The organism is Pseudomonas sp. ChxA (genome assembly GCF_030263855.1).
Lineage (GTDB): Bacteria > Pseudomonadota > Gammaproteobacteria > Pseudomonadales > Pseudomonadaceae > Aquipseudomonas > Aquipseudomonas fluorescens_CB.
Map to the genome: position 1 here is coordinate 5395587 of NZ_JARPMK010000001.1, position 55815 is coordinate 5451401.

Genomic DNA, 55815 nt, shown 5'->3' on the forward strand with positions numbered 1-55815 from the left:
GCACCGGCCATGCCGCCGGCCCGGTACTCGTCGGTTTTCACCGTCAGCTTGGGCAAGGTCAGGCTCGGCACGTCGCCAGCAAAGTTCACGCCGTCGACGAACAGGTTGGTGTTAAACAAAGTTTGAGGGATCATCTAGCGCGCTCCTTAAGCGTCGAGGACTTCGGTCAGCCACTGGTTGGTGACTTCGATCAGGAAGTTCGGGTTTTCCGCTGGCGGCACGTCGGTGAAGCGGATGCGCCAATACACTTTGCCCTGCTCGATCTGGCTGGCGGTGTTGAGCTCGGTGTCGGCGAACACTTCGAAGTTGATGATGGCGCCGGCGTTTTTCTGGTCGCGCATGAACGCGTCCAGGCCTTCGGTCACTTCCTTGACGTAGGTCTTGGTGATCGAGCGGTCGACCGCCCATTTGTGCCCTGCCTGGATTGCATCCATGAGGATGTCGCAGGTGCGCACGCGGGTGACAAAGGCCCACTTCGGATCGCTGGAACAGGTACGGTTGCCCCACAGGCGATAGCCGCCGTCGCGGATGATCGTGGCGATGTTCGCGCCATTGAGCAGGTTGGCCCGGCAGGTCTCGTCGCCGTCCAGGTACTCAATCGGCCGCGTGGTGCCGGTGATACCGACAAATTCCTTGTTCGACGGCGACGCCCAGTAGCCGTAGTTCGCATCGGTCCAGGCAAACAAACCGGCGGTCCAGGCCGAGCCCGGCGCGTCGACCGTGGCACTTTCCACCGTGCTCCAGAACTGCACGCCCGGATCGACCAGGAAAATCCGCTTGCTGCCGAAGTTCTCGGCGTATTCCATCACCGCTTCATCGGTGGTGTTCGGTCCGTCGATGATGGCCATTGCGCGCAACTTGCCAGCCAGGCTGTCCATGGCGGTGGCCACGGCCTGGGTCGCCGAATGCCCTGGAGCAATCAGCAGTTTTGGTTGGGCGTTGTGCACGCTCTTACCATCCAGCAGCGCCTGCAAACCGGTCCGCTGCCCCGAGGCCAACACACCACCAATGATGGCCGAGGTTTGCAGCGCCAGATCCTCCAGCTTGGGCACACCGACGGCGACGATCACCGCCTTGGCCCGTGCGTAGATCGCCTGCGCCGCTCGGGTAATGGCCGAGTCAGCACCGAAGGCCGCAATGGCTTCGCGCTCGGTGGTGATCAACATCAACTCGCCGGCCTTGGCCGTGCCACCGCCGAGCAGGCCGGGGGTGAAGGTGTCGCACAAGCCAATGATCGACGACGACGGCAGCGCAATGGTCCGCGCGCCGTTGTCGATCAGCGAGGTCGTGACGCCATGGAAGAAACCACTCATAAAGGTCAATCTCCAGAAATGGAAAAGCCCCGCATTCGCGAGGCTGATGGTTGTGGGTGTTGCGCGTAACGGAAAAGAAAACGCCCCGTCAGTGCGGGGCGTTTATTGGGTTTGCTCGGCCAGCCAGGGCGGCGCGATCGGGCGATGATCGATTAGCGGGAACTCGCCATTTTCCGGCCAGTCGCGCAATTGCCGGCGGTAGACTTGCAATTCGGCGTATTGCTCGACCGTGAGCGTGGTCGCGACGCCTTCCTCCAGCTCGTCACGGTGCCGGGTGACAACACCGTCCGTGGCGGTCAGCTGGACATCACGCCAGGTGCGCTCGGTGGTGGCCTGTTCCTCCGGCGACGGTGGCGGCGGATCGATCAGCACCGGGTAGCCATCCGCATCAGGGTAGACCAGCTTGCCATTATCTTGGGCCGCCGTTAACTCGGCATACAACTCATCCGTAAGCTCTTTTGCACCCTCTGGAATGGTACAGCCAGGGCTGCCGATTTCACCGTGGATACGAGGATCAAAAAAACCACCCCTTGTTTCGTTGACGCGGCAGTAGTACATGGCCATTTATTAATACCCTATAGCAACATAATCAAACTGATAGTTTGCATTGGCGCCTCTTAATATCTGCGCTCCCATACGATCTCGCCCCTGATGGTTGTACACCCCTACCGTTCCATTCCACCCGGTCATGATCAGGGCGACACAGGCCACCGGGAAGGCGACGGGAAACGTCAAAGGTATTGAGGTCGCAGTCGAGGCGTTGCTGAGGCTGCCTGTTTTAGCCGACAAGCCCGGCATCTGCTGGCTGGCGGCAGATGCCCCTAGAACGAACGCAAAGTCTGCGTTGCTCCCAAGGCCGGCGGTGGAGGCCGTAACCACCCACTGATCGGCCGAATTCGCCATCAGCCGGGCCGACTGGCCAGACTTGATAATAAAGGTTGAACCGTAATCGCCGTCCGGCTCCTGAATGGTCGCCCCGCCACTGGTCGCCAGAGTTCCCATGATGGAAGTTGCAAACACATCGAACCCTCCGCCAATCGGAACGCCGAGGCTGCCAGGCGTTGGGAGGGTCAAAGTGAAGGGGCCGGCCGAGCCCAGCCAGAGAATTTTGCCAATGTCCGTCAATGTTAACGAACGCGAGGCAGTAACAGCCGCATTCCCGCGAGGATTCCCCAGCGCCCGCTGCACAAACTCAGCATTGACCAGCACCTGGCCGGTGGCGAACTGCGGTGGCGTCGGACAGGTTGGCGTACCCAGAAAGGCCGGCGAGTTGATCGGCGCAAAGCCTTGGGTCACGTTCTGAAAACTCAGCGCCGTGGTGCCGACCACAATCACCCCATCGGTGACCAACTGCCAACGGGTGTCGGCTTGCGTGGCGCCCTGCTCGACCGACGTCAGCAGCGCCGACGTCACCTCGGCATTGGTGTCGGCATCCGGCGCCCGCGTCCAGACCGCCGCCGCTGCCAGGTAAATGCCATTGTCTTTGGCCACGGCCTGACTTTTCACCAGCACGCGATCACCGGCGACCAAGGCAACCGCATCGATGGTTTGAAGCCCGGCCAGCGCGATGTTGGCCGTGGTGGCCACCCGCACCGACTGCTTGCTGTCGAGCTTATACAGCTCTTCCATGATCCGCGTATCAACGTAGTCGCGGGTCGCCAACACCACCGCCGGGTCAATCTTCAGTGTGATGTTGCCGGAACTGGCGACGATGAAATTCATCCGCACCACTTGCGTGCGGCCGGAGCCTTGCGACAGCACCGGCTTGAAGCTCGGCGCACAGTTGGCCACCGCCACCAGATCGCCCGCCGCGTCGTACAGACCTATCTCGCGGATCCAGCGCCCGCCCACATCGGCCGGAATAATCTGCTCGGCGATGATCACCGCCGCATTGACCGGGTCGACCCGCACCTGATTCAACGGCTGGCGGCGCCACTCGTTGATTAGGCTGGTTTGCGCCGCGCTGGGGATCGGGTCGGTGTTGTTGGCATCGCCCACGCCCATTTGGGTGAACTCCAGGGGAACGCCGAGCGCGGTCGCGTTTGCCAGCTTGGCCATCCCCACATTCGTGAGGATCGCAAAAAATTGCGAATTCGCATCAATCATAATAAACGTCCAGGGTGTCTATGGAGTGTTCACGGCCAACCACGCCGAGGGTGCCGCTGACCTCGATGTCACGCATCACCGGCGGGTAAACGTCGATTTCGTCGCCTTCGTACACGCTGACCGCGACGTTCAAAACGCCTTGGCTTTCCAGGCTGATCGCCAGGCCCGTCAGATGCCGGGTCACCGGCTTGGCGTCGTCAATCAGGCGCTCAAGCTCCTGATACATTTCCTCGGTGATCCCGGTGTCCAGCACGCCGACCTTGAGCGCGAAGGTGCCCGGAACCCCCTCCGGCACCGTGTTGAACCACTCGATAATCTCGATCAGATAGCCCAGAGGTTCGACCACCCGGCGCAAGGCGCCGATGGTCCCTTTGTGGGCATGAACGTAGTAAGACGCCTTAATGGCCGCGCGCTTGACCGCTTCAGTCCACCGGTAATCCCAGCGATCAACTGACCAGGCCCACGCCAGGTGCGGCAGCAAATGCACCGGACAGGTGTCGGCGTTGTAGAGCGTGCGCAGCGGGACAATGGTTTTTTCGTAGAACGCCGCCTCCAGGGCGCGCTCCAGGGGCGTGCTATTGCTCGGCAGTAGACTGTTCATGTCAGACCGCCAGATTTACGGTGACTTCGATGCAGTACGCCGCCTGGGCCTTGGTCGGGGCCAAGTCCACCCAGCCAACCAGCTCAACCCGAGACACGCCGGCGATATGCAGTTGCGCGTCCACCGCCGAACGCGCCACCTCGACCCCCAGGCGCTTGCGCGGATTGATCCAGGCGTTAACGCGGCTTTTGGCCTCGGCCAGACTGGCGTCCGCCTCAGGGCCGACACTGCTCATGTGCAAAATGGCATTAATGCGGTAGTCGATAATCTGCGCGCTTTGCACGGTCAGCCGATCGCCCAACGGCCGGACATCCTCGTCATTCAGCGCCGCCTTGACCGTGGCCAGCAGCTCAGGACTGGCCACGCCTTTGCCCTCGGAACTCAGCACCGTGACCGTAACGTTGCACGGTGCCGGACTTTCGGCGGTGGCATCCGCGACCAGGCCCGACGCATTGCGCGCGTGCAAGATGTAGCTGGCACGCGGGCCGGCGGTGGTCAGCCCCTCAAAGGCCAATTGAATACGTTCACGGAACGGATCGTCTTCTTCCCTGACCTCAGGCACCGGAGGCACCGCCAGCAGATCCGCGGCTTGAATGACCAGGCGCTTGAGATTGACGTTGGCACCCAAGTGATCGAGGTCGTCGCGGATGGCGTGTGCCACTAACAGCGCCTTGCCGGCATCGTTGACCCGGGCGCGGTTACCGACCTTGATATAGGCCCCGACCTCCAGCACCTTGGTGACCGGATCGCTTTCCAGCGCGGCGCTCCAGTTGTCGCCCATGTAGCCGCGAAAGACCCCCAAGCCTTCCTCATACACTGCTTCGAAATCCAACGGCTCCAGCACGCTCGGTGCAGGTAGCGACGACAGATCAACGATGCTCATACGCCCACCTCCAACAGCACGCCGTCGCCTTGATACTTGCCGGCGATTTTCAGATTAATTTGCCCGCCGATCACCGAAATGACCCGCACCTGGTCCAGCTTCAAACGCGGCTCCCAGCGACCCAAGGCCCTGGCAGCTTCCGCCTGCACGGAGCTTTTCCAGCCCTCGTTAACAGGCAGGTCAACAAAGCGCCGGAGCGTGCTGCCGTACTCTGGTCGATGCCGACGACTGCCCAACGGTGTGGTCAGAATGTCGCCGATGGACTGCCGCAAATGCTCGATGCCGGAAATGGGCTGGCCGGTCTGGCGATCCATTCCGATCATTTTGGTTACTCCGGTAATTGCTCCAGATCTGGATGCGCTTTCAAAAAGGCATATTGGTCATCACCACAAGCAACGACGCGCCCGGCCACTACCGGCAAAGTGGCGCCATCGGGCAGAATCAAGGTGCGAGAGGTGAAAAGCTTGTCGCGAAAAACGCGTGGGGGACCGATGGGCTCAGCTGCGATAGCAGTAGCAGGAAACCCCAGCGGTGCTGGTTTCAATCCTGGCACTGCAATGGCTTCGGCAACCTCGGCGGAAGTACCATCAGCTCTAGACTTACTCATAAAGCATGCTCCAGATGTGAAGAAGCCCGCACTGGGCGGGCTGTCGTGGGAGTCGAAATTAGTGTGTGTGGTGGTTGCTATTGCCACCGACGTCGATGATCGCGCCGGCACTGGTGATGCCCTGAGTGACGTGTAAGGCGCCGTCGATGGTCACTGCGGCTTTCAGGTTGATGTTCCCGGTGGTCACGTTGACGGCGCTGTCCGTTACGACCACCTCCGTGCTGGCGACTTTGATGGTCACCGTACCGCTCGGCAGGGTGATGCTGTAGCTCTTGGCCGCCCAGTCGTAGACCAGCGAACCGCCATCATCAAAGCGCCAGACCTCCACGTGATCGCGGTTATCCGGCTGGCCACCGGCATCGCCGTAGAGCCCTGGAATGAAGGTGCCCATGCCGGCCTGGCCGCTGGGATTGAACAGCACCCCCTGCTCGTTCAGGCTCGGCGCCCGCCAGTGACGGGCCTTGCCGGCGGCCAGACTGTGCCAGCGCACCCACGCGCTGACCCAATCACCGGCCTGCACTCGAACAGTAGCTGCAGCCAAATCCACACCGACCACCACGCAAGGCATCAGCATGGCGGCAATCATGCGGTCATGTTCAGCAAGTGCGTAACTCATGGCACGTCATCCGCTGGAAAAAACGCCTCTTTCGGGTCGTGGTTGAAACCGAACCACAGCGAGCCCGGTTGCTCATCCGGCCACGGCCATTGCTGTGCACCGAGGTAAATCTGCTGATGCCACTCCACCAACCAGACGGTGTAGCCATCCAGTTCGGGGCGAGTCCAATCCTGTCCGGCCTGAATGAATACCGCCGGTTCAACCGCCAGCCCCCAGGTCTGCGCCCGCAGAACCACCGCGAGCTGGGTGGCCAGTTGCACGGCCTGTTGATGATGGTGCGGCTTGATCGGATCGACGACGATGCGTGCCTCAAACCTGCACACCAAGGTCGTTTCCCCGGTGCCGATATCGACGCCCGGTTCAATCTCGGCCATCTCCAGAAACACCGCTGGCAGCGCTACACGATCTTTAATGTTCGGCCAGGCCGTCACCGCACACACACCCGGTAACTCCACCAGCAGTTGTTGCTCAATGGCCCGGTAAAGCTGATCCAGGCTAAAAGGCTCTTCCGACACGGCGCTAACTCCTCAGGTACTTTTGCAGCTCGAAGTTGAGTTCCTGCTGCAGGATCTGCAGCAAACGTTCGTCCGCCTTGCGCACCCAACTTTCGAAGTGTGGTCGCGCCTGTTCCAAGGACACCTTGGCCTTGGCCAGTGGAAACCGGCTGCCATTTTCAGCGACCCACCCCGAGCTCGGCCCGCGCCCTGAAGACACCGTACTGTCGGGGTATTCCTCCGCGTTGAAATGCTTGCTCGCGGTGCGGATCCAGATATCTGGCTTGTTGCCGTAGACCTGTTTAAGGAACGCCCCCTGGTACCGCCGCCCGGCCACCGACACACCGCTGCCAGTCTGCCGCGCGCGGCCGATCCGGCTGGACTCGATGGCGTTCAAGCCAAACCACAGCTTGCCGCTCATGGCCCCACCGGTGACCGGGTAGCTGCGCAACCGTTGACGCACCGCCGCAACGGCGATGCGCTCCTGTCGACTGACCGCCCGGGCGATGTGCGTGCGCAACCAGCCCAGCGTCTTATTGATCGCTCGGCGATGCGCGGCGGCGGCCGCCTTGGGCACCACTTTGGCGAAGTCCTGGAACGCTTGCAGATCCGCCGCCGACGACTGAAGGGTGACCATCCCACCGCCGGCCGAGGACTTGTAGTAGCTACCAACGCTCATGCACGCATCCTCAGGATCAAAGCGACCAATCCGTCTCCGCTGGGCTCCAGCTGCAGCAGGTCATAGTCGCCACCGCCGTCCAAGGCCGGTAGATCAATGCTGACCAACAGGCCCTGCTCCAGACCGTGGGAATCGCTGACACGGATTTCGAAACGAGGCTCACGCAACCCGGTGTTGAGCTTGCCGAACTTCGGCTGCAGCCAGGGCGCGGCAAACATACCGAGCACCGGCTCGTCCCGGCCTTCGATCCGTGCGCTGTCGCCCAGCGTTTCGAACACCACCGCGTCGACCTCGGCGACCAGGTCACGGAACGCCACGGTCAGAGCTCCAGAAGGATCTGCGCGCGGGGCCGCGTGCACAGGTGCAACGGGTTGGACTGGGCTTCACCGGCCATGCCTTTGTTGAACGGCAGCGGCTCGATCATGCTGTAGTAAGGAATGCCCTGGGTGTTGACCGTTTCCATGTAGTCAGCCGGCGCAAACACCGAGATGTACAGATCCGGCACACCTTCAGGGACCAGCAACGCCTTGTCGTCGTGTACGAACGAGACACCGGCCACCTTGCCACGGTAGCGCTCCCAGATAATGCCGCCGAACTCGAAACTTTCACGGGCGTCACCACGCAAAGCCGCCGCCTGCTGGCTGTTGAGGTAGGTTTCCTTGACCGACTTATGGACGATCAGCTTGTTCCAGAAGTTCTTGCCGCAGAAGGCGCGGGAACTGGTGCTAGTCACACTGCCGAGCGCATCTTCTTGCATGTCCAATGCTTCGCCGCATTTAACCCGCAGTTCGGTGCTCGGATCCGCCAAGCCCATGGGCAACTTTTGACGCGACACACCGAAGCGATCGTAAAGGTCCAACAGCACCGTCGAGCCATCGGCATCGAGGATCAGGCCGTTGAGCGCGCCCATACGCTGGAATTCATGCGTGGCATCCAACTGACGGCGCGCTTTGGCCAGGCGGGCATTGACCACGTCCTGCACCGCCTGCAGCTCGGTACGAGTACCGAAGGCACGAATACCCTGGATCTCGTCAGCCTTGATGGTGAAGCGCTCCGGCAGGTGGACGGTGTTGAACGGGATCAGGTTGCGCTTGCTGGCCGCGACTACCAGACCAGAACCACCTCGCTCACCGGCAGGCACCAGCGCCAGGGTGTCGCCGTCCTTTTCGATCTGCACGGTCAGGGTGGTGATGCCTTCCTCACGGAACAGGCCCAGGGCACTAATGCGGCCCGGCAGGTAGGGTTGGTCGTTGAGTGCGGCGGTCAGCGCGGTAACAGTAAACGCTTCGTCGTCGAAAATGGCGATCTCGGCCATGGGTACTCTCCAGAAATGAAAAACCGCGCGCATAGCGGGGTGCATGAAGTTGGGTGATCGACTTAGCGAACGATCAGAAAATGAGTGGCCAGCGCTTTTTCAGCGTCCAGATCCAACCCGGTCAGATGGGCTTCGCTGACTTCCGCCAGCCGCACCACTGCACGCCCCCGGCGCACCACATCCGACTCGCCCAACGGACCGAAGAGAATAGCGACGGCCGTCTCGCTGCCGTCTTCTGCGTCCGGAGCGTACGGTGCGAACTCACCGGTGGCCGTTACCAGGCCGAGGATCTGACCTGGCTCCAGCGCGGGACCGGCGGCGACGTTGATCGCTTCACGCGAGATGTTCCCGGCCCCTTCGGACAGCAGAAACTCACCGGCGTGGATCGGTTCTTTTTTGATGGTCATGCTCTTGCTCCTTTCGCGCCATGCGCAGTTCCAGATTGAGCGGCTTGTCGAGCGGCCCAGATCGAAGTGGGATCAGGTTGTTTGGCCTGCACCTGCGGTGCGGGGTCATTGTTCAGCGGCAAGCTGTTGTCAATTTCGAAGCCCTTGCCGCTGCTGACGATCTTGTCGAACAGGCGCGCTCGGACCGCCGCAACGTCCAGGCCCGCCGCGACATACTCGACGCTGAACTCCGGCAAGCGCGCAGCCACACAAAGGTCGTTCACGGCCTTGGCCCGCGTCAGGCCGGCCTGGACGACCTCTTCGCTTTCAAGCCGGGTGGAGCGGAGCAGCGGCTCGACCAGGTTGCTGATGCCCGCTTCGGTACAACGCTGCGTGATCATCAGGGCCAGCTTGGCCGAATCAACCACCGGCGGTACCAAGGGCGGATCGTCCGGCTCCAACTCGGGATCCGGCTCGGGTGGCTCGTCCAACTGGGCGAGCAATTCGGCCGGCGCGTGCTGGTAACGCTGCAACACAGCACCCTGGCCGAGGCAAGCCTTCACCGTGACACCATCACCGACTTCATCGGCCAACCCCAAAGCCACCGCTTCACTGGCGGTCAACCAGGTTTCAGCGGCAACCAAGCGCCGCAACTCCTCCTCATCGATGTCCGGCGCCTTGGCCTTGTAGGCCGCAATGATGGCTTCCATCGTCTGATCGAGGACGTCGGCCACCTTGCGAAAGTCGTCGGCATCACCGGCCGCGTAGGTCCATGGGTTGTGAATCATCAGCATGGCGTTGGATGCAATCACGACGCGGTGTGCGCCGCATACCGCCACGCTGGCGGCACTGGCCGCCAACGCGTCAATGCGACCGGTACAGCGCTCGCCCAACCGTGACAGCGCGTTGTGCATCGCCAGCCCGTCGAACAGGTCACCACCGATGCTGTTGAAGGCGGCGATCACCGGCGAAACGCCGTCGTCCATGGCGCGCAGGTCTTGCACAAACTGATTCGCGGTAATGCCCCAGGCGCCGATCTCGCCATAGACAAACACTTCGATCACCCGCTCGGCAGCCTCGCCGCTGGCCTGCAGCGCGTACCAGGTCTTGTCCTGCACCGGCACGCGTTGACCCGCCCGGTTATAAACGCGTGGCCGCGCCTTCTTGCTCATGGTTGCTCCTTGTCGTCGACGGGGACGAACGCTTCAAGAGTGGTGTAATTGAGGCCAAGCGCGGTGGCCCGGGCCAGATCGGCGGCGTTTTCCGCGTCGACCGTTTCTGCGTCATAGCCGGTACGCAGGACCATTTCACTGCGTGAGGCGAAGCCGGCCTGCACTTCCATTCGCCGGGCCTGCACGTCCTGTACCGGTTGGATGTAGGCCCAGCCTTGCGGTACCCAACGGGTGCGCAGGTACTCGCGGCGTCGCTGGGCATAGTCATCCAGCTGGAGGACACCTGACAGTACGGCCATGTCCATCCAGGCCGCCCGGACTGGGCGGCACAGCTGGTGCACGTACACACTGAATTGCAGTTGCTCCAGACGACGGCGGAATTCGTTGAGTACCACACGCAGCGCCCGGTCGTTGACCTCGCGCATGTCGCCGGTGAGGATCTCGTACGGTGTTCCCGTACCCGCTGCCGCCGCCATCAGTTGCTGCCGCATGAAGTCGGGATAGTTGTTGCCCGCGTCCGGTGGCTTTGAGAACTCAACCTCTTCACCCGGCCCCAGCTCCTGCATCGTGCCGGGCTCCAGCGCGACCATCGGCGTGAAGCCGTCGCGATCCAGGCTCAGAGGCTGGCCGGTGACCGGGTCCCTTGGCACGAGGCCGGAATCCGGGGCTGGCCGGCTGATGAAGCCGGCAAACAGGTTGGCCACTTCTTGCCGGAACAGCACCGCGTCGTCGTAGTTATCTAGGCTGCGAAGGCGCTTGAGCACCGGCGACAAGCGCGGCACGCCGCGCAACTGGCCCGGTTCGACCGGTTCGAAGATGTGCAGTACCTGGGCGGCCGGCACTCGCACCAGCTGGTTGTAACCCGCATTCAGCGACGAGGCATCGCGTGGATGCGCCAGGTACATCCAGTACGCCACGCGCTTGCCGCCGGGGGTGAACTCGATGCCGGCGCGGATAAAGTTGCCATCACGGGTGGTCTCGAACTTGTCATGCGGGACAAACTCCGGGGCCAGGATTTGCAGCTGCAACGGCACCGCGAGGCCTTCGTCCAAGCCACGCGGACGCAACCGAACAAAACACTCGCCCGAGGTTTCCACCGTGCGGGCGACCAATGCCTGCTGACCGTTGAAGTCAGTGCGCTCATCGGCATCCGACTCATCGACCCAGTCGTCCCAAAGTTCCTGCAGCAATTTGCGCAGGGCTTCGTTGTCGGTTTTCGGTCGCGGTGTGATACCAGTACCGATCAAGTTGCTGACACGCTTGTCGATCACGTTGTAGGCATACGGGTCATTGCGAACCGCTGCCCGCGAGCGTGAGCGCAGATTGCGCAGCGCCGGGGTGTTGATGCTGTTGATCCCGTTGTCCGTGGCATCCCAGCCAGTAGAGCGGCGGCCCTCTCCGGCGCCTTCGTAACTGGCCTTGATGTTCGACGGCAACACGAATCCGTTACGGGTGAGCGTCGGATAGCGGGCCATTAGAGTCCTTTGCCTCCGTGGTAAAGCCGAACGACGCGAGAGCGCGGCCCGGCCGAGTTCACCAGCGAGGTGCGGATCTCGTCACGGGCTTTGAGCAGCTCGTCGACAGAGCGGTATTCCACGGTACGGTCGGTGTAACGCACGATTTTTTCACCGCGCGCGATGGCCGCCTCAACCGCATCGAGGTGCTTTTGGGTAAATGACATATCAGCGTCTCTTCAGGTAACCGCTGCTGGAACTGCGGCGTTGAGGTGGCGATGCTGCAGGTCGTGATGGCACGACAGGAGCAGCGGGTTGCGGAGCCGGTTGTGGTACCGCGGGGGTAGCCTGCTCGGTGTTGCTGAGGCGCTCGCCTTGCACGGGCTTGATACCCAGTGCGTCGTCGAACAAGCCTGACTGCGCCAGAGACTGACGCACCCGCTCCCAGTCGTGTTCCTTGTAGCGGTTGAGGCCCAGGTAATGTGCCATGGCCAGGCAGTACACCATCAGGTCGAGCGCTTCGTTGCGCTCGGCCTTGCCCTTGACCCATTCGATGCGCTTGTGGCCACGGATGTAGCGCGCCACCTTGCGCTCCGCGACGCACTGATCGAAGAAGTCGTCGGGCAGGTCATTGGCGAAGTGCAATGCGCCCGGGCCGGCTTCGAATGGATAGCGGTTGTAGATCCAGTCCTTTGCGGTATCGGTACCGACGAACCACAGCTCGGCGCCGTTGCGTTCGGTCTGGCCCTTCCAGGTCACGTCGACCATGGACGGGCGCTGAGCAATGACCGGTTTTCCGGGTTTGCTGGCACCCTTGATGGCGAACACATTGCGCCAGCGGCGCACGCGGCAGAACTGGTAAACCTCGTCAGTGTGGTGGCCACCGGAGTCGACCGCTACTGCAAGAATGCCGAGACCGACACCGCACGGATGGCGGTACTTGGCCTTGAGCAGTTCGTCCAGTGCGGCCCAGGTGCGCTCATCGGCAGGGTCGCCCGAGACGATCTGGTAGTCGATGACCCAGCGCTCCATGCCAACGCCCCAGCCCATGGCCATGAACTCCAGGCGGTTGGCCTGCACGTCGACCGAACCGGTGATCATCAACACTGCAGGCGGCATCGAACCGAGTCCGAAGAGCTCCAAGCGTGCCCGTTTTCGCAAGGTGTCGGCCTTGGTTTGCTCCTGCGCGCTGTCCCACACCTTGGCCAGACGGGTGTTGTAGAACACCTGCATCGGTTCAAGGTCACCTTTAGCCTGGGCCTTTTTGGCCTTTTCAAACTGTTTGGCCAGCGACTTCCAGTCCATCCAACCGAGGGGCGAATACAGCGCATTGAGATGAAAGCCGACTGTCTCACCATCGCCTTCGGCGTGGGCTCGCCACTCGCCGTTGGTGAGCATTTCGCCCTTGTGGAACTCCTCAATCAGCACGTCGCAGTCAGGACCAGCGCACTGGTAGTGCACCACGCTGTAATCCTTCGAGTAATGCAGGCGCTCCCATTCCAGGGTTTGCATGTGGCCGCAGCTCGGACACGGCACGTAGTAGTGACGCTGGTCACTGCCGTCGAACAGGTCGGAAATTCGCGAGGCGCCCTTGATCGTGGGCGAGCTGGAAAAGTAGAACTTGGCGTTGCGACCGAAGGTACTGCCCCGGGTTTCGGCCAGCTCGATGGGGTCGCCCTCCTCGCCGATGTCCACTTCCCAGCGGTCGATCTCGTCGCCGTACACGTAGCGCGCCGACAGCTCCGACAGGTTGGCCGCCGAGCCGGCGGTGGTGACGTACAACGTCCCACCCTCGAACTCCTTGGTGTCCATGGTATTGCGCGAGTCCCGAGAGCGGTTGGCCGCGACACGCTCGCGCAATACCGGTGTCGCCTTGATGGTTTTGCCGATCCGCGACGACACCCGCTTGGCCAGGCCTAGACTGGGCAACAGCGCCAGTATGTTCGACGGCGCCATGTGCATCAGGCCACCGATCCAGTTCAGACCGATCTGGGTTTTCATCAATTGCGACGCGACCATGGTGATCACCCGCTTGCACGGGTGAGCCGGCGACAGGCAACGCATGGGTTCGCGGGCATACGGTGTGCGCGAGGTTCGGTACTGGCCGGGCTCAGCGGCGCCGGTGTCACGCGGGATGCGCATGTACTCATCGGCCCACTGATCGATCCAGACATCCGGGTCGGGCCGCAGCCCACGGAAATATGCCTCGCGGTACACCTCTGCACCGTCAGGAATGTCCGTGGGCATAGGTCAACTCGTAGTCAGTACATGTTCTAGGTCCGCTGAGGACATGCGCTCGGCATCTTCCAGCGAGCGACGGATCGCCGCCGTCAGGTGCTTTTCGATTTCCCAAGGGTCTGTCATCGACGCCAGTTCGGGAGCCAGCTGCGGCGGCATGCCCAGCAATTGATCGCGCAACATGCGGCCAGCGTTGTAAGCGCCCGTCTGCACCGCCGTCGCGAACACCAGTGAGCCCTTAGCCTTGTGCAACTCGATCTCGGCGAGCTGGGCCAGGTTGTGTTCGCGCAGGGCACGCGCTTTCTGGAAGTCCGGCAACTGCCCGCTAGGGGCAATCACTGGCGGCGGCGCAGCCATTGCAGTTGGTTCAACCTGGCTGGACAGCTGGCTGTACACGTCACGCTGCAGCCGATCCTGGTGATGCCGATCAGCAACGGCGGCTTTGCTCGGGTCAGCTGTGTCGCGAATCAACGCTTCGCTGGCCGTGACATCGACCTGTTTACCGTCGGCGGTGAGTACCAGACGGTTGTTGTTTTTCAACCAGGTGATGTAGCTGGGTGCCCTGCCGATCCGAGCCGCGAAGGCGCTCTTTGACAGGTAAATTGGTTCTGTCATAAGCCCTCCTTTTCAACGGCTTTTCAATGCAAACCTTTCAATTTCAATGGATTGAATTTCAGTAAGCTGGCAACCCTGCCTCTAACACTTTCCCGCGGGTTTCCGACCCCGTACCCGCCGGATAACCCCAGGGTCCCCGGAGATTTTCGGCGGCCCGGGCGGGAAACCTCATCCCTGTTCGCCACCCGCTGGCGGCACCTCGCAGACCCCCAGCCGCTTGGCCGCCCAGCGTTCGTACAACCCGATGGCGACATCGGCGCCGGCCATCGCGGTCAGGCAACCCAAGCTGCCCGCCGCCCAGATCGACATGCCGGCAGCGATCATCAACATCATCGCCGACACCCCGCAGGCAATGCAGGCACCCGACCGCAGCGCCAGGCGTCGCAACAATACCCAGCCCCGCGCCCCGTCCTTGTCCGCCCGCCACATCTCGCCCGACACGCCGCCGACCAAAGCCAGGACGATCACTAACCAGATTGGCATCTCTGCCAGCGCTTGCTGCTCGTTCGTCATCGCCCTACTCCATAAACGCAAAAACCCGGCGCAATGGCCGGGTTTGGTGTGTGGTGCCTGCCGCTCTTTGCGGTCGCACCTATCGAAGATGGGTACTTTTTACAGGTGGATTCCGGTGGCAGCAAGCGAGTTTTAATGCCATGGATCAATACGGGTGCAACACGGGTATAACGCGGGCACAACGAAGGGACAACGCATTCATTCGGCTATTGCTTCTGGTGCCCGGTCCTACTTGTCCCACTATCTTAAGTCGAAGTAGGACAGCTACAAGCGCCTAAATTCGGGGCTCTGCCCTACTGTCCTACCTTATTTAACTTTTCCTTGTGTATAGAGAGAAAGCTAAAAGCACGCGTTCGCGTCATGGGCGCGACTACGTGCCCGCTATGCTTACGTGTGCATGGTGCGGGCAAAGGTTGGACAGTAGGACAGCCCAACAACGGCGCGGCCTGCACCTGTCCAACTGCCTTAAATGGCAGTCGGACAAGGCCGGACAGTAGGACAAAGGCACGCGGAGCAACGCCAAGGGTCATGCAGCCTTCCCCATCAACAGACCAGCGATGTGCAGATGCGCTTCATGCAGACGCTGATAATAGGTATCGCGACTGCAACCACAGTGGGTGTACTTCTGTGACAGAAAGCTTTCGTGGTTGCAGTAATGCTCCCACACCACCACCGACAGCTGCGCCGGCAGATGCTTGTTGACGATCAGCTCAATATCCGCCGACTCGTCCAGCAGCACCCGACTCCCCCGCGTGCCACGTATCAGCTCGCCCTTGCACTCCATCAACATGGCAATCATGTTGCCGCCACTCGCCCCACCATAGGTTTCAGGAATCGGCGAATGCAGATCCTGCGCCCAAAGCTTGAGCATCTCATCAATTCGCTTAATCAAAGCAAGGCTCCTCTACCACCGCCTGCTGCAATGCAGACGCTCGCCCCCACGTTGCGGGCTTCTGATAGGCCCACTGGCGGACACCGCTTTTTGCCAACGCCGGCATACGCTTCTTGCGCCAGCCCAGCCGGTGCATGATCGCGCCAACTCGCATCTGTTCAGGCTTACCCCAATGCCCGAAATCGAGCTTGAGCGCCTGGGTCAGAATCTCGTTGCCCGTAGCGGTCTCGCCGATCTGCGATTCTTCCAACCAGGTCAGGATTGGCCCTTCCCACTCGTCAACCACAAAGCGCTCGTCCTGTGCCTCGGCGAACATCCACGACTCGTCCTTGGTCACCCACCAGATATCGCCGGCCTCGAAACAGAACACCGCCTCTGCCCACAGCTGGTCGCGGATCTCACGCAGCTTTTCCAGATCGACCTTGTTGCAGAACACCGGCCAGTAACGCCGGTTGCCCGTGGCGTCCTTGAGGTATTCCTCTTGGTTGGTAGTACCCACGAATACACACTGGCGTGGCACGTCGTTCGTTCTGCGGCCGTAGCTCTCTCGGTAGGTGTCGGTGGAGGCCGAGAAGAACTGCTTGGCCTTGGTGCTTTCGGCTTTGTTGAAGCTGTCCAGCTCCCCCAGTTCGACGATCCACTTGCCGCGTATCGCTTGGAAGCTGTCCTTGTCGCCAAGGGCAAACGGCGTGTCCATAAACCACTCGCCACCGAGAATGCCCATGGCCGTGGACTTACCCTCACCCTGTCCGCCTTCGAGAATCATCACCGAGTCGGCCTTGCAGCCTGGGCGCATGACCCGAGCCACTGCCGAGATCGGCCAACGCTTACCAACCTTGGCCGAGTACTCACTGGCCTGGACGCCCAGCACATCGGTCAACCAGCTTTCCAGCCGAGGCACGCGGTCCCACTCCAGCTTCTCCAAATACTCGCGCACAGGGTGAAAAGAATGGTCGTGGGCAACCACGCTGACCGCCTCGATCACATGGGACGCTTTGACCCGCAGGTTGTACTGCTGCGCGAGCCACTTCATCACCCGCATGTCATCGATGTCGGCCCAATCGCCGGCACCGCCGCCAAAGGGCGCAGACCGCAACTTGACGATTTTGGAACTGAACACGCTGTAGCCAATGACACCGGCCCAACGTTCGTCATTGCCCAGGATCAGCTCGACGTTTTGCATGTGTGCGATCAGGGAGCCGTTTTCGGTGCGGGCCAGTTGATCCTTCCAACCACCCGCTGCAGGAGGTTTGACCACCGCCAACACCTGACGGCGGACCGCCTCCAAACCTTCGGCAATGTGCAGGTCGTTAAAGTCGGTCCACTTGATCTCACGCTCGCCCGAGAAGACGGGCCCGACCACCTGGCCGCCGACGATTAACGCCGCGTTGTTGGCCTTTTCTTCACCTGGGTTCCAAGGCTCGCCATTGGGGCGTTTGGTTTTCCAGTCATCGTCCCGGCAGAGGATCAACGGACAACCAGGAAAACGCTCACGCATGGCCTTGGAGACCGGTAGCAGGTTGCCCGCATCAAAGGCGATAGCCACCGTCAGCGACGTCGCCATGTGCAGGCTAGCGCCCGTGGCGTACCCCTCACAGACCAACACCGGCTCCCCCGGTTCAGGGTGCGGGCCTATCAAATGGAATGCGCCCTCCTTCGACATACCAGCGGGCCAGTAGGCTTTGTCACGCCCGGTGTCTTCTTGCTTTGCCGGGAAGATTACCTGCAGGCCAACGATCTGATCCCGCACGTTGCACATAGGCACTAAAAATGCGCCAGTACGGGGCGCATAGCGAACTTTGAAGCCGACGATCTGCTTTCGATCCAAATATGCGCTCTTGCCCTTCTCAGGCATGCGCTTGAACAGACCAGCAGCACGGTTGGCCGCTCGACGTGCCGCGTTGGCCGCGATCTCAGAGGCCTTGCGCTTTGCCTCTTCCTGACGAGCGCGCATGACCTCGCGCTCTTCAGGGCTCATACGCCCGGCCTTGACCTTGATTTTTTGAGTCTCGCCGGTGCGCCAGTCACCGAAACTGCCAAAGATCAGTGTTTCGTTCTTTTCGGTGCGGTGCTCATGGACCACATACCAACCGTTTTTTTCCTTGCCCTTGTCCTGGGAGGTTTTGCAGCGGGTCAGTTTGCCGAATACCAACGGTTGCTCAGGTTCGAGGCCGTAGTCTGCGAATTGCCCCAATACCTCATCGAGCATGGCGAGCCTCCCGCGCTTCGTCGATGGACTGACAGCTCAAGCACTGAGTGCAACCCAATTGAGCCAACCGGCGCGGCTCAGGAATAGGCTCGTCGCAGCTCTCGCAGAACAGAAACGAATGCGCCGCCAAGGCAGGCTTGGCGGCGTTACGTGCAGCAAGGGCCTGATCAAGACGCTCCTGCACCAGGTCATTGGCAAAATCAGCAATATCAGCCAAGGTCTGCACCCCGCGTTTTCTGATTGACGTACGCGGCGCGGTTGAACATTCCAAGAAGCCCTTGGATGCCGCGAAACACCTGCTGACGTATCTCGGCCAACTCACCATCATCCACCTTGCCGTCGCCAATGCTTTTGGCCCAAACCACAGTCAGATCGGCCACCTGGCGAAGGTATACAGCGATACCAGTAGTCAAGGTCTCGGGCATATCGTTGGTGTAGGCTTCGGCCAATTCCTGCCAGACCGTGTCGCCGACCAGCGCATGCACAGCATCGAGAATGCGACGGTCCTTGGTCAGCTCCAGGATCTCGCCGAACTCCTGAATGTTCACTGTGTGACTGGGATGGGTTGGGGAGAGTTTGTGTTGTAGCGTGGTAGCGTTTCTGCCGGTGGTGGCGGCGATAGCAGCAGCGCCGCCGGGGTAGTCCCGAGCAGCATGGTAAAGCGCGAGATCGAGCGGCAGAACTTCCCGCTGCGCCCGCTCAACAGAACTCAGAGCGATACGGCTCATGGCATTAATCCTTATAAGTTGCCAGTGCCGCGCGACATGCAGTGGTGATACATTTGCCGCGTGGCTTGAAAGGGCCCAAACGCCGGCTAGATCTTCAGGATCAACACCGGCACCGTGCCGGGGCGAACAATCCGTTGTTCACCCCTGGCGCAACAGCTGCCCAATCTGTGGTGGAAAAGGCAGCAACACCAAGGCTTCCGAGCCTTGGAAAGCGCGGTAAAAATCGACGGTTTGCATGTGGTGTGCCCGTCTATCTTTATCGCGACCCGACAGCGCTGTGGTGGTGCGTGCCGGGAGGAACTGGGCGGCCCTTGGGTCGCCTTTTTTCTAATCCGCTTTTTGTGGAGCGGATTTGCCCAACAACCATGCAGCCTCGAAGGGGTTACCTTTTTCAACCGCCGCAGCAGCTAAAAGCTTTGCGTACTCTGTTTCACCGGTGTAATCCGTGCGTGGCAGTGAAGCTGCCAACCGCCATTTGTTAAGAGCCTGGTAGCTCCTACCGCAAATTTTGGCCGCCGCACCGATTCCTCCTACAGCCTCAAAGGCGAACGCAATAGCGTTAGGGAAGTTTTGCGGGTCGAGCATATGAACCTCCATTCAACTGTCGGTTGATAATAAAGTTCAACTGACAGATTAGCAACCCTCGTGTGATCATCAACCTATGATTGATAAAGAAACCATGCGCGACATGTTCGCCGAACGCCTTCACGCAGCCCTTGACTCCAAAGGCATCCGCCAGCGAGGTAGAGGCGCTGACATCATTCAGCAATTGAAATCTAGAGGGGTCACTAAAACCGCTCAGGCCGTTAGTAAATGGCTTAACGGGGCCGCCATACCGGAGCTAGACAGTCTGACCGTATTGGCGGAATGGCTGGGGTGTCGTCGGGAATGGCTTGAGCATGGCGTGATGCCAGTTTTCCCTAATCAAGTCGGCTCTGCGGGTAATGAGATAGCTGGAAATGTCAGCCCTGTTGTCTCTGATATGTCCAAGGTTCCACTTATTTCCTGGGTTCAAGCCGGTGCTTGGTGTGAGGTGCCACCTAGCATTGAGTCTATTCATGCAGAGCAATGGCTTCCATGCCCCGTCAGCATCAGCAGCTCGGGTTATGCACTGCGCGTAGTAGGCGATTCCATGACAAATAACGGGCCAGGACGAAGCTATCCGGCGGGTTGCATCATTTTTGTTGATCCTGAGCTTTCGATTAACAATGGTGATCGTGTTATTGCTACGTTACCCAGCAGCAATGAAGCAACCTTCAAAGTCTTCGTGAAGGACGCAGGAAAGCATTATTTGAAGCCCATCAACCCTCAATATCCAATCATCGAAATGACCGAAGAGATGCAGATATGCGGGAAAGTGGTCGGTGCGTTTACCCCAGAATGACAAGTACCTTCATGCCACACCTAAAAATCTGACTGGTTTTCACTCAAGGCAGTCAGATAATTTCACCTAACAGTTGTTGACTTAATTTAACCACTGGTTGATATTTGCCTCACTCTTCCACCACAGAGCGAGGCAACACCATGCACACCACTGCAACCATCCATGCGCATCCGGCAGTAGCGTCCCCGTTTTTCATCTTTGAAGTTCGCCGCCTGGCCATCCACGGCGGCTGCACTTTCGTGCCGTCCAAACCTAAGCTGGCCACTCGCAACGCCCCTCCGCCGCTCAATCCGAACGACGGAGGGCGTGCAGCATGAGCAAGTTCAAACTCGACAACCGCACCCTGCAATTGCTCAAAGCCCAGGTCAATCTGAACGAGACCTTTAATCACACTCTACGGTCGATGCCACAGCGCGATGCATTGGCGTTTCGTCTGAAAGTGGAGCGCAGCACTACTGATACCCTCTTCACCGTCGAACTGGGCATCGAACGCCACACGCTGACTTTGCAGAACGAAAAAAAGATGCACCTCAAGCTGGCCGACTTCATCGAAGAGATCGCCAACGGCCCTTTCGACCCCAGCGATACCGCCGACCTACTGAGCGTCCCCCACGCTAGCCGCCAATACGCACAGTTTGATGTCGAGCACCGGCAGCAGGTATTCGAGCTTGTACGCACCGGCGGCGCGTTGAGCCTCGACATGGGTTTCGATCTCCCCATCCACGTCGCCATCCATCGCACCCAAACGCGCCCAGGCGTTACCACCATCATGAGCATCGGCGTGAAGCGTCCGCGCACAAAGTGCTTCACCGTGTGCGGTAGCGATGCCGAGATCTATGAGCAAGTAGCCGAATCCATCAACCACTTGGCTGCCGTGGCGACTCCTGCCGCGCATGCAGCCTAGGAGGCCGAGATGGAACGTAGCCTGGAAAAAGCCGCCAAGTACTTCGGCCTCACCCGACCAAAGCTGATCGCGCTCATGCGTGAGAAAGGCCTTCTCAACGACCGCAACCTGCCGGCATTCCCGGTTCGCGACCGCGAGTACCTGCGGATCAAGGACGGCACCTGGTACCACGAAACCGCGGGCATGCAATACAGCCAGTCGACCAAGATCAGGCAAGCCGGCATGCGCTGGCTAGCTGAGCAACTGGGCCTCGAACTGCCCGCTATTCCGGTCGACAACCGTGACGTGGCCTAGGGAATACGCCCGCCAGATCGTTGCCATGCGCACACGCGAGGAGCGCAACGCCGCGCTCCTCGTAGTGCCTGAACATCTGCGGGAGCTAACCAAGCGCCACTGCCTGAATGCCTGGAATCACCCGTCACGACTCAAACGCAAGGAGGCCGAGCTAGCCCATGAGTAATTCCAACCAAACACCGCTGCGACTACTTCCCGCACCGGACAGCTCCACCGTCGAGATGCTGCACCAAATCTTTGGCGATGTGCTTATCCCTCTTGAAGAGTTGCGCGAACGTTACTTCAGAAACCTCAACGAGAAGACGTTTTCGGAAGCCATCAACAGCGGGCGGATTCAACTCCCGGTGACGACCATCGACGAAAGCGTGAAGGCTTTGAGGTATGCCCATATCAAACACGTTGCTGCATTGATCGACATCCGCGCCTACAAGGCAGATGAAGACATGCCACGACCATCAACCGGTAAATCGGAGGCGTGACATGTCACTTCTCAGCCAATGCAGGCACTGCCGAACGCCACTGTCAGCGGAGGAAACAGCGAACCGCCTTTGCGTTGAGTGCTGCTTCCTTGCGGTCGACTACCGGCGTTACGACGCCTTACTCGATGAAGGTTACATGCAGTACCAGGCCAAGCTGATGTGCGGATTAGCCGACCCACCCGATCCTGACGACGAATAGACAACCTCCAACGGCTGCCACCACCAGCCAAACGAAACACTAGGAGCACACCACATGACTGCAATTCAGATCTGCGCACTGATCGTTCTTATCCTGCTCGTTGGCCTCACCTACTGGGCCGGCTATCGCGGCGGCCTCATTGATGGTCGACTTGAGGGCATCGATGAGGGTATGGCCATTCAGCAATCCGACAACTCGCAAACCGTCCGCAACCTGGAGCTTTCGCTCGACCAGGCAAGGGATCACCACAAGCAACTGTACATCCATTATGAGCGTGCGCTGGCCGCATCGAAACTGGGAGAACCAGACCGGCAAACCCTGCTGGCCATCGCCGAAAAACTCAGGATCGCCGCTGAGACATTCGCCGCATTTCGCACCGGTAAAAAACTGGAACGAGACGCTATTGCTCTACGTGAGCAAGCGCTCGCCATGGCGGCCTTGCTGGAACCAACAGAGCAGGAGGCCGCAGCATGAACCGCCCCCTCCTACGCCTCACCCCTCAAGCGGCCGGTGAGCTGGAACAACAGCTGACCAAGGCCTCGACCGAGCTTCGTGAAGCGACACGCTTCCGAAAGGAGTTCGACCGACAGCTGTCCACGCTGATCGGCCATGACGCCCTGCGCAAACTGAACAAAGACACCAAGAACGCTTTGCTATTGGCGGACCTGGTCAAGGAGGCCGCATGAGCCAGATTCTCACCGCCACCGGCAAGCGCTTTGACCTGTACGAACCAGATGCCGACTTAATCGACCCACGTGACATCGTCCATTCGCTGGCTCACCTATGCCGTTTCAACGGCCACACTCGTGAGTTCTACAGCGTGGCGCAACACAGTTGCATGGTCGCAGACCTGGTGCCCGAACAGGACAAGCTGGCGGCCCTCCTCCACGACGCGGCCGAGGCCTATATCGGCGACATGGTGCAACCGCTGAAGCAATGGATGCATGCATACCAGGACGTTGAGCAATGGATCTGGGAGCGCATCTGCACCCGCTTCAACCTCGCCTCAGAACTACCAGCCTCTGTCCGCCACGCCGACCTTGTCGCCCTGGCAACTGAACGCCGCGACCTGATGCCAGCCGACCCGACCATCTGGGATTGCCTGATCGACATCGAACCCATGGCAGAAACCGTCCGCCCATGGTCCGCCACCGAAGCCCGGCTCACGTTTCACCAGCGCCTGATGGACCAACTCGCTATCGAACGCCGGAGGAAAGCGGCATGAAAATGGACCAGAACACCACCCAAACATCGACCGCTTTGCTCCGCAACTCAACTGGTGTCGACACGCTAGAAACAAACAGTCTCTGCTGCGCAGCAGCAGGCATTATTGCCCCTCTCAGCGCCACTGCCGAGGCACTTATACCCCACGAAAAGCTGCGCGGGGCAGCGCTCACTGATGCAACGCTAAACGCTCAGGAACGCCCGCCCGCGCAGCCTGCCATGGGGTATATGCACGTTTCAGGCTACGTGGATGCGTTGCCAGAATCGGAAGCATGCCGGCAGTACTGGGTCCTGCCCGAGATCCTGCCAGACGATCGATACGCTGATGCTCGGAGCAAATCATGACATCGATCTTCACTCCCTCACCGATCGTTACCGCTTGTATTACCCAGTTCGGCCTGGACCTTGCCGGCGAGATCCGCGTCGACCTGTTCGCTGGTGGCGGAGGTGCGACCATGGGCCAAGAAATGGCAACAGGTAAAGCGGTCGACATTGCGATCAACCACAACCCTAAAGCCATCAGCATGCACAAGCGCAACCACCCAGGTGCCGAGCACTATATTACTGACGTGTACGAGGTCTGCCCACGCAAGGCGACTCGTAACCGTCCAGTCGCGCATCTGCACGCCAGCCCCGAATGCACCCACCACAGCCTTGCAGCCGGTGGCCAAGCCCGCAGCAGCGCTAGCCGCTCATTGTCGTGGGTCATCATAAAGTGGGCAGGCCAAGTTCGGCCGCGCATGCTCACCATGGAGAATGTCTGGCAGGTCCTACAATGGGGCCCACTTATTGCCAAGCGGTGCAAAGTTACAGGTCGGGTTGTCCGCCGCGATGGAAGCGTGGCAGTCGCAGGCGAGCGCGTTCCGGTGCAGGAGCAGTACCTGGTGCCCGATCCGCAGCGCAAAGGTCAAACCTGGCGCCGCTTTCTGCAGATCCTCAAAGACATGGGTTACGACCTGATGCACGGAAAGCTCAGGGCTTGTGATTTCGGTGCCGCGACTACCCGCGAACGGTTGTACATGATCGCTCGATGCGACGGAAAACCGCTTCGCTGGCCAGAGCCGACTCACTTCAAGACCCCGGCCAAGGGCCAGAAGGGCTGGCGGACAGCCGCCAGTTGCATTGACTGGTCAATCCCTTGCCCGAGCATCTTTCTCAGCAAAGAAGAAGGCCGTGATGCAGGTGTACGTCGCCCGCTGGTGGCTAAGACCATGGAGCGTGTGCGTAAAGGCGCACGCCGCTACGTCCTCGAACATGCCGATCCGTTCATTGTTAGCGTCAACCATTCAGGCAACGACTTGGCGCGTTGCCAGTCGGTTCAAGATCCGACCAAGACCATAACTGGCTCGCACGGCTTCGCTCTGGTAACGCCGCAACTGGCACCATTCCTCACCGAACACGCCAATGCGACCACCCAACGCAATATGTCAGCCGACGCACCACTGGGCACCATCTGCGCCAAGGTCAAAGGCGGGCACTTTGCGTTGGCGGTGGCCTACATCGCGCAGCATAACGGAGGCTTCAACGAAACACTGGGCCGACACCCGGAACAACCTCTGACCGCCATCACAACCACAGGCAGCCAACAGCAGCTGGTGACCGCGAACCTGCTGACCTTGCGAAAAAATTGCGTGGGCACACCGATGAACGAACCGGTCTCAACCATTTGCGCGGGTGCCGAGCACCACGCACTGATCGAGTATGCACTCGTACCGGAAGCTGAAGAAGGCGCTCTACGCGTAGCCGCGTTTCTTATGGGCTACTACGGCAGCGACAATATCTATGACTTGCGCGACCCGGCCGCAACAATCACCACACGGGATCGGCTGGCTCTTGTGACTGTCATGATCCGGGGCACGCCATACGTGATCGTCGACATCGGTATGCGCATGCTCACGCCTCGGGAGCTGTACCGCGCCCAAGGCTTCCCCGATAACTACGTGATCGACCACGGGCACGACGGCGTCAGATTCAGCAAGAAGGACCAGGTGCTAATGGTCGGCAACTCAGTATCACCATGGCCGATGATGGCCCTGATCAACGCTAACGCAGATCAGGACGAAGATGAGTTGCTGGAGGTGGCAGCATGACCAGCCTCCGCCGAACCGTTCGAATCCGCCGCGGGCAAATGCCGCCTCTCGATCTACAAACCATTTGCGACAAGTGCAACAAGTCGCGGGCACACGGTAGCCATGAACAATGCAGCAAATTGCGCCAGGCCGAAGGCATCACACGGCGTGCAGGAGGCAACTCATGAACACCGCCTTCATCCTGATGGCGCAATACAACGGCAGGGCGATCATCCCGCTGGAACAGGTGTGCAAGGATTACTTCACACACCTAACCACTGATATGTTCCAGCGCAAGGTGTTGGCCGGCCAGATCAAGATCCCGATCACTCGCCTCGAATCGAGCCAGAAAAGCGCGAAGGGAATCCACATCACCGATCTTGCCGCCTACCTCGATCTGCAAAGGGAAGCCGCAGTCAAGGAATGCAACCAGCTCAACGGATACCGCCGAGCCAGTTAACTCACTGCTTGCCCCAGGCGCCCAGCTTCACGGGCGCCTGAATGATTTTTTCTAACCACGGCCATTCGGCATAGTGGTCACCCCTCCCACGTAGATGTGTGTATCTACGCAACGAGTTCCAGTCCCGATGTCCGGAAACACTGGCCACTCGGGGGATATCCCAATCCATTTCAAATAACCGACTCACGCCATCGTGCCGCAGATCGTGGAAGTGGAGATCTTCTATCTCTAGAAACTTGCATGCCTTCGCCCAAGCCGTGGAGATTGATGACGAGTTGTACGGGAAAATTTCCGCACGTTCTTTTGGCATGCTCTGCAGAATTCGCCAGGCTTCATCCGGAAGATTGCACCAGACATCGTTGCCGATTTTCTGGCCGGGGTTCTTCATGTCTCGCACCATCACCCGCTGACGCTCGTCATCGACGTCTACCCATAGAACTCGGCTGATTTCATCCTGCCTACGAGTGGAAAATAACGCGAAACCGATGACCTTAAGCATGTTGATCGAACTGGGGCGGCGCTGCTGCATGCCGACGAAGTACTCCAGCAGCTTATCCAGTTCGTCCTTGGTCGGTCGCCGGTCACGCTCTCGGCTCTTCATGTTGTAGCCCAATTTCCTCAGCACTTTTCGAGCATCCGCCATTGCGTGGGGGTCTACCTCATATCCCCAAGCGGGCCGAGCAATCGACAGGACAGCCCCAAGATGGGCCAGATCATTGCCGGCGGTCTGTGGCTGAACGCCACCGCCCTCTTTGCTCATTCGCCAGAGCGCAAAGTCAACCAACCGCTGGCTGTTGATATCGGAATCAGCGGTTTGGCCAAACTCCGACGCTGCAATGGCATTGAGAGTGGCTTCTTTGGTTTTACCCAACGGTCGAACTTTCTCCATCTCATCCAGATACTGCTTGATCATGTCCTGGACGGTAACACCCTTGCGGTTCGCTCGCTCAATTGCACCAGGTTGATCCAGCTCTGCCTCACGTCGCCGCACCCAGGCTTGAGCAGCCTGTTTCCGGGCGAAGGTCTGGCTCTCTTGGTAGACTTGCGCTCCGTCGCGGAACAGGCGTATTTGTGCCGTGTAGCTGACTGAGCCATCGGTGCGTTTTCGTGCTCTGATCGTTGCCATAGTCGACTGGTACAATTCCAAAAGTTATTGGTACATTGTACCAGCGCTCTCGAAAAAACGCCTGAAAACGCCTAAAAACACACTATAAACACGTTGAGCCAAATGGTACTAAACACCCACTCCAGCCCAGTAAACTCAAGCCCTGCGCTATCTCGGCGGTTCTCCGTTGCCCCCATGATGGATTGGACCGACCGCCACTGCCGGTTCTTCCTGCGCCTGCTCTCCAAGCACGCCCTGCTCTACACCGAGATGGTCACCACTGGCGCGATCCTGCATGGCGACCACGACCGCTTCCTGCGCCACAACGAAGCCGAGCACCCACTCGCGCTGCAACTGGGCGGCAGCGTGCCCGCTGACCTGGCCGCCTGCGCGCGTATGGCTGAGGCTGCCGGTTACGATGAAGTGAACTTGAACGTCGGCTGCCCGAGTGATCGGGTGCAGAACAATATGATCGGCGCGATCTTGATGGCGCACCCGGCGTTGGTGGCAGATTGCGTGAAGGCGATGCGGGATGCGGTGTCGATTCCGGTGACGGTGAAGCACCGTATCGGGATCAATGGGCGCGACAGTTATGCCGAGTTGTGTGATTTCGTTGGGACGGTGAGGGATGCGGGGTGTACCAGTTTTACGGTGCATGCGCGGATTGCGATTCTGGAGGGGTTGTCGCCGAAGGAGAATCGGGATATTCCGCCGTTGCGGTATGACGTGGCGGCGCAGTTGAAGCAGGATTTCCCGGCGTTGGAGATTGTGTTGAATGGCGGGATCAAGACGCTGGAGCAGTGCCAGGAGCATTTGCAGGTGTTTGATGGGGTGATGTTGGGGCGGGAGGCTTATCACAATCCGTATGTGTTGGCGGAGGTGGATCAGCGGTTGTTTGGGAGTGAGGCGCCGGTGGTAAGTCGGGCGCAGGTGTTGGCGTTGTTGCGGCCTTATATTGCGGAGCATTTGGCGAGCGGTGGTGTGATGCATCACATTACTCGGCATGTGTTGGGGTTGGGGACCGGGTTTCCGGGGGCTCGTCGGTTCAGGCAGCTGTTGTCGGTAGATATTCATAAGGCGAGTGATCCGTTGGCGTTGTTGGATCAGGCTGGGGAGTTGTTGGAGGGGCGGTGAGGGGTTGGGTGTCAGTTGGTTTATTTAGAGGCTGACAGGCCGCTTTCGCGAGCAAGCCCGCTCCCACAGTTTTGAGTGCGGGGTGTCAGGGGGTTGGTTGGTGGCTGGGCTGGCGTTATCGCAGGCAAGCCAGCTCCCACAGTTTTGAGTGCAGGGTGTCAGGGGGTTGGTTGGTGGCTGGGCTGGCGTTATCGCAGGCAAGCCAGCTCCCACAGTTTGAGTGCGGGGTGTCAGGGGGTTGGTTGGTGGCTGGGCTGGCGTTATTGCAGGCAAGCCAGCTCCCACCGTTTTGAGTGCGGGGTGTCAGGGGGTTGGGTGGTGGCTGGGCTGGCGTTATCGCAGGCAAGCCAGCTCCCACCGTTTTGGGTGATGGGTGTCAGGGCGTTGGTGGGTGGCTGGGCTGTTGTGGCGAGCAGGCTTGCCCTGCGTTGGGGTGCGTAGCGGCCCTGATAACTATGACCGCGTTCTGAATGAAAAACTCGATCGCCTTACTGGGGCTGCTTCGCAGCCCAACGCAGGGCAAGCCTGCTCGCCACAGGAAGCCAGCTTTCACACGGGAGCTGCGTTGGCTTGGGGAACTTGGGTTGAACCTGTCGGGGGTTTTGGTCTCCTATTTAGCAGTATGGCCGGTGATTCAAACGGCTGTTTTCAGGTTGTCGCCCGCGCAAACGACCGAATGTATTTGCGCCCTTGAGCGCTTGTCGGCGCTCGGGTAATGTCATCAGACCCACAGGACAGAGCACGCCCATGACTTCCAAGCTGGAACAACTCAAGCAATTCACCACTGTCGTAGCCGATACCGGCGATTTTTCTACCCTCGCCAAGCTCAAGCCACAAGACGCCACCACTAACCCTTCCCTGCTGCTCAAGGCGGCGTCGATTCCAGGCTATGCCAAGCTGCTGGATGAGGCTGTGAAGGACTGCAACGGTGACGTGGGCCTGGCCAGTGACCGTTTTGCGGTGGCAGTGGGTCAGGAGATTCTCAAAGTCGTGCCGGGGCGTATTTCCACTGAAGTGGATGCGCGTTTGTCGTTCGATGAAGCCGCGATTCTCAAGCGTGCGCACCGTCTGATCGACCTGTACGACAAAGCCGGCGTAGGCCGTGACCGCGTGCTGATCAAGATCGCCTCCACCTGGGAAGGCATCCGCGCGGCGGAGAAGCTGGAAAAAGAAGGCATTCAGACCAACCTGACGCTGCTGTTCTCGTTTGCCCAGGCCGTGGCCTGCGCCGAAGCCGGTGTGTTCCTGATTTCGCCATTCGTGGGCCGTATCTACGACTGGTACAAGAAGGCCAACGGCAACGACTACACCGGCGCTGAAGACCCAGGTGTTGTGTCGGTAACGCGCATCTACAACTACTACAAGGCCAATGGCTACAAAACCGTAGTGATGGGTGCGAGCTTCCGTAACCTGAGCCAGATTGAAGAGCTGGCCGGCTGTGATCGCCTGACCATCAGCCCGGACCTGCTGGAGAAGCTGGCGGCCGATGAAGGCAAGCTGGAGCGCAAGCTGTCGCCAGGCCATGCCGGTGAAGCACGGGTGCATTTGACTGAAGCGCAGTTCCGTTGGGAGTCCAACGAGGATGCGATGGCGACTGAGAAGCTGGCGGAAGGCATTCGTCAGTTTGCTCGCGACCAGGAGAAGCTGGAGGCGTTGTTGACTGCCAAGCTGTAAGGCAGGCGGCGACAAAAAGGGCGGCACCTGTGAGGGTGCCGCCCTTTTTTGTGTTTCGCCGACTTCAAACCAAACCCAATTTAAACTGTGGGAGCTGGCTTGCCTGCGATAGCGGTGGGTCAGTGATGAATAGGTGGCTGACATACCGCTATCGCAGGCAAGCCAGCTCCCACATTGGATTGGGTTTCAACTGAAGGTCAGTGGCGCTCCAGCGCGTTGACCAGGTCGTGGAAGGCTTCGCGGTTGGACTCGTTCAAGCCCATCAGGATCTTGTGCGCTTCCAGCACCTTGACCCGTACGATTTCTTCGGACTGGTCTTGCGAAGGCAGGTCGGTCAGGCATTCCGGGCACGGGATCGGGCGGTCAACGATGTTGAACACTTGATCAAAGCCCATGGACTGCAACAGACGGGTGATGTCTTCGTGGGTGGTGACCACAGTCGGCAACAGGCCGACCTTCTGCCGAGACAGAATGGACAACTTGGCCAGCAGGCCAAGGGTGGTGCTGTCGATGCTGCGGGTTTCGGTCAGATCGATCACGATCGCTGAGAAGTTCAGCGCGGTGAAGATCCGCTCAATCGTCGCATCCAGCGCCGAACACAAGGTCAGGCGCACTTCACCGACAAACTTCAGGACGAAGGTCCCGTCTTGCTCGGCGAATTGGATTCTTCCGGTACTCATCAAAGATTCCTGCTCAACACCAATAGGGCGATATCATCCGGCATCTCCCCTAGCGTGGCCAATCCAAAAACCTGCCGCAGGCCATCCAGGCTGCCGCCCGCCGACTTGACCTTTTGGGGCAAGGCGGCTTCTTTCTCTTTGAGTGTAGGCTCTGGAAGAAGGTCCAGTATGCCGTCGGACATCAGCGTAAGGCTGAACGTCGGCGGCAGTTCCAGGATGTGGTCTTCGTAGGTGGCTTCGTTAAACAAGCCCACCGGCAGACCACGGCCTTCCAGGTAACGCACACTGTCGGGAGTGTATAAAACCGGCATCGGCAGGTGACCGCCGATGCTGTAGGTCAAAAGACCGGTTTCTTCATCAATAACGCCGCCGACCATCGTCACGTGCTTGCCCAGCTTGCAGCTGATCAGGCCTCGGTTGATGTGGCCCAGCACCTCGGAGGGGGTGAACTCCGGCAAGGTGCCATTGCGCTTGGATTCGAACAACAGCCGTGTGGTCATGAATTTCAACAACACGGTAACAAAAGCAGAAGAAGCGCCGTGGCCGGATACGTCGGCCAGGTAGAACGCCACACGTCGCTCATCGACGCGGAAGTAGTCGACGAAATCACCCGACAGGTACAGCGACGGGATGATCTGGTGCGCAAACTTGAATTCGTCGATGGTCCACGGGCTCACCGGCAGCATGTTCATCTGCACCTGGCGACCGGCGTTCTGGTCTTCCTGGAGCAAATTGAGGCTGGCTTCGAGTTCGCGGTTGGCGGTTTCGAGCTTTTCGCGGTAGCGCTGGTTTTCCAGCAGCAGGCGAGCACGGTCCAGCGCGCGGCGCACCGAGTGCTCCAGCACCGCCAGGTCTTCCAGGGGCTTGATCAGGTAGTCGGCGGCGCCCAGGCGCAGGGCCTCGACAGCATCGTTCATCACGCCGGCACCGGACACAACAATCACTGGCGTCTGCGGCGCACGCTCGGTTACCTGGCGAATAAGCTCCAGGCCGCCCATTTGGGGCATGCGCAGGTCGCAGATCACGAGGTCGGGCTTGTCGCGCTCGAACACCTGGAGACCCTGTTGGCCATTACTGGCCTGCAGGACGCTGAAGCCACTGTCTTCCAAATAGGCCGCGAGGCTCGCGCGCACTACTTCGTCGTCATCGATTATCAGCAGCGTGGCACTGGTTTTTTGCATGTGGGCAAACGGCGCCAGAATTAGGTTGGCGTAGGCGGCTCGGCAATGGCCGGGCTCACGTACTGGATTCGCTTTCTAGCCTCTCTGTCCTACAAAGTACTGGGATTTCTCCCATGCACAACGGTAAAGCAGAGGTGCCCTTCTAAGGCGCAGACGGTACTCCCATCCGTCAGGGGTTTCAAGCTCATGCCGATGGTCGCCGGGCGTCTTTACACCGCAAATCACCGGGAGTTATAAGAACAGTCACCACCACAACACAAAGTAAGGATGGAACCCGTGAGTGAACATGAGCGCGGCTACGACGAAAAACGCGATTTCATCCGCATGCGCGTGGATGCCGACGTGGCGCTGATCCACGCAGGGCAAGAGATTGCCGGGGTTTGCGTGGACCTTTCCAGCTCCGGCATGCAGGTTGAGGCCCCGCGTCAGTTTCAGGTGGGAGACCAACTGACCGTGCGCATCGATTCGGAACACGCCGCCCTCGCCGGCCTGGAAGCGGACACCGAGGTGGTGTGGGCCAAAAACGATGGCGAGCGCCAGCACCTGGGCCTCAAGATCTTGAAAATGCACTGAAAAGCCCGCACAAAAAAGGCGACCTATAAAGGTCGCCTTTTTTCATTTCAAAACGTCACGGCTTAAAAGTCGTCGACGACCTTGCCGTCTTTTACCTTGAACTCACGGTTCTGCAGGTAAGCATTACGGATAAAGGTGTACTTGTCGCCAGTGATCAGCTTCTCGCTGTCGAGCAGGCTGGCACGGGTGTCAACGATGTTCAGGCCGAAGGTGCTGTTGCGCCAGCCGATATCGTTCATGTAGCGGTACGGTTGGGTGTAGCTGTCGACGTATTTGGACGGCGCGTCACGCAGTGTGCTTGGGCCCAGCAGCGGCAGCATCACGTAAGGACCGCTGCCTACGCCCCAGTAGCCGAGGGTCTGGCCGAAGTCTTCATCGCTGCGTTGCAGCCCCATTTTGGTGCCCACATCAACAAAGCCGAGCACGCCGAAGGTGGTGTTCATCAACAGGCGGGCGGTGTCTACACCGGCGGCGTGCGGCTTGAGCTGCAGCACGTTGTTGGCCAGGTTGCCGACATCGCCGATGTTGCGGAAGAAGTTGTGGATGCCGTCTTGCACGAATTGCGGGGTTACAAATTGATAACCCTGGGCAATCGGCTTGAGCGCGTAGGTATCAACGGTGTCGTTGAAGGTGAAGATCGGGCGGTTGACGCTTTCCCATGGATCGTCTTCGGACGCAGCTTGGGCCGCGAAGGGGACGAGCAGGATAGTTGCACACACAGATAGCTGAGCGAAGTACTGGCTCCAGCGCATAGCTTTGGCTCCTTGAATGGTCTGTCATGGGCGCTATGCCCTGAATAAGACCGTCAGTATATGACGGATGGGTGGATTTAGGCAGTAACGCGGAATCGACATACGCAAAATGCACAAAATCCCTACAAATAGGTTAAGTGTCATCCGCTTGTCATGCAGCCCGGATAGCGTCGTAGCTATTTCAGGATAGTTATTTCAGGGAAGTCGAAATGCCTCACGCCGAAATTGCCATAGCCAGCGCCCCCACCTTGACTGCCGTGCTGTTTGGACTGAGTGGCTGCCTGGTGGATTTTGGTTCCCTGGCCCGCACCGACTCGCCCTGCCCCGACTCCCAGGCCACGCCCGGTGCGCTGAAGATTCTGCGCAGCCTCAAGGACCAGGGCGTGCCCTGCGCCTGGCTGGATGAACTGCCCGCTTCTGTCACCACGCCGCTGGCGGCGGCCCTGCCCGCCTGGCTCAAAGCCACGCCACCCGCCTCGATCCGCTGGCCCGCGCCGCACGCTTGCTGGCAAGCCTTGATGGCACTGAATATCGAACGCCTCGAAGGCTGTGTGCTGGTCAGCGGCGAGCCGCGTTTGCTGCAATCGGGCCTGAATGCCGGGTTGTGGACCATCGGCCTGGCGTCCTGCGGCTCGCTGTGCGGCCTGTCGCCGGAACAATGGCAGGCGCTGACCGAGCAGCAACGCGAGCACAAGCGCGGCAAAGCCACGGTGGCGCTGTATGGGCTGGGCGTGCATTCGGTGATCGATCACCTTGGCGAGCTGGGCACGTGCCTGGCGGATATCAGCCTGCGCCAGCTTAAAGGCGAGAAGCCCTGATAGAGATCATGCACTTAAGGCGCCGGTGGATTAATCTACAGGTCAGCCCGTAGACCTTTCACGGCGTGCCGCGGTCTATGCCAGTGCCTATCGATAAAAGGAAGAACGTCATGCCTGACCGCATAAAGCTTGAAGAACAGGTCAACATCCTGCGCGGGCAGTTGGAACAGCAACCGCCGCTGTCGGAAGAAAAACGTGAAGCGCTGGAAGCCCTGATTGCCAAGTTCGAATTACAACTCGAGCTTGAACCGGCCACCCAAACACCCAGTATTTCCGATGATGTGAATCAAGCAGCCATAGAGTTCGATGCTGAACACCCGGTCATTTCCGGGACATTGCGCAATATCATGATCACCTTGGGCAATATCGGGATCTAATACGATCCACGCCCAACACAGAACCAACTGTGGGAGCTGGCTTGCCTGCGATGACGGTGTATCAGTCACCCGATGTATGACTGATGGGCCGCTATCGCAGGCAAGCCAGCTCCCACATTTAGTTTTAGGTGATGCTTACTGACGGGCCAGGCGCACGTTCTGGAACTGCACATTCTCAGTGCTGCGATACGGGTTGATATCCAACCCACCGCGCCGCACATAGCGCGCATACACCGTCAACTTCTCTGGCTTGAGCAACCGCTGCAAGTCCAGAAAGATCCGTTCCACGCACTGCTCATGAAAGTCCGAGTGTTGGCGGAAGCTCACGATATATTCCAGCAAACTGGCGTGATCCAGCGCGTGGCCACGGTACTCCACCACCACGCTGCCCCAATCCGGCTGGCTGGTGACCGGGCAGTTGGATTTGAGCAGGTGGCTGTGCACGCTCTCCTCGATAATGCGCGAGTCGTCGCAACGCAGCAGTTCCGGGCGCGGGTGCTCGTAGTTGCTGACGCTGATGTCCAGCTCGTCAATGCACGCGCCCGGCAACGCCATCACACCTTCGGCCTCAATCTCGGCCAGGCTGCGGATGCGCACGCTCACAGGCAGGCCGGCGGCGGCGCTGAGGTCGGTGCGCAAGGTGGCTTCCAGGCTTTGCGTATCGGCAAATGCGGTCTGGTTCAGCGAGTTGAGGTACAACTTGAAAGACTTGGACTCGATGATGTTCGGCGACTCGGCCGGGATGCTGAATTCACCGATGGCCACCACCGGCTTGCCGGATGGCAGCAGCCACGACAGTTCGAAGCAGTTCCAGAAATCCACGCCCTTATAAGGCAGGGTTTCGGCAGTCAGCCCCAGCTCGGCCCATTTGGCGGCGCGAGGGATCGGGAACAGCAACGACGGCGTGTAGGTAGAGATGTATTCACTGGACTTGCCCAGCGGCGAATGTTCGGCTGCGGGATGCATGGCGGAAACCTGGCTAAATAAACCGCGCCAGTCTACCAGCCTTTGCTCCCGCCCTTAAGAATCGCCTCACTCAACGGTCAGCTTGCCGACCATGCCCGCCTGGTAATGCCCCGGAATGTTGCAGGCAAACTCAAGACCGGTGGCCTTGGTGAAGGTCCAGGTCAGCTCGGCGGTCTTGCCCGGCTCGACCAGCACGCTGTTGGGGTCGTCATGCTTCATGCCGCCCATGTCGCCATGCCCCATGGCGGCGTGGTCCATCTTGCCCATACCGGTGGCCGTGAGCATGCCGCTGGCTTGCATCTTGAGCATTTCTTTCTGGTGTTCGGCGTGCATCGCCGCATCGCCCAGGTTGAATTCGTGCAGTAACTGGCCTTTGTTGACCAGCACAAAGCGCACGGTCTCACCGGCTTTTACATCCAGAGCCTTGGGCGAAAAGGCAATGTCCTGCAGGGTGACTTCCACGGTGCGCGTGGCTTTATCGGCCGGTGCCGGGTGGCCAAACGCGTAGGTGTGGGCCTCATCGGCCATTGCATTAACGCTCAATGCCAGCAAACAGCCCGCCAATAACAGTGGTGTACGCAACGCCATGACGCTTCTCCAAAAAAGTGTGTCCAGCTTGCTCAGCACTTTAAGATGGCCCCGCTGCCAGCCAGCTGACTGCTAGATTACAACTTTGTCAGGTTGCGCCCTTACGCTGACCCCCACGGTATAAAGCCCATCGTCACCTGTTGCCACGAGTTGCCCATGAAACTGCTGATCGTTGAAGACCAACCGAAAACCGGCCACTACCTGCGCCAAGGCTTGGCCGAGGCAGGTTTTACCACTGAACTGGTGGCTGACGGCACCACTGGCCAGCACCTGGCGTTGACCGGCGACTACGACCTGTTGATTCTCGATGTGATGCTGCCCGGCCGCGACGGCTGGCAAATTCTGCAATCAGTGCGCAGTGCCGGCCTGGAAATCCCGGTGTTGTTCCTCACCGCCCGCGACGCCGTGGAAGACCGCGTGCATGGCCTGGAACTGGGCGCCGACGATTATCTGGTCAAGCCTTTCGCCTTTTCCGAACTGCTGGCGCGAGTGCGCAGCCTGCTACGCCGTGGCAGCAGCACACCGCAGGAAACCGCGCTGCAATTGGCCGATCTGCGCCTGGACCTGATCCGCCGCCGCGTCGAGCGCGACGGCCAGCGCATCGACCTCACCGCCAAGGAGTTCGCCCTGCTCGAACTGCTGCTGCGCCGCCAGGGCGAAGTGCTGCCCAAGAGCTTGATTGCCTCGCAGGTGTGGGACATGAATTTCGACAGCGACACCAATATCATCGAAGTGGCGATTCGCCGTCTGCGCCTTAAAGTCGATGACAACTTCCCCACCAAGCTGATCCACACCGTGCGCGGCATGGGTTATGTGCTGGAGGAGCGGTGCAATTGATCCCACGCCTGTCCCTGGCCAGCCGTCTGGCGCTGTTATTTGCTGGCTGTACGGCGGTGGTCTCGCTCATCGCTGGCGTATTGTTCAACCATGCCAGCGAAGCGCACTTTATCGAACTGGACCAACAGCAACTCGACGGCAAACTGCTCGCGCTGCGCAGCACCTTGCAGGGTGTCGACTCACTGGCGGCCTTCACCCAACGAGAAGCGCAACTGCGTGCCGAACTCAGCCGCCAGCCGGATCTTGCCTTGCGCATCAGCGCCGCCGGCCAACGCTGGTTTGATGGCGCGCCGAGCGTCACGCTGCCCGCAGCGCCCGGCTTGCACAGCCTGCAAAACGCGGGCACCGACTACCGTGTGTACAACGCGCCGTTGCTGGCGGGCCAAGCCGGTTCGCCGCAACTGTCGCTGATCCTCGACATCACGCACCACCAGCACTTTCTGCAACGCATGCAACGGTTGATCTGGCTCACGGTCGGCCTGTCCGCCCTGGCCACCGCGCTGCTCGGTGCGTGGGCTGCGCGCAGCGGGCTGCGGCCGTTGCGGCGCATGAGCGAAGTGGCGGCAGGCGTGTCGGCCCATTCCCTGACCCAACGCTTGCCCCAGGCGCAAATGCCGCTGGAGTTGGCCGAACTCGCCCAGGCGTTTAACGCGATGCTGGGGCGGCTCGACGACTCGTTCCAGCGTTTGTCGGCGTTCTCTGCCGACATCGCGCATGAACTGCGCACGCCACTGTCGAACCTGCTGACCCACACCCAGGTGATCCTCACCCAGCCACGCCCGCTGGAGGACTACCGCGAGACGTTGCACAGCAACCTGGAGGAGTTGCAGTGGATGGCGCAGTTGGTGAATGACATGCTGTACCTGGCCAAAGCCGACCATGGCCTGCTGATGCCCAAACGCGAAGCGCTGGCGCTGCACGATGAAGTGGAGGCGTTGCTGGAGTTTTTTGCGCTGTTGGCCGAAGACGCGCAGGTCAAGCTGGTGTGCGAGGGCACGGCTCAAACGGCGGGTGATCGCGGTATGTTGCGCCGGGCCGTGTCGAACTTGCTGGATAACGCGCTGCGATTTACCCCAGTGGGTGGCGAGGTGCGAGTGCGGATTATGGAAAGCGCACAGGCTGTGACGCTGACTGTCGCCAATACCGGGGAAGGTATCCCTGCGGCTTTGTTACCTAAATTGTTTGATCGGTTCTATCGGGCGGACCCGGCGCGCCGTGAAGGCAGCAGTGAGCATGCGGGGCTGGGGTTGGCGATTACCCAGTCGATTGTGCGGGCGCATGGGGGGAGGATTTATTGTGAGTCTGAAGCCGGGTGGACCAGGTTTGTGATTGAGTTGCCCAAGGGGGATTGATGCAAGCTGGGCCGGCCCTATCGCAGGCAAGCCAGCTCCCACATTCGAATGTATTCACACATCAAAATGTGGGAGCTGGCTTGCCTGCGATAGCGGTCTTAGAGTTTACGAATACCTGAGGGCATGCGCCGGCTCAATCTTCGCCGCTCGATACGCCGGGTAAATCGTCGCCATAAAGCTCAATACAAACCCGGCCGTGCAAATCAACAGCACATCGCCGCCTTGCAGCTCGGAAGGCAGGTTGCTGACGAAGTACACGTCCGAACTGAAGATATGCTGCCCGGTCACGCGCTCCAGCCAGCCCACCAGTTCACTCACGTTCAGCGCCGCAATCACGCCCAGCACGCCGCCGATCAAGGTTCCGACGATACCAATCACCGTGCCCTGCACCATGAAGATCGCCATGATCTGCCGTGGCGTGGCGCCGATGGTGCGCAAAATCGCGATGTCCGCGCCTTTGTCGTTCACCACCATGATCAGCGTGGCGATGATGTTAAACGCAGCGACGGCGACGATCATCAGCAACAGCAGGCCGATCATGGTCTTTTCCATCTTCATTGCGCTGAACAGGCTGCCCTGGGTATGGGTCCAGTCATCCGGCTTGTAGTCGGCGCCCAAGCTCGCGGCAATGTCCGCCGAAACCTTGGGTGCTGCGTACAAATCCTTCACCGCCAGGCGCACGCTTTGTACCTGGTTCGGCTGCCAATGCTGGATCTCGGCGGCGTCGGCCATGTTGATCAGGGCCATGGAGCCATCCAGCTCGGCGCCCACCTTGAAGATACCGACCACGTTCAAGCGCTGCATGCGCGGGGTGATGCCACCCGGTGCGGCCGTGCTGATTTCCGGCACGATCAGGGTCAGCTTGTCGCCGACGTTCAGGCGAAAGCGCCGTGCGGTGATATCGCCGATCACTACGCCGAACTCGCCGGCCTTCAGGTCTTCGAGCTTGCCGCGCACGATATGCTGGGCCACGATCGACACCTTGCCTTCCTGGGCCGGGTCAACGCCGCTGATCTCGATCGGCTGCATCGCGCCCTTGTAGGAGAACATGCCGTCCATCTGTGTGAACGGCACCGCAGCCGTGACCTCGGGGTTCTTCAACGCGGCGGCGGCCACGGGCTGCCAGTTATCAATCGGGTTCACACCGACAATGGTGGCGTGGGGCACCATGCCGAGGATGCGCGTGCTCATTTCACGCTGGAAGCCGTTCATTACCGACAGCACCACGATCATCGCCAGCACGCCCAGGGCGAGGCCGATCATCGAGGTCATCGAGATAAACGAGACAAAACGGTTGCGGCGCTTGGCGCGGGTATAGCGCGTGCCGATAAAAATCGATAACGGTCTGAACATTCGCGGGCACCGTTTAAAAAAATGAAAAAGCCTGGCTAAAAAAAGCCAGGCTTGAAACGGGTCAGATGGCGACCAGATGACCTTCCTGCAGGTGCAACACGCGGTCCATCTGGCGGGCCATGCTCATGTCATGGGTCACCACCAGGAACGCGGTGCGCATCTGGGTGCTCAGTTCCAGCATCAAGTCCTTGATGCCTTGTGCGGTGTGCGAGTCGAGGTTGCCGGTCGGCTCATCGAGCATCACCAGGCCCGGGTTGTTCACCAGGGCACGGGCGATGGCCACACGCTGGCGCTCGCCGCCGGACAGCTCAGCCGGTTTGTGCTCCAGGCGATGGCCAAGGCCAACGCGCTCCAGTAACGCCTTGGCGCGCTGGCACGCTTCGGGGATCGCGGTCTTGCCGATCAGCAGCGGCATGCACACGTTTTCCAGTGCGGTGAATTCCGGCAGCAGGTGGTGGAACTGGTACACAAAACCGAGCGAACGGTTGCGCAGTTGGCCGCGGGCTTTTTCACCGAGTGCCGACAGCTCTTCACCGGCCAGCCACACGCTGCCCTCGGAAGGTGTATCCAGGCCGCCCAACAGGTTGAGCAAGGTACTTTTGCCGGAACCGGAACTGCCGACGATCGCCACGCGCTCGCCCGGGTGCAGTTCCAGCTGCAGGTTGGACAACACCACCACCGATTCCGGGCCTTCCTCGTAGGATTTGCCCAGGTTGCGGCAGCTCAAAATAGCTTTTTCACTCATGCCCGATTCACTCATAACGTAAGGCCTGTGCTGGCTGGGTGCGTGCCGCGCGCCAGGCTGGGTACAGGGTGGCAAGGAAACTCAAGAGCAACGCGGCGCCGCCCACCATCAATACGTCCTGGGCCTGAACCTGGGACGGCAAGTAGTCGATAAAGTAGACGTCAGCGTTGAGAAACTTGTGGCCAATGACTTTTTCCAGCGCGGCAATGGCAGCGCTGACGTTCAGCGCGGCCAGAATGCCAACGCCGGTGCCGATCAAGGTGCCGACCACGCCGATCACGGTGCCCTGCACCATGAAGATCGCCATGATCTGCCCCGGCGTGGCGCCAAGGGTACGCAGGATGGCGATATCGCCCTTCTTGTCGTTCACCACCATCACCAGGGTAGAGATGATGTTGAACGCGGCCACGGCGACGATCAGCAGCAACAGCAGGCCGATCATGGCTTTTTCCATGCGGATGGCCTGGTAGAGGTTGCCGTGGGTACGGGTCCAGTCGCGGGCGTAGTACTGCGAGTCGCCCAGGTGCTGGGCGATTTCCCAGGCGCCGCGCGGCGCATCGAACAGGTCGTTGAACTTGAGGCGCAGGCCCTGCACTTGGTCCGGCTGCCAGCGATGCAGGCGCGCCAGGTCGGTGAGGTTGGTGAGCCCCAAATAGCCGTCGATTTCGCCGGCGCCGACGTGGAAGGTGCCGACCACGGTAAAACGCTTCATGCGCGGGAACATGCCGGCTGGGGTAACAGTGACTTCCGGCGCGACGAAGGTCAGCTTGTCGCCGATGCCCACGCCGAGCTTGGCTGCGGCCTTGTCGCCGATCACGATGCCGAAGCTGCCGGGCGCCAGGTCGTCGAGTTTGCCCTGCAACATGAACTTGTCGATGATCGACACGTTACGTTCCTGGGCCGGGTCAACGCCATTGAGCAGGATCTTCTGCACCTTGCCGTCGTTGGTCAGCAGCCCCTGCATCTGGGTAAACGGCGCAACGGCCACTACCTTGGGGTTCTGCTTGACCTTGGCGGCCAGGCTTTGCCAGTCGTTGATGGGTTCATCGGACTCGATGGTCGCGTGGGGCACCATGCCCAGCACGCGAGTGCGCATCTCATGATCGAAGCCGTTCATCACCGACAGCACCACGATCATCACGACCACGCCCAAGGCGAGCCCGATCATCGAGGTCAGGGAAATGAACGACACAAAATGATTGCGGCGCTTTGCACGGGTATAACGCGTGCCGATAAATACGAAGAGAGGTCTGAACATGTCGGGGCTTGTTCGGAGGAAAAGAAGACGTCCCGGTGGCGGGGTCAGGTAAGCAGCTTTACACTCAGACCATTACCGCTACTTTGGGTTCGCCATGTCGACATTAGATGAAGAAGAACGCCGCGAATACTACCGTATCGACGACATGATCGCACTTCAAATCAGCACACTGTCTGCCCCGGAAGCGGCGAGCAAGGAAGTGTTGCTGGATGATTCCCCACTGTTCAATCTGCTCAGCGAACTGCACCTCAGCGAATTCGAAGCCCAGCACCTGCTGCGCCAGATCAGCGAGAAAGATCGCAGCCTGGCGGCCTTTCTCAAAGTCCAGAACAAACGCGTGGATCTGCTCAGCCAGATCATGGCCCGTGGCCTGCTGGATGAGGTCGGCGCGCCGCAGCCGGTAATCATCTCCGAGGGCGGCATCGACTTCCAGCACCCCACGCCGCTGGCGCCCGGCGCGCATCTGGCGGTCAAGCTGGTGCTGATGCCCCAAGCGCTCGGCCTGTTGCTGCGCGCGCGCGTCACCCATTGCGACCCCAAGGGCGATGGTTTTGACGTGGGCACAGAGTTCGAATCCATGACCGACGCCCAACGCCAGTTGCTGGCGCGCTATATCCTGCAGAAACAGGCCCAGGAACGCCGGCTGGCGCGGGAACAAAGCGACGACATCTGAATACGTATTGACTACGCCAGGCTACCTGGCGCAAAGGAGCAACTGTGACCCTGATTTACGGCCACCGCGGTGCCAAAGGCGAAGCACCGGAAAACACCCTGACCAGCTTTCAGGAATGCCTCAAGCACGGTGTACGCCGTTGCGAACTGGACCTGCACCTGTCCATGGACGGCGAGTTGATGGTGATCCACGACCCGACCCTCAAACGCACCGCCGACCGGCGCGGCAAGGTCGTCGAATACTCGGCGGCGGACCTGGTGAAGATGGACGCGCGCAAAGGTGGCCCAGGCTGGGTCAAGCCGTGCCCGATTCCGCGCCTGGAAGAACTGTTCGAACAGTGCGACTTCGATCACTGGCAGTTGGAAGTCAAAAGTGCCTCGCGCACCCGTGCCGCGACCACCGTGTTGGCGATCCGCGAGATGGCCGTGCGCCATGGCCTGATGGACAAGGTCACCGTGACCTCAAGTTCGCGGGAAGTATTGAAAGCCGCGGTGGAACTCACCCCGGACCTGTCACGCGGCCTGGTGGCCGAATACGCCTGGCTCGACCCGTTGAAGGTCGCGCAGAACTACGGCTGTGAGTACCTTGCATTGAACTGGACGCTGTGCACCCCCGAGCGTCTGGAAAAAGCCCAGCGCCAGGGTTTGCACGTGTCCGTGTGGACGGTCAACGAACCTGCGCTGATGCGCAGGCTCGCCGACTTCGGCGTAGATAGCCTGATTACAGACTTTCCCGGTTTGGCCACTGCCACCCTCGAGAATTACTGAAATCGGTCTCCCCGGCCGGCTCAGGCCACCGGCCGGAGCCGCTCAAAAAAGCCGGTTGAGGCCGTCGTAGGCCGCTACCCGATAGGCTTCGGCCATGGTCGGGTAGTTGAACGTGGTGTTCACAAAATACTTGAGGGTATTTTGCTCACCCGGCTGGTTCATGATCGCCTGGCCGATGTGCACGATCTCCGAGGCCTGGTAGCCGAAGCAATGCACGCCGAGAACCTCGAGGGTTTCACGGTGGAACAGAATCTTCAGCATGCCTTGCGGCTCACCGGCGATCTGCGCACGCGCCATGCTCTTGAAGAATGCCTTGCCGACTTCATAAGGCACCTTGGCCTTGGTCAGTTCGTGCTCGTTCTTGCCGATCGAGCTGATCTCGGGAATCGTGTAGATCCCGGTCGGCACGTCGTTCACATAGCGCCAGCTGCCATTGTCGACAATGCTGCCGGCCGCCGAACGGCCCTGGTCATGCGCAGCACTGGCCAGGCTCGGCCAGCCGATCACGTCACCGGCGCCGTAGATGTTCGGTACGCAGGTGCGGTAATTCTCGTCCACTTCGATCTGGCCACGGCTGTTGACCTTGACCCCGATGTTTTCCATGCCCAACTTGTCGGTGTTGCCGGTACGGCCGTTGCACCACAGCAAGGCGTCGGCCTTGATCTTCTTGCCGGACTTGAGGTGCAAGATCACGCCGTTATCCAGGCCTTCGACCCGCTCGTATTCTTCGTTGTGGCGCACGGTGATGTTGTTGTTGCTGAAGTGGTAGCTCAACGCCTGGGAGATTTCCGAGTCGAGGAAGCTCAGTAACTGGTCGCGGTTGTCGACCAGTTCCACCAACACACCCAGGCCGCTGAAGATCGAGGCGTATTCACAGCCGATCACGCCGGCGCCATAGATGATCAGTTTGCGCGGGGTGTGGCCCAGGCTCAGGATGGTGTCGCTATCGTAGATACGCGGGTGGTGGAAATCGATATCCGCCGGGCGATACGGGCGCGAACCGGTGGCGATGATGATGTGCTTGGCCACCAGTTTTTCGACCACGCCGTTGGCGCAGACCACTTCGACGGTTTGCTCGTCGGCGAAACTGCCGGTGCCGAAGAACAGGTCGACGCGGTTACGGGCGTAGTAGCCGGTACGCGACGCGACTTGCTTGGAGATGACTTTCTCGGCGCTTTTAAGCACGTCCGGAAACGAGAACCAGCGCGGCTCACCAATGGCCCGGAACATCGGGTTGGTGTTGAACTGCATGATCTGGCGCACCGAGTGACGCAAGGCCTTGGACGGGATGGTACCCAGGTGGGTGCAGTTACCGCCGACCTGGCGACGGCTATCGACCATCGCCACCTTGCGCCCCGCTTTGGCGGCGTTCATTGCCGCACCTTCTCCAGCCGGGCCGGAACCCAGTACCACTACGTCGTAGTTGTAGACAGCCATGCGTACTCCTCAGAACAGGCCAGGCGTACGGTTGGACGCCTGGCTAAATCATGCCGCGGCCAGCGGGCATGAAGGAAATTTTTGGCTCAAGTGTGTGAGCCGGGGCACAGTCTATATAAGGCTCAACGCCGCGCACATTAACCCTTGGTCGCGTCGTAGGCCAGTCTTGCCTTTACTACAGAAACTGCAAACTGGCATTACACTGCTGACACGCACCTTCGCAGGACGGGCCATTATGCGGCATGTGGTTTTCTGTTTAATGATGATTTTTTCGCTGACGGCACACGCCAGTGAGGCGGATCGGCTCAAGCAAGCCGGTTTTGCTGCGCAAGCGCATGAACTGGCGCTGAAAAACCAGACGGTGCTGGTGTATCTCTGGGCGGATGTCTATGCAGCCGCGCTGTACGCTCCAGCTGATATCAGCGCCAAACAGGCCTGGGACCAGCAAAAGGCTGTGCGCCTGGCGCTGTATTACTTTCGCGACATCGACCGCAACGATGTGATCAAGGCCGCCACCGCCACCCTCGAACGCCAGCAATCCGCTGCAACCCTCGCCCGCCTGAAGCCCGAGCTGGACCAACTGCACGCCAGTTTCCGCAACATTCGTAGCGGCGATCGTTATGCCCTGGATTTTCGCCCTGGGCGCGGGTTGAACCTGGAGATCAATGAGCAGGTGGTGTTCAGCAGTCGCAACGATGAATTGGCGAAAGCCTACCTCGGTATATGGCTGGCGCCAAAAGGCCTGTCGGACAGCCTGCGCAACGCCCTCCTGAACTAATAACCGCCCGCAAAAACACCCAATAACCCTGTGGGAGCTGGCTTGCCTGCGATATAGCGGTGGGTCAGCCACTCATTTGCGAACTGACACACCGCTATCGCAGGCAAGCCAGCTCCCACATTAGATTTTCATCGCCACCGACAACTGCGCATTTAGTCAGCTTGCTATCAATTTTCATTGCCGGTAGTGGCTAATACACATATGGTTACAAAACTGCAGCAAGGACGAGTGATGACCAGGGATCACTAATAAGACAGCCAAAATGAGTGCATGACATGTCCACCACAACGGGCAAAGGCAAAGCGATTTTTCGCGTTGTCAGCGGCAACTTTCTCGAGATGTTCGACTTCATGGTCTATGGCTTCTACGCCACGGCCATTGCCAAAACTTTCTTCCCCAGCGACAGCGCCTTCGCCTCGCTGATGCTGTCGCTTGCAACGTTCGGCGCCGGCTTCCTGATGCGGCCACTGGGCGCAATCTTCCTGGGTGCCTACATCGACCGCCACGGCCGTAAAAAGGGCCTGGTCATCACCTTGGCGTTAATGGCTGCGGGCACCATCCTGATTGCCTGCGTGCCCGGCTACGCCACCTTGGGCGTCGCGGCGCCGTTGCTGGTGCTGTTTGGCCGGTTGCTGCAAGGCTTTTCCGCCGGCGTCGAATTGGGCGGTGTGTCGGTGTACCTGGCGGAAATCGCCACGCCGGGCCGCAAAGGCTTTTTTGTCAGCTGGCAGTCCGCCAGCCAGCAGGCTGCGGTGGTCTTCGCCGGTTTGCTCGGCGTGGGCCTCAACCACTGGCTCAGCCCTGAAGAAATGGGCGACTGGGGCTGGCGCGTGCCGTTCCTGATCGGCTGCCTGATCGTGCCGGTGATCTTCGTGATTCGCCGTTCGCTGGAAGAAACCCCTGAGTTCCAGGCACGTAAACACCGCCCTACCCTGCAGGAAATCGTGCGTTCGATCGGCCAGAACTTCGGCATCGTCATCGCCGGCATGGCGCTGGTAGTGATGACCACCGTGTCGTTCTACCTGATCACCGCCTACACGCCGACCTTCGGCAAGGCCGAACTGCACCTGTCCGACTTCGACGCATTGCTGGTGACGGTGTGCGTGGGCATTTCCAACTTCATCTGGCTGCCAGTGATGGGCGCGGTGTCCGACAAGATCGGGCGCAAACCCTTACTGCTGGCGGCGACGATTCTGGCGATTCTGACGGCGTATCCGGCGCTGTCGTGGTTGGTGGCGAATCCGAGCTTCACTCACCTGCTGATCGTGCTGTTGTGGTTGTCGTTCCTGTATGGCTCCTACAACGGGGCGATGGTGGTGGCGCTTACCGAGATCATGCCGATTGAAGTGCGCACCACCGGGTTCTCGCTGGCTTATAGCCTGGCGACGGCGACCTTTGGTGGGTTTACGCCGGCGGCCTGTACTTATTTGATCCATGTGCTGGATAACAAAGCGGCGCCGGGGATTTGGCTGAGTGGCGCGGCGGTGTTGGGGCTGATTGCGACGTTGGTGCTGTTTAAAGGCAATCGGCATGAACTGCGGACGGCGCAGGCGTCGGTGGTGGGTGGTGCCTGATAGACCGCTATCGCAGGCAAGCCTGCTCCCACATTTGACGGCGTTCACACGTCGAAATGTGGGAGCTGGCTTGCCTGCGATGAGGCCCTGACCTTCACCACAAAACCAACAGACACAAAAAAGCCCCGAACCAGTCGGGGCTTTTTCATTTACCGCTAATGCTTAGCGCGGGAACGCAGGCGGGTTAACCCCGGCCATGTCTTCCATCACGCGAACCACCTGGCAGCTATAGCCGAACTCGTTGTCGTACCACACGTACAGCACAACGCGGTTGTCCTGGGTAATGGTCGCTTCAGCGTCGACCACACCGGCGTGGCGCGAGCCTACGAAGTCGGTGGACACCACTTCCTGCGAGTTAACGAAGTCGATCTGCTTATGCAGGTCGGAGTGCAGCGCCATGTAGCGCAGGTACTCGTTCATCTCTTCGCGGGTGGCGGCTTTCTCAAGGTTCAGGTTGAGAATGGCCATCGACACGTTCGGCGTCGGTACGCGGATAGCGTTACCGGTCAGCTTGCCGGCCAGTTCAGGCAGGGCCTTGGCAGCAGCGGTGGCGGCACCGGTCTCGGTGATCACCATGTTCAACGCGGCGCTACGGCCACGGCGATCGCCTTTATGGAAGTTGTCGATCAGGTTCTGGTCGTTGGTGTACGAGTGAACCGTTTCAACGTGACCGTTCACGATACCGAACTTGTCATTAACAGCCTTCAGCACCGGCACGATGGCGTTGGTGGTGCAGGAAGCCGCGGACACGATCTTGTCGTCAGCGGTGATTTCGCCGTGGTTGATACCGTGCACGATGTTCTTGAGCTTGCCCTTGCCAGGCGCAGTCAGCACAACGCGGTCGATACCTGGGCAAGCCAGGTGCTGGCCCAGGCCCTCGGCATCACGCCATACGCCGGTGTTGTCCACCAGCAGCGCGTCTTTGATGCCGTACTGGGTGTAATCCACCTCGGCCGGGTTCTTCGCGTAGATCACCTGGATCAGGTTACCGTTGGCGGTGATGGTGTTGTTTTCTTCGTCGATGACGATGGTGCCGTTGAACGGGCCGTGTACCGAGTCGCGACGCAGCAGGCTGGCGCGCTTGGTCAGGTCGTTCTCGGCGCCTTTGCGCACCACGATGGCACGCAGGCGCAGGCCGTCGCCGCCACCGGTTTTTTCGATCAGGATGCGCGCCAGCAGGCGGCCGATACGACCGAAGCCATACAACACCACGTCAGTGCCTTTGCGGGCCGCGGCGTTTTGCTGGCCAACCACTTCGGCCATTTCTTCACGCACGAACTGCTCGGCGCTGCGGCCGGCACCTTCTTTGCGGAACTTGTAAGCCAACTTGCCCAGGTCTACCGAGGCCGCGCCGAGCTTGAGCTCGCTCATGGCTTTAAGCAGTGGGAATGTTTCGTGGACGGAGAGTTCGCTGTCGTCGGCGGAACGGTGACGCGCAAAGCGGTGCGCTTTGAGAATCGCGATGACAGACTGGTTGATCAGGCTGCGGCCATAGATCGAGCTCACCACATTGTTATTGCGGTACAGCTGACCGATAAGCGGAATCATCGCTTCAGCGAGTGCTTCACGGTCGATCCATTCACCAAGACACTGGTCGGGCTTCTGAGTCACGGGAACCTTCCACATGTAGGGGCAGAAAAAAGGGGCTACATTATGTCGTCCGACCGCCCGTTGAGCAATGCGCCGAGCACAACAAAAAGCCCTTGCAAAAAAATACCACCCCGCTACAAGCCAGGAAACACGCGGGTTTCAGCAAGCCGCCCATGCCGCGATTGTGCCAACTTGTCCGTAACCCTCCGAAACATCCGCGCAAAATAGCACTACATATTGAGTCAAAACCCGCCATTGTTTGTCTTAGCCACTACATTTCCTGCAAACCGTAATAGGCTCAGTCAGCAACTGACAGGCGGCACCTTGGACCGCTACAATTACCGACTTTGTCGCAACGCTTGGAGCTCAACCTTCCGTGCCCGTTCTGCGTCTACCGCTTCTCCCTGCTGCGGCAGGTAAACAGCACTGGGGCAACCTGCCCGGTGCCGCCCTGAGCCTGGCCATTGCCGAGGCTGCCAGCGCAGCCAAGCGCTTTACCCTGCTGCTCACCGCCGACAGCCAAAGCGCCGAGCGGCTGGAGCAGGAGCTGAGCTTCTTCGCCCCCGATTTGCCGGTGCTGCATTTCCCCGACTGGGAAACCCTGCCCTACGACCTGTTCTCGCCGCACCAGGACATCATTTCCCAGCGCATCGCCAGCCTCTACCGTCTGCCGGAACTGGCCCACGGCGTGCTGGTGGTGCCGATCACCACCGCGCTGCACCGCCTGGCGCCGACCAAGTTCCTGCTCGGCAGCAGCCTGGTGCTGGACGTCGGCCAGAAGCTCGATGTAGAGCAGATGCGCACGCGCCTGGAAGCCAGCGGTTACCGTTGCGTCGACACCGTGTACGAACATGGCGAGTTTGCGGTGCGTGGTGCGTTGATCGACCTGTTCCCGATGGGCAGCAAACTGCCGTACCGCATCGACCTGTTCGATGACGAAATCGAGACGCTGCGCACCTTCGACCCGGATAACCAGCGCTCCATCGACAAAGTAGAGTCGATCAAGTTGTTGCCGGCGCGCGAATTCCCGCTGCAAAAAGACGCCGTCACGCGCTTCAAGGCGCGCTTTCGCGAACGCTTCGACGTCGACTTCCGCCGCTGCCCGATCTTTCAGGATTTAAGCAGCGGGATTACCCCGGCCGGTATCGAGTACTACCTGCCGCTGTTCTTCGACGAAACGTCCACGCTGTTCGATTACCTGCCCGCAGACACCCAAGTGTTCTCGCTGCCGGGCATCGAGCAGGCGGCGGAAAACTTCTGGAACGATGTGCGCAACCGCTACGAAGAGCGCCGCGTCGACCCGTCGCGACCTTTATTGCCGCCCGCCGAGCTGTTCCTGCCGGTGGAAGACTGCTTCGCCCGCCTGAAAAACTGGCCGCGCGTGGTCGCCAGCCAGCAAGACGTGGACGCCGGCAGCGGTCGCGAACGTTTCCCGGCGAGCACCTTGCCGGACTTGGCGATCCAGGCCAAAGCCACCCAGCCACTGGAAGCGTTGTCGAATTTCCTTGGCGATTTCCCTGGCCGTGTGCTGTTTACCGCCGAATCCGCCGGCCGTCGCGAAGTGCTGCTGGAGTTGCTGGAACGCCTGAAGCTGCGCCCGAAAACCGTCGACAGCTGGCCGGACTTTGTGAAAAGCAAAGAGCGCCTGGCAATCACCATCGCGCCGCTGGACGAAGGCTTGTTGCTGGACGACCCGGCGCTGGCACTCATCGCCGAGAGCCCGCTGTTCGGCCAGCGCGTGATGCAGCGCCGTCGCCGTGAAAAACGCGCCGACGCCAACAACGACGCGGTGATAAAGAACCTCACCGAACTGCGCGAAGGCGCGCCCGTGGTGCATATCGACCACGGCGTGGGCCGCTACCTGGGTTTGCAGACCCTGGAGATCGACAACCAGGCCGCCGAATTCCTCACCATGGAATACGCCGAAGGCGCCAAGCTTTACGTGCCGGTGGCCAGCTTGCACTTGATCGCACGCTATACCGGCAGCGACGACGCGCTGGCGCCGTTGCATCGCCTGGGCTCCGAGACCTGGCAGAAAGCCAAGCGCAAGGCCGCCGAACAGGTGCGCGACGTGGCGGCCGAGCTGCTCGACATCTACGCCCGCCGTGCCGCGCGCGAAGGTTATGCGTTCGCCGACCCGAAAGCCGACTACGCCACGTTCAGCGCCGGCTTCGCCTTCGAAGAAACCCCCGACCAGCAAACCACCATCGAAGCGGTGCGCGCCGACATGCTCGCGCCCAAGCCGATGGACCGCCTGGTCTGCGGCGACGTGGGCTTCGGCAAAACCGAAGTGGCCATGCGCGCGGCCTTTATTGCGGTGCACGGTGGCAAGCAAGTGGCGATTCTGGTGCCGACCACCCTGCTCGCCCAGCAACACTACAACAGCTTCCGCGACCGTTTTGCCGACTGGCCGGTGAGCGTGGAAGTGATGAGCCGCTTCAAGTCCGCCAAGGAGGTCAACGCCGCCGTCGCCGACTTGGCCGAGGGCAAGATTGATATCGTGATCGGCACGCACAAGCTGCTGTCGGAAGACGTGAAGATCAAGAACCTGGGCCTGGTGATCATTGATGAAGAGCACCGCTTTGGTGTGCGTCAAAAAGAACAGCTGAAAAACCTGCGCAGTGAAGTCGACATTCTGACGCTCACCGCGACGCCGATCCCACGCACGCTGAACATGGCGGTGTCGGGCATGCGCGACCTGTCGATCATTGCCACGCCGCCGGCGCGGCGTTTGTCGGTGCGCACCTTTGTGATGGAGCAGAACAAAAGCACGGTCAAGGAAGCCTTGTTGCGTGAACTGCTGCGCGGCGGGCAGGTTTACTACCTGCACAACGACGTGAAGACCATCGAGAAATGCGCCGCCGACCTCGCCGAACTGGTGCCGGAAGCCCGTATTGCCATCGGCCACGGGCAGATGCGCGAGCGCGAACTCGAACAAGTCATGAGCGACTTCTATCACAAGCGCTTCAACGTGCTGATTGCCTCGACCATCATCGAGACCGGCATCGACGTGCCGAGCGCCAACACCATCATCATCGAGCGCGCCGACAAGTTCGGCCTGGCGCAACTGCACCAGCTGCGTGGCCGTGTCGGCCGTAGTCACCACCAAGCCTATGCCTACCTGCTGACTCCGCCGCGCCAACAGATCACCTCCGATGCCGAAAAGCGCCTGGAAGCGATCGCCAACACCCAGGACCTCGGCGCCGGTTTTGTACTGGCCACCAACGACCTGGAAATCCGTGGCGCCGGCGAACTGCTCGGCGACGGCCAGAGCGGGCAGATCCAGGCGGTGGGTTTCACCTTGTATATGGAGATGCTCGAACGCGCGGTAAAAGCCATCCGCAAAGGCGAACAACCGAACCTCGACCAACCCTTGGGCGGCGGCCCGGAAATCAACCTGCGTTTGCCGGCGCTGATTCCCGAGGACTACCTGCCCGACGTGCATGCGCGGCTGATCCTGTACAAGCGCATCGCCTCGGCCACTGACGAAGAAGGCCTCAAGGACCTGCAGGTGGAGATGATCGACCGCTTCGGCCTGCTGCCCGAGCCGACCAAGAACCTGGTGCGCCTGACGCTGCTGAAACTGCAGGCCGAACAACTGGGTATCAAGAAGGTCGACGCCGGGCCGCAGGGCGGGCGCATCGAGTTCGAGGCGCAAACGCCGGTGGACCCACTGGTGCTGATCAAGCTGATTCAGGGCCAACCCAACCGCTACAAGTTCGAAGGGGCTACGCTGTTCAAATTCATGGTGCCGATGGAGCGTGCCGAAGAACGCTTCAATACCCTGGAGGCGCTGTTTGAGCGCCTCATCCCGAAATCTGCTTGAAGGACGCCCCCATGCGCCTGTTCCGCATTCTGAGCTTGTTGTTGGTGGTGGTCGCACCTTCGGCGTTTGCCGACAGCCCGTACCTGGTGGAAATGATCCTGGTGCGCCAGAACGCCGAGCCGGTGATCAACAGCCGCGCCGCGCCGGAAAACTGGGATGCCGGCGCGGCGCGGCTGCCGACCGACAAGCTGAGCCCACCGCGGTTGGGCAACATCGTAGACAAGCTGAGTGCGGACAACAGTTACACCGTATTGCTGCACCGCGCCTGGGATCAGAACCTGGGCGAGCAACCGGTGAAGCTGGCGATTACCGACGGCCAGGAGCAGTTCGGCCAGTTTCCTATCGAGGGCACGCTGAATCTGCAGCTTGGGCGTTTTACCGATATCGACGCGAACTTCTGGCTCAACCAGTTCGACGCCAACGGCAGCGTGATTGCCAGCGAACACTTGAGCCAGCAAGACGTGCGCACCAAGAACAACCAACTCAATTACCTGGATGGCGGCCACTTGGCGCTGCTGATCAAGATCACGTCGCTGACCGCCAAACCACCCAGTGCGCCACCGCCCGACATTCAGGACTGATCCAGCGCCATGCCCCTGACGTCGTCGTTGACCAAACCCCTGGCCCCTTCGTGGGCCAATCGCTTTAAAGAGCAAAGCCTTGAGCGCGGGCGGCGCTACGCCCTGGAAAACCGCGTGCGCATCGTCGAGTCCGGCGACAGCACCATCATCGCCAGCTGCGAAGGCTCTGGCGGCAATGTTTACCGACAAACCATCTCGCTGCGCGAATCGGCCAAGGGCACGCTGATCCTGGTGGACAGCCGCTGCACCTGCCCGGTGCACACCAACTGCAAACACATCGCGGCCGTGCTGCTCAAGGTCCAGGAAACCCTGGCCTACCCGGCCGCTGCGCAAGATGCCGAGCTGCTGGAAAAACTCCAGGCCGTGCTGGATAACCGCGTGGTGTTGCCACAAGTGGTCATGGAAGAGGTGCGGCCGGTACCGCGCCTGTGGCTGGCCAGCGTCGAGTTCAGCGCGTTTGAACCGCGCAACGGCAAGATGCAGCGCTATATCCAGCACCGTGCGGCGCTGTCGTTCAATTACCTGGGCAACTATGTCAGCGGGCAGAAAAATGCCGACATCATCGTGCGCCAGGAAACCCAGAGCCTGCGCATCAAGCGCCATCCGGAGTTGGAGCAACCCTATCGCGAACAACTGCGCCTGCTGGGCTTCAAGATCGCCACGCGCCAGAGCAAGGCGCTGCCGGAGAGTGCCGGCGAGCTGTTCGAACTGGTCAATGACAGTGCGTGGCTGAACTTCACGCTCAACGCCTCGCCCACCTTGCGCGCCGAGGGTTGGGAGCTGCAAATAGAAGAAGATTTCGGTTTCGACCTTAGTGCCGTCGATGACTGGTACGCCACCGTCGATGAAGGCCCTGAGCGCGATTGGTTCGACCTGGAGCTGGGGATTATCGTCAATGGCGAGCGCCTGAGTTTGTTGCCGATTCTGCTGAACCTGATGCGTTCGCACACCGAAATCCTCAACCCGGAAAAACTCGCCAGGCGCCGTGACGACGAGCTGATCCTGGTGAATATTCCCGGCCTGCCCAACGGCCATGGCCCGCTGCAAGTGGCTTTGCCCTACGGCCGACTCAAGCCCGTTCTGGCAACCCTTGGCGAGTTTTACCTACAGGAAACCGGCACCACCAGCTTGCGCCTGGCCAAGGCCGATGCCATTCGCTTGAACCCGCTGGAAGACCTGCCGCTGCAATGGGAGGGCGGCGAGAAGATCCGCAATTTCGCCCAGCGCCTGCGCGACATCAAGGACTTCACCTGCGTAGCGCCCGAGGGTTTGAACGCGACCTTGCGTCCGTATCAGCTGGAGGGCTTGAGCTGGATGCAGTCGCTGCGTCAGCTCGAGGTGGGCGGGATTCTTGCCGATGACATGGGCCTGGGCAAAACCTTGCAGACCCTGGCGCATATTCTCAGCGAAAAAGCCGCCGGGCGCCTCGACCGGCCGTGCATGGTGGTGATGCCCACCAGCCTGATTCCCAACTGGCTGGATGAGGCGGCGCACTTCACACCGCAATTGCGGGTGCAGGCGCTATACGGCGCTGGCCGTAAGAAACATTTTGCCAACCTGCAGGACTATGACCTGCTGCTGACCACCTACGCGTTGCTGCCCAAAGACATCGACACGCTCGCCGCCCAGCCCTTGCATGTGCTGATCCTTGATGAGGCCCAGTACATCAAGAACCCCAACAGCAAGGCTGCCCAGGCCGCGCGCGAGCTCAATGCGCGCCAGCGCCTGTGCCTGAGCGGCACGCCGCTGGAAAACCACCTGGGCGAGCTGTGGTCGCTGTTCCACTTCCTGCTGCCGGGCTGGCTGGGTGACGTAAAAAGCTTCAACCGTGATTACCGCGTGCCCATCGAAAAGCGCGCCAGCGAGGTGCGATTGCAGCACCTCAACGGTCGGATAAAACCCTTCCTGCTGCGCCGCACCAAGGAGCAGGTGGCCACCGAGCTGCCGCCCAAGACCGAGATCATCCATTGGGTCGACCTCAACGAGGCCCAGCGCGACGTGTACGAAACCATGCGCCTGGCCATGGACAAGAAGGTGCGCGACGAAATCACCCGCAAGGGCGTGGCGCGCAGCCAGATCATCATTCTTGAGGCGCTGCTCAAACTGCGCCAGGTGTGCTGCGACCTGCGCCTGGTCAACGATGCCACCCTGCCCGCCCGTGGCAGCAGCTCGGGCAAACTCGACAGCCTGCTGGAGATGCTCGAAGAGCTGTTTGCCGAAGGGCGCCGGATATTGTTGTTCTCGCAGTTCACCTCGATGCTGAGCCTGATCGAAGCCGAGTTGAAAAAACGCGGCGTGGCTTACGCGCTGCTCACCGGCCAGACCCGCGACCGGCGCACGCCGGTGAAGGATTTCCAGAGCGGCAAGCTGCAGATTTTTCTGATCAGCCTGAAGGCGGGTGGCGTCGGTTTGAACCTGACCGAGGCCGACACGGTGATCCACTATGACCCGTGGTGGAACCCGGCGACGGAAAACCAGGCAACCGACCGTGCGTATCGCATCGGCCAGGAGAAGCCGGTGTTTGTGTACAAAATGATCGCGCGAGGCACGGTGGAGGAGAAAATCCAACACCTGCAAAAGGAAAAGTCTGATCTGGCAGCGGGTGTGCTGGATGGGCGCACGACCGGGGATTGGCAGTTGGGTAATGAGGATATTGAGGCGTTGTTTGCGCCGTTACCCAACAAGCAAGAGAAGCGCTGACGGTTGGATCGCTATCGCCGGCAAGCCAGCTCCCACCTTTGATTTGTGAATACATTCAAGGGTGGGAGCTGGCTTGCCTGCGATGGCAGCAACGCGGTGTTCAGCCAGGTAACGGCGCAAACAGCGCTTCGATATCCTGCTGCTCCAGCCTCCACCCAGCACTGGCGCCCCCTTCAAGAACCCCATCAGCCAACGCGGCTTTTTCCAACTGCAATGCCTGTATTTTCTCCTCCACCGTGCCCCGCGCGATCATCTTGTACACAAACACCGGCTTCTCCTGCCCGATGCGATACGCGCGGTCAGTGGCCTGGTTCTCTACCGCCGGGTTCCACCATGGGTCATAGTGGATCACCGTGTCGGCCGCCGTCAGGTTCAAGCCGGTGCCACCCGCTTTCAAGCTGATCAAAAACAACGGCACCTTTCCCTCCTGGAAGTTTTTCACTGGTGTACGCCGGTCAAGGGTGTCACCGGTCAGGATCGAGTACTCAACCTCACGTTGCTTCAACTCCTGCTCGATCAGTGCCAGCATTGAAGTGAACTGCGAGAACAGCAGAACACGCCGCCCCTCACTGAGCAGTTCTTCAAGCATTTCCATCAAACTGCTCAGCTTGCCGGCGCCAGCGCGTGCCAGCTTGGACGCAGGCAGCGACTTGACCAGGCGC

Annotated in this window: 61 protein-coding genes (2 of these 61 running past the window's edge); 24 read left to right on the forward strand and 37 right to left on the reverse strand. The window is 60.2% G+C overall.

Annotated features, from left to right (window positions below; translation table 11 throughout):
- The 25 genes from P5706_RS24200 to P5706_RS24320 form a co-directional block, all read right to left on the reverse strand.
- Window positions 1-134, reverse strand: the 5' end (the start) of a protein-coding gene (locus P5706_RS24200) for a phage major tail tube protein (RefSeq protein WP_285682258.1). 370 nt of this gene lie to the left of the window's left edge; the window shows 134 of its 504 coding nt (coding positions 1-134); its start codon is at window positions 132-134; its stop codon lies off the left edge, out of view.
- 12 nt (window positions 135-146) lie between these two features.
- Window positions 147-1313, reverse strand: a complete 1167-nt coding sequence (locus P5706_RS24205; RefSeq protein WP_285682260.1) for a phage tail sheath subtilisin-like domain-containing protein — start codon at window positions 1311-1313, stop codon at window positions 147-149.
- A 102-nt stretch (window positions 1314-1415) separates the two neighbouring features.
- A complete protein-coding gene (locus tag P5706_RS24210) occupies window positions 1416-1877 on the reverse strand; it encodes a phage tail assembly chaperone (protein ID WP_285682262.1) in 462 nt (153 codons plus the stop codon).
- Window positions 1878-1880: 3 nt separating this feature from the next.
- Entirely contained in the window at window positions 1881-3419 is a 1539-nt protein-coding gene (locus P5706_RS24215; RefSeq protein ID WP_285682264.1) for a phage tail protein, read from the reverse strand.
- On the reverse strand, window positions 3412-4020 hold the full coding sequence (locus tag P5706_RS24220) for a phage tail protein I (RefSeq protein ID WP_285682266.1): 609 nt from the start codon (window positions 4018-4020) through the stop codon (window positions 3412-3414). Before P5706_RS24220 ends, P5706_RS24215 begins: the two co-directional genes overlap by 8 nt.
- A gap of 1 nt (window position 4021) precedes the next feature.
- Window positions 4022-4903, reverse strand: a complete 882-nt coding sequence (locus tag P5706_RS24225; RefSeq protein WP_285682267.1) for a baseplate assembly protein — start codon at window positions 4901-4903, stop codon at window positions 4022-4024.
- Entirely contained in the window at window positions 4900-5226 is a 327-nt protein-coding gene (locus tag P5706_RS24230) for a GPW/gp25 family protein (protein ID WP_285682269.1), read from the reverse strand. The genes P5706_RS24225 and P5706_RS24230 overlap by 4 nt, the downstream gene beginning before the upstream one ends.
- 5 nt (window positions 5227-5231) lie before the next feature.
- Complete coding sequence (locus P5706_RS24235; protein WP_285682271.1) at window positions 5232-5510, reverse strand: hypothetical protein; 279 nt, start codon at window positions 5508-5510, stop codon at window positions 5232-5234.
- A gap of 58 nt (window positions 5511-5568) precedes the next feature.
- Entirely contained in the window at window positions 5569-6126 is a 558-nt protein-coding gene (locus P5706_RS24240; RefSeq protein WP_285682273.1) for a phage baseplate assembly protein V, read from the reverse strand.
- A complete protein-coding gene (locus P5706_RS24245; RefSeq protein ID WP_285682275.1) occupies window positions 6123-6641 on the reverse strand; it encodes a hypothetical protein in 519 nt (172 codons plus the stop codon). Before P5706_RS24245 ends, P5706_RS24240 begins: the two co-directional genes overlap by 4 nt.
- Window positions 6642-6645: 4 nt before the next feature.
- Window positions 6646-7299 (reverse strand): hypothetical protein, encoded by a 654-nt coding sequence (locus P5706_RS24250; RefSeq protein WP_285682277.1) that lies wholly within the window; start codon window positions 7297-7299, stop codon window positions 6646-6648.
- Entirely contained in the window at window positions 7296-7616 is a 321-nt protein-coding gene (locus P5706_RS24255) for a head-tail joining protein (protein WP_285682279.1), read from the reverse strand. Before P5706_RS24255 ends, P5706_RS24250 begins: the two co-directional genes overlap by 4 nt.
- A 2-nt stretch (window positions 7617-7618) precedes the next feature.
- Window positions 7619-8614 carry a major capsid protein gene (locus P5706_RS24260; RefSeq protein WP_285682281.1) on the reverse strand — a complete coding sequence of 332 codons (996 nt, stop codon included), beginning with the start codon at window positions 8612-8614 and terminating at the stop codon, window positions 7619-7621.
- A 62-nt stretch (window positions 8615-8676) separates the two neighbouring features.
- Window positions 8677-9021, reverse strand: a complete 345-nt coding sequence (locus tag P5706_RS24265) for a head decoration protein (RefSeq protein WP_115947627.1) — start codon at window positions 9019-9021, stop codon at window positions 8677-8679.
- Window positions 9018-10172, reverse strand: coding sequence for a head maturation protease, ClpP-related (locus P5706_RS24270; protein ID WP_285682285.1), 1155 nt, complete (start codon window positions 10170-10172; stop codon window positions 9018-9020). The genes P5706_RS24265 and P5706_RS24270 overlap by 4 nt, the downstream gene beginning before the upstream one ends.
- Entirely contained in the window at window positions 10169-11647 is a 1479-nt protein-coding gene (locus tag P5706_RS24275; RefSeq protein WP_285682287.1) for a phage portal protein, read from the reverse strand. Before P5706_RS24275 ends, P5706_RS24270 begins: the two co-directional genes overlap by 4 nt.
- Entirely contained in the window at window positions 11647-11853 is a 207-nt protein-coding gene (locus P5706_RS24280; RefSeq protein WP_285682289.1) for a phage head-tail joining protein, read from the reverse strand. The genes P5706_RS24275 and P5706_RS24280 overlap by 1 nt, the downstream gene beginning before the upstream one ends.
- Window position 11854: 1 nt before the next feature.
- Window positions 11855-13873, reverse strand: coding sequence for a phage terminase large subunit family protein (locus P5706_RS24285; RefSeq protein ID WP_285682291.1), 2019 nt, complete (start codon window positions 13871-13873; stop codon window positions 11855-11857).
- Window positions 13874-13876: 3 nt separating this feature from the next.
- The gene (locus P5706_RS24290; RefSeq protein ID WP_285682293.1) at window positions 13877-14479 is read right to left on the reverse strand and encodes a terminase small subunit; all 603 of its coding nucleotides are present in this window, start codon (window positions 14477-14479) and stop codon (window positions 13877-13879) included.
- A 168-nt stretch (window positions 14480-14647) separates the two neighbouring features.
- Entirely contained in the window at window positions 14648-14992 is a 345-nt protein-coding gene (locus P5706_RS24295; protein ID WP_285682295.1) for a phage holin family protein, read from the reverse strand.
- A 526-nt stretch (window positions 14993-15518) separates the two neighbouring features.
- A complete protein-coding gene (locus tag P5706_RS24300; RefSeq protein ID WP_285682297.1) occupies window positions 15519-15884 on the reverse strand; it encodes a PA0613 family protein in 366 nt (121 codons plus the stop codon).
- Window positions 15877-18093, reverse strand: a complete 2217-nt coding sequence (locus P5706_RS24305) for a VapE domain-containing protein (protein WP_285682299.1) — start codon at window positions 18091-18093, stop codon at window positions 15877-15879. The genes P5706_RS24300 and P5706_RS24305 overlap by 8 nt, the downstream gene beginning before the upstream one ends.
- Complete coding sequence (locus tag P5706_RS24310) at window positions 18083-18310, reverse strand: TraR/DksA family transcriptional regulator (RefSeq protein WP_285682301.1); 228 nt, start codon at window positions 18308-18310, stop codon at window positions 18083-18085. Before P5706_RS24310 ends, P5706_RS24305 begins: the two co-directional genes overlap by 11 nt.
- The gene (locus P5706_RS24315) at window positions 18303-18821 is read right to left on the reverse strand and encodes a phage regulatory CII family protein (protein ID WP_285682303.1); all 519 of its coding nucleotides are present in this window, start codon (window positions 18819-18821) and stop codon (window positions 18303-18305) included. The genes P5706_RS24310 and P5706_RS24315 overlap by 8 nt, the downstream gene beginning before the upstream one ends.
- 327 nt (window positions 18822-19148) lie before the next feature.
- Window positions 19149-19406 carry a hypothetical protein gene (locus tag P5706_RS24320; protein WP_285682305.1) on the reverse strand — a complete coding sequence of 86 codons (258 nt, stop codon included), beginning with the start codon at window positions 19404-19406 and terminating at the stop codon, window positions 19149-19151.
- A 76-nt stretch (window positions 19407-19482) separates the two neighbouring features.
- Between P5706_RS24320 and P5706_RS24325 the strand changes: the two genes are divergently transcribed.
- The 10 genes from P5706_RS24325 (at window position 19483) to P5706_RS24370 (ending at window position 25834) form a co-directional block, all read left to right on the forward strand.
- On the forward strand, window positions 19483-20205 hold the full coding sequence (locus P5706_RS24325; protein WP_285682307.1) for a LexA family protein: 723 nt from the start codon (window positions 19483-19485) through the stop codon (window positions 20203-20205).
- 313 nt (window positions 20206-20518) lie between these two features.
- Entirely contained in the window at window positions 20519-21109 is a 591-nt protein-coding gene (locus tag P5706_RS24330; protein ID WP_285682309.1) for a hypothetical protein, read from the forward strand.
- Window positions 21110-21118: 9 nt separating this feature from the next.
- The gene (locus P5706_RS24335; RefSeq protein ID WP_285682310.1) at window positions 21119-21403 is read left to right on the forward strand and encodes a phage antirepressor KilAC domain-containing protein; all 285 of its coding nucleotides are present in this window, start codon (window positions 21119-21121) and stop codon (window positions 21401-21403) included.
- A gap of 158 nt (window positions 21404-21561) precedes the next feature.
- Entirely contained in the window at window positions 21562-21882 is a 321-nt protein-coding gene (locus tag P5706_RS24340) for a pyocin activator PrtN family protein (RefSeq protein ID WP_285682312.1), read from the forward strand.
- A gap of 253 nt (window positions 21883-22135) precedes the next feature.
- Complete coding sequence (locus tag P5706_RS24345; RefSeq protein ID WP_285682314.1) at window positions 22136-22555, forward strand: hypothetical protein; 420 nt, start codon at window positions 22136-22138, stop codon at window positions 22553-22555.
- The gene (locus P5706_RS24350) at window positions 22552-22767 is read left to right on the forward strand and encodes a hypothetical protein (protein ID WP_285682316.1); all 216 of its coding nucleotides are present in this window, start codon (window positions 22552-22554) and stop codon (window positions 22765-22767) included. Before P5706_RS24345 ends, P5706_RS24350 begins: the two co-directional genes overlap by 4 nt.
- A complete protein-coding gene (locus P5706_RS24355) occupies window positions 22764-23306 on the forward strand; it encodes a phosphohydrolase (protein ID WP_285682318.1) in 543 nt (180 codons plus the stop codon). Before P5706_RS24350 ends, P5706_RS24355 begins: the two co-directional genes overlap by 4 nt.
- The gene (locus tag P5706_RS24360) at window positions 23303-23650 is read left to right on the forward strand and encodes a hypothetical protein (RefSeq protein ID WP_285682320.1); all 348 of its coding nucleotides are present in this window, start codon (window positions 23303-23305) and stop codon (window positions 23648-23650) included. The genes P5706_RS24355 and P5706_RS24360 overlap by 4 nt, the downstream gene beginning before the upstream one ends.
- Window positions 23647-25395: a DNA cytosine methyltransferase gene (locus tag P5706_RS24365; protein WP_285682322.1), complete on the forward strand. Its 1749-nt coding sequence runs from the start codon at window positions 23647-23649 to the stop codon at window positions 25393-25395. Before P5706_RS24360 ends, P5706_RS24365 begins: the two co-directional genes overlap by 4 nt.
- A gap of 163 nt (window positions 25396-25558) precedes the next feature.
- Window positions 25559-25834 carry a pyocin activator PrtN family protein gene (locus P5706_RS24370; protein ID WP_150717079.1) on the forward strand — a complete coding sequence of 92 codons (276 nt, stop codon included), beginning with the start codon at window positions 25559-25561 and terminating at the stop codon, window positions 25832-25834.
- Window position 25835: 1 nt separating this feature from the next.
- Here P5706_RS24370 and P5706_RS24375 read toward each other — a convergent pair whose 3' ends face one another.
- Window positions 25836-26960: a site-specific integrase gene (locus P5706_RS24375; RefSeq protein ID WP_285682326.1), complete on the reverse strand. Its 1125-nt coding sequence runs from the start codon at window positions 26958-26960 to the stop codon at window positions 25836-25838.
- 102 nt (window positions 26961-27062) lie between these two features.
- Between P5706_RS24375 and dusA the strand changes: the two genes are divergently transcribed.
- Window positions 27063-28073 (forward strand): tRNA dihydrouridine(20/20a) synthase DusA, encoded by a 1011-nt coding sequence (dusA, locus tag P5706_RS24380; protein ID WP_285682327.1) that lies wholly within the window; start codon window positions 27063-27065, stop codon window positions 28071-28073.
- Between the two features lie 747 nt (window positions 28074-28820).
- The gene (tal, locus tag P5706_RS24385) at window positions 28821-29747 is read left to right on the forward strand and encodes a transaldolase (RefSeq protein WP_200430513.1); all 927 of its coding nucleotides are present in this window, start codon (window positions 28821-28823) and stop codon (window positions 29745-29747) included.
- 197 nt (window positions 29748-29944) lie between these two features.
- Here tal and rssC read toward each other — a convergent pair whose 3' ends face one another.
- Entirely contained in the window at window positions 29945-30427 is a 483-nt protein-coding gene (rssC, locus tag P5706_RS24390) for an anti-sigma factor antagonist RssC (RefSeq protein WP_010212025.1), read from the reverse strand.
- Window positions 30427-31608, reverse strand: a complete 1182-nt coding sequence (gene rssB / locus P5706_RS24395) for a two-component system response regulator RssB (protein WP_110624244.1) — start codon at window positions 31606-31608, stop codon at window positions 30427-30429. The genes rssC and rssB overlap by 1 nt, the downstream gene beginning before the upstream one ends.
- Window positions 31609-31884: 276 nt before the next feature.
- Between rssB and P5706_RS24400 the strand changes: the two genes are divergently transcribed.
- Window positions 31885-32181, forward strand: coding sequence for a PilZ domain-containing protein (locus P5706_RS24400; protein WP_200430514.1), 297 nt, complete (start codon window positions 31885-31887; stop codon window positions 32179-32181).
- A gap of 62 nt (window positions 32182-32243) precedes the next feature.
- Here the strand turns inward: P5706_RS24400 and P5706_RS24405 are convergent, their stop codons facing one another.
- The gene (locus P5706_RS24405) at window positions 32244-32933 is read right to left on the reverse strand and encodes an MlaA family lipoprotein (protein ID WP_099485621.1); all 690 of its coding nucleotides are present in this window, start codon (window positions 32931-32933) and stop codon (window positions 32244-32246) included.
- A gap of 209 nt (window positions 32934-33142) precedes the next feature.
- On the opposite strand from P5706_RS24405, the gene pcrP reads away from it, so the two are divergent.
- Entirely contained in the window at window positions 33143-33751 is a 609-nt protein-coding gene (gene pcrP / locus P5706_RS24410; protein WP_200430515.1) for an HAD superfamily inactivated hydrolase PcrP, read from the forward strand.
- Between the two features lie 110 nt (window positions 33752-33861).
- A complete protein-coding gene (locus P5706_RS24415; protein WP_053255059.1) occupies window positions 33862-34128 on the forward strand; it encodes a DUF4404 family protein in 267 nt (88 codons plus the stop codon).
- A 135-nt stretch (window positions 34129-34263) separates the two neighbouring features.
- On the opposite strand, the gene queF is transcribed toward P5706_RS24415, so the two are convergent.
- On the reverse strand, window positions 34264-35094 hold the full coding sequence (gene queF, locus P5706_RS24420; RefSeq protein WP_285682333.1) for an NADPH-dependent 7-cyano-7-deazaguanine reductase QueF: 831 nt from the start codon (window positions 35092-35094) through the stop codon (window positions 34264-34266).
- A 66-nt stretch (window positions 35095-35160) separates the two neighbouring features.
- Window positions 35161-35682 carry a copper-resistant cuproprotein CopI gene (gene copI, locus P5706_RS24425; RefSeq protein WP_200430518.1) on the reverse strand — a complete coding sequence of 174 codons (522 nt, stop codon included), beginning with the start codon at window positions 35680-35682 and terminating at the stop codon, window positions 35161-35163.
- A 156-nt stretch (window positions 35683-35838) separates the two neighbouring features.
- Between copI and P5706_RS24430 the strand changes: the two genes are divergently transcribed.
- Both P5706_RS24430 and P5706_RS24435 read left to right on the forward strand, forming a co-directional pair.
- Window positions 35839-36519, forward strand: a complete 681-nt coding sequence (locus P5706_RS24430; RefSeq protein WP_285682335.1) for a heavy metal response regulator transcription factor — start codon at window positions 35839-35841, stop codon at window positions 36517-36519.
- Window positions 36516-37871, forward strand: a complete 1356-nt coding sequence (locus P5706_RS24435) for a heavy metal sensor histidine kinase (protein WP_285682826.1) — start codon at window positions 36516-36518, stop codon at window positions 37869-37871. Before P5706_RS24430 ends, P5706_RS24435 begins: the two co-directional genes overlap by 4 nt.
- Window positions 37872-37976: 105 nt before the next feature.
- On the opposite strand, the gene P5706_RS24440 is transcribed toward P5706_RS24435, so the two are convergent.
- The 3 genes from P5706_RS24440 to P5706_RS24450 all read right to left on the reverse strand — a co-directional run bounded on the left by P5706_RS24440 (window position 37977) and on the right by P5706_RS24450 (window position 41227).
- Window positions 37977-39224 carry a lipoprotein-releasing ABC transporter permease subunit gene (locus P5706_RS24440; protein ID WP_056857275.1) on the reverse strand — a complete coding sequence of 416 codons (1248 nt, stop codon included), beginning with the start codon at window positions 39222-39224 and terminating at the stop codon, window positions 37977-37979.
- Window positions 39225-39285: 61 nt separating this feature from the next.
- Window positions 39286-39969 carry a lipoprotein-releasing ABC transporter ATP-binding protein LolD gene (gene lolD, locus P5706_RS24445; protein WP_285682338.1) on the reverse strand — a complete coding sequence of 228 codons (684 nt, stop codon included), beginning with the start codon at window positions 39967-39969 and terminating at the stop codon, window positions 39286-39288.
- A gap of 7 nt (window positions 39970-39976) precedes the next feature.
- Window positions 39977-41227 (reverse strand): lipoprotein-releasing ABC transporter permease subunit, encoded by a 1251-nt coding sequence (locus P5706_RS24450; RefSeq protein WP_285682340.1) that lies wholly within the window; start codon window positions 41225-41227, stop codon window positions 39977-39979.
- A gap of 94 nt (window positions 41228-41321) precedes the next feature.
- Between P5706_RS24450 and P5706_RS24455 the strand changes: the two genes are divergently transcribed.
- A complete protein-coding gene (locus P5706_RS24455) occupies window positions 41322-41900 on the forward strand; it encodes a PilZ domain-containing protein (RefSeq protein ID WP_200430522.1) in 579 nt (192 codons plus the stop codon).
- Window positions 41901-41944: 44 nt separating this feature from the next.
- Window positions 41945-42667 (forward strand): glycerophosphodiester phosphodiesterase, encoded by a 723-nt coding sequence (locus P5706_RS24460; RefSeq protein WP_017137433.1) that lies wholly within the window; start codon window positions 41945-41947, stop codon window positions 42665-42667.
- A gap of 42 nt (window positions 42668-42709) precedes the next feature.
- Here the strand turns inward: P5706_RS24460 and sthA are convergent, their stop codons facing one another.
- The gene (sthA, locus tag P5706_RS24465; protein WP_003189670.1) at window positions 42710-44104 is read right to left on the reverse strand and encodes a Si-specific NAD(P)(+) transhydrogenase; all 1395 of its coding nucleotides are present in this window, start codon (window positions 44102-44104) and stop codon (window positions 42710-42712) included.
- 235 nt (window positions 44105-44339) lie between these two features.
- Here sthA and P5706_RS24470 point away from each other — a divergent pair, with 235 nt between their 5' ends.
- Together P5706_RS24470 and P5706_RS24475 are read left to right on the forward strand one after the other, a co-directional pair.
- Window positions 44340-44882: a chalcone isomerase family protein gene (locus P5706_RS24470; RefSeq protein WP_285682343.1), complete on the forward strand. Its 543-nt coding sequence runs from the start codon at window positions 44340-44342 to the stop codon at window positions 44880-44882.
- Window positions 44883-45157: 275 nt separating this feature from the next.
- Complete coding sequence (locus tag P5706_RS24475; RefSeq protein WP_177024834.1) at window positions 45158-46456, forward strand: MFS transporter; 1299 nt, start codon at window positions 45158-45160, stop codon at window positions 46454-46456.
- A 162-nt stretch (window positions 46457-46618) separates the two neighbouring features.
- On the opposite strand, the gene P5706_RS24480 is transcribed toward P5706_RS24475, so the two are convergent.
- On the reverse strand, window positions 46619-48082 hold the full coding sequence (locus P5706_RS24480; RefSeq protein WP_138816225.1) for a glyceraldehyde-3-phosphate dehydrogenase: 1464 nt from the start codon (window positions 48080-48082) through the stop codon (window positions 46619-46621).
- A 340-nt stretch (window positions 48083-48422) separates the two neighbouring features.
- Between P5706_RS24480 and mfd the strand changes: the two genes are divergently transcribed.
- From mfd to P5706_RS24495, 3 genes are read left to right on the forward strand one after another with little or no spacing between them, the layout of a single operon-like run.
- Window positions 48423-51872: a transcription-repair coupling factor gene (mfd, locus tag P5706_RS24485; protein ID WP_200430525.1), complete on the forward strand. Its 3450-nt coding sequence runs from the start codon at window positions 48423-48425 to the stop codon at window positions 51870-51872.
- 11 nt (window positions 51873-51883) lie between these two features.
- Window positions 51884-52453 (forward strand): CsiV family protein, encoded by a 570-nt coding sequence (locus P5706_RS24490; protein WP_285682348.1) that lies wholly within the window; start codon window positions 51884-51886, stop codon window positions 52451-52453.
- Window positions 52454-52462: 9 nt separating this feature from the next.
- Window positions 52463-55153 carry a DEAD/DEAH box helicase gene (locus P5706_RS24495; RefSeq protein ID WP_200430527.1) on the forward strand — a complete coding sequence of 897 codons (2691 nt, stop codon included), beginning with the start codon at window positions 52463-52465 and terminating at the stop codon, window positions 55151-55153.
- 100 nt (window positions 55154-55253) lie between these two features.
- On the opposite strand, the gene P5706_RS24500 is transcribed toward P5706_RS24495, so the two are convergent.
- Window positions 55254-55815, reverse strand: the 3' end of a protein-coding gene (locus P5706_RS24500) for a DEAD/DEAH box helicase (protein WP_502945502.1). It continues 2753 nt past the right edge of the window; only the last 562 of its 3315 coding nucleotides appear in the window; the start codon falls outside the window, past its right edge; its stop codon occupies window positions 55254-55256.

What these genes read in the sequence shown, in the direction of transcription:
- P5706_RS24430 (WP_285682335.1), top strand. Translation starts at nt 35,839, where the DNA reads ATGAAACTGCTGATCGTTGAAGACCAACCGAAAACCGGCCACTACCTG.
- P5706_RS24335 (WP_285682310.1), top strand. Translation starts at nt 21,119, where the DNA reads ATGGAACGTAGCCTGGAAAAAGCCGCCAAGTACTTCGGCCTCACCCGA.
- P5706_RS24325 (WP_285682307.1), top strand. Translation starts at nt 19,483, where the DNA reads ATGATTGATAAAGAAACCATGCGCGACATGTTCGCCGAACGCCTTCAC.
- P5706_RS24290 (WP_285682293.1), bottom strand. Translation starts at nt 14,479, where the DNA reads ATGACAGAACCAATTTACCTGTCAAAGAGCGCCTTCGCGGCTCGGATC.
- P5706_RS24295 (WP_285682295.1), bottom strand. Translation starts at nt 14,992, where the DNA reads ATGACGAACGAGCAGCAAGCGCTGGCAGAGATGCCAATCTGGTTAGTG.
- P5706_RS24455 (WP_200430522.1), top strand. Translation starts at nt 41,322, where the DNA reads ATGTCGACATTAGATGAAGAAGAACGCCGCGAATACTACCGTATCGAC.
- P5706_RS24265 (WP_115947627.1), bottom strand. Translation starts at nt 9,021, where the DNA reads ATGACCATCAAAAAAGAACCGATCCACGCCGGTGAGTTTCTGCTGTCC.
- P5706_RS24340 (WP_285682312.1), top strand. Translation starts at nt 21,562, where the DNA reads ATGAGTAATTCCAACCAAACACCGCTGCGACTACTTCCCGCACCGGAC.
- P5706_RS24495 (WP_200430527.1), top strand. Translation starts at nt 52,463, where the DNA reads ATGCCCCTGACGTCGTCGTTGACCAAACCCCTGGCCCCTTCGTGGGCC.
- P5706_RS24370 (WP_150717079.1), top strand. Translation starts at nt 25,559, where the DNA reads ATGAACACCGCCTTCATCCTGATGGCGCAATACAACGGCAGGGCGATC.
- P5706_RS24285 (WP_285682291.1), bottom strand. Translation starts at nt 13,873, where the DNA reads ATGCCCACGGACATTCCTGACGGTGCAGAGGTGTACCGCGAGGCATAT.
- P5706_RS24250 (WP_285682277.1), bottom strand. Translation starts at nt 7,299, where the DNA reads ATGAGCGTTGGTAGCTACTACAAGTCCTCGGCCGGCGGTGGGATGGTC.
- P5706_RS24345 (WP_285682314.1), top strand. Translation starts at nt 22,136, where the DNA reads ATGACTGCAATTCAGATCTGCGCACTGATCGTTCTTATCCTGCTCGTT.
- P5706_RS24450 (WP_285682340.1), bottom strand. Translation starts at nt 41,227, where the DNA reads ATGTTCAGACCTCTCTTCGTATTTATCGGCACGCGTTATACCCGTGCA.
- P5706_RS24360 (WP_285682320.1), top strand. Translation starts at nt 23,303, where the DNA reads ATGAAAATGGACCAGAACACCACCCAAACATCGACCGCTTTGCTCCGC.
- P5706_RS24235 (WP_285682271.1), bottom strand. Translation starts at nt 5,510, where the DNA reads ATGAGTAAGTCTAGAGCTGATGGTACTTCCGCCGAGGTTGCCGAAGCC.
- dusA (WP_285682327.1), top strand. Translation starts at nt 27,063, where the DNA reads ATGGTACTAAACACCCACTCCAGCCCAGTAAACTCAAGCCCTGCGCTA.
- P5706_RS24365 (WP_285682322.1), top strand. Translation starts at nt 23,647, where the DNA reads ATGACATCGATCTTCACTCCCTCACCGATCGTTACCGCTTGTATTACC.
- P5706_RS24355 (WP_285682318.1), top strand. Translation starts at nt 22,764, where the DNA reads ATGAGCCAGATTCTCACCGCCACCGGCAAGCGCTTTGACCTGTACGAA.
- rssB (WP_110624244.1), bottom strand. Translation starts at nt 31,608, where the DNA reads ATGCAAAAAACCAGTGCCACGCTGCTGATAATCGATGACGACGAAGTA.
- P5706_RS24470 (WP_285682343.1), top strand. Translation starts at nt 44,340, where the DNA reads ATGCGGCATGTGGTTTTCTGTTTAATGATGATTTTTTCGCTGACGGCA.
- P5706_RS24205 (WP_285682260.1), bottom strand. Translation starts at nt 1,313, where the DNA reads ATGAGTGGTTTCTTCCATGGCGTCACGACCTCGCTGATCGACAACGGC.
- lolD (WP_285682338.1), bottom strand. Translation starts at nt 39,969, where the DNA reads ATGAGTGAAAAAGCTATTTTGAGCTGCCGCAACCTGGGCAAATCCTAC.
- queF (WP_285682333.1), bottom strand. Translation starts at nt 35,094, where the DNA reads ATGCATCCCGCAGCCGAACATTCGCCGCTGGGCAAGTCCAGTGAATAC.
- P5706_RS24210 (WP_285682262.1), bottom strand. Translation starts at nt 1,877, where the DNA reads ATGGCCATGTACTACTGCCGCGTCAACGAAACAAGGGGTGGTTTTTTT.
- P5706_RS24320 (WP_285682305.1), bottom strand. Translation starts at nt 19,406, where the DNA reads ATGCTCGACCCGCAAAACTTCCCTAACGCTATTGCGTTCGCCTTTGAG.
- P5706_RS24315 (WP_285682303.1), bottom strand. Translation starts at nt 18,821, where the DNA reads ATGAGCCGTATCGCTCTGAGTTCTGTTGAGCGGGCGCAGCGGGAAGTT.
- P5706_RS24480 (WP_138816225.1), bottom strand. Translation starts at nt 48,082, where the DNA reads ATGTGGAAGGTTCCCGTGACTCAGAAGCCCGACCAGTGTCTTGGTGAA.
- P5706_RS24305 (WP_285682299.1), bottom strand. Translation starts at nt 18,093, where the DNA reads ATGCTCGATGAGGTATTGGGGCAATTCGCAGACTACGGCCTCGAACCT.
- P5706_RS24230 (WP_285682269.1), bottom strand. Translation starts at nt 5,226, where the DNA reads ATGATCGGAATGGATCGCCAGACCGGCCAGCCCATTTCCGGCATCGAG.
- P5706_RS24240 (WP_285682273.1), bottom strand. Translation starts at nt 6,126, where the DNA reads ATGAGTTACGCACTTGCTGAACATGACCGCATGATTGCCGCCATGCTG.
- P5706_RS24440 (WP_056857275.1), bottom strand. Translation starts at nt 39,224, where the DNA reads ATGTTCAGACCGTTATCGATTTTTATCGGCACGCGCTATACCCGCGCC.
- P5706_RS24215 (WP_285682264.1), bottom strand. Translation starts at nt 3,419, where the DNA reads ATGATTGATGCGAATTCGCAATTTTTTGCGATCCTCACGAATGTGGGG.
- P5706_RS24490 (WP_285682348.1), top strand. Translation starts at nt 51,884, where the DNA reads ATGCGCCTGTTCCGCATTCTGAGCTTGTTGTTGGTGGTGGTCGCACCT.
- P5706_RS24275 (WP_285682287.1), bottom strand. Translation starts at nt 11,647, where the DNA reads ATGGCCCGCTATCCGACGCTCACCCGTAACGGATTCGTGTTGCCGTCG.
- P5706_RS24375 (WP_285682326.1), bottom strand. Translation starts at nt 26,960, where the DNA reads ATGGCAACGATCAGAGCACGAAAACGCACCGATGGCTCAGTCAGCTAC.
- P5706_RS24475 (WP_177024834.1), top strand. Translation starts at nt 45,158, where the DNA reads ATGTCCACCACAACGGGCAAAGGCAAAGCGATTTTTCGCGTTGTCAGC.
- P5706_RS24415 (WP_053255059.1), top strand. Translation starts at nt 33,862, where the DNA reads ATGCCTGACCGCATAAAGCTTGAAGAACAGGTCAACATCCTGCGCGGG.
- sthA (WP_003189670.1), bottom strand. Translation starts at nt 44,104, where the DNA reads ATGGCTGTCTACAACTACGACGTAGTGGTACTGGGTTCCGGCCCGGCT.
- P5706_RS24330 (WP_285682309.1), top strand. Translation starts at nt 20,519, where the DNA reads ATGAGCAAGTTCAAACTCGACAACCGCACCCTGCAATTGCTCAAAGCC.
- rssC (WP_010212025.1), bottom strand. Translation starts at nt 30,427, where the DNA reads ATGAGTACCGGAAGAATCCAATTCGCCGAGCAAGACGGGACCTTCGTC.
- P5706_RS24260 (WP_285682281.1), bottom strand. Translation starts at nt 8,614, where the DNA reads ATGGCCGAGATCGCCATTTTCGACGACGAAGCGTTTACTGTTACCGCG.
- P5706_RS24220 (WP_285682266.1), bottom strand. Translation starts at nt 4,020, where the DNA reads ATGAACAGTCTACTGCCGAGCAATAGCACGCCCCTGGAGCGCGCCCTG.
- P5706_RS24280 (WP_285682289.1), bottom strand. Translation starts at nt 11,853, where the DNA reads ATGTCATTTACCCAAAAGCACCTCGATGCGGTTGAGGCGGCCATCGCG.
- P5706_RS24405 (WP_099485621.1), bottom strand. Translation starts at nt 32,933, where the DNA reads ATGCGCTGGAGCCAGTACTTCGCTCAGCTATCTGTGTGTGCAACTATC.
- copI (WP_200430518.1), bottom strand. Translation starts at nt 35,682, where the DNA reads ATGGCGTTGCGTACACCACTGTTATTGGCGGGCTGTTTGCTGGCATTG.
- P5706_RS24270 (WP_285682285.1), bottom strand. Translation starts at nt 10,172, where the DNA reads ATGAGCAAGAAGGCGCGGCCACGCGTTTATAACCGGGCGGGTCAACGC.
- P5706_RS24225 (WP_285682267.1), bottom strand. Translation starts at nt 4,903, where the DNA reads ATGAGCATCGTTGATCTGTCGTCGCTACCTGCACCGAGCGTGCTGGAG.
- tal (WP_200430513.1), top strand. Translation starts at nt 28,821, where the DNA reads ATGACTTCCAAGCTGGAACAACTCAAGCAATTCACCACTGTCGTAGCC.
- pcrP (WP_200430515.1), top strand. Translation starts at nt 33,143, where the DNA reads ATGCCTCACGCCGAAATTGCCATAGCCAGCGCCCCCACCTTGACTGCC.
- P5706_RS24350 (WP_285682316.1), top strand. Translation starts at nt 22,552, where the DNA reads ATGAACCGCCCCCTCCTACGCCTCACCCCTCAAGCGGCCGGTGAGCTG.